This window comes from Bradyrhizobium sp. LTSP857, from assembly GCF_000938285.1.
In the GTDB taxonomy this organism is placed as follows: Bacteria; Pseudomonadota; Alphaproteobacteria; order Rhizobiales; family Xanthobacteraceae; genus Bradyrhizobium.
Map to the genome: position 1 here is coordinate 57,448 of NZ_JYMS01000025.1, position 56,913 is coordinate 114,360.

Consider the following 56,913-nt stretch of genomic DNA (forward strand, 5'->3'; position numbering starts at 1 on the left):
CGGCGCGGGCCGGCCTCGATGGTGATGGCCTGCGCCGGGCAGACGGCTTCGCACAGCTTGCAGGCGATGCAGCGCTCTTCGCCGTTGGGATAGCGGCGCAAAGCGTGCTCACCGCGGAAACGCGGCGAGATCGGTCCCTTCTCGAACGGATAGTTCAGCGTCGGCTTCGGCTGGAAGAAATAGCGCATGGCGAGGAAGAACGCCGAGACGAATTCCGACAGCAGGAGCGAGCGTGCAGTGGCGTTGATGTTGATACCCATGACGGCCCTCACTTCGGCGCGATGCCGGCGAACTGGAGCACGCCGGCCACCACGACCACCATCGCCAGCGACAACGGCAGGAACACCTTCCAGCCGAGGCGCATCAGTTGGTCGTAGCGGTAGCGCGGCACAATCGCCTTTGCCATCGCGAACAGGAAGAACATGAAGAACACTTTGAGCGAGAACCAGATGATCCCCGGCACCCAGTTGAAGGGCGGCAGGTCCACCGGCGGCAGCCAGCCCCCGAGGAACAGGATCGTCGCCAGCGCGCACATCGTGACGATCGCGACATACTCGCCGAGCATGAACAGCAGATACGGCGTCGAGCCGTATTCGACCATGAAGCCGGCGACGAGCTCGGATTCCGCTTCGACGAGGTCGAAGGGCGGACGGTTGGTTTCCGCCAGCGCCGAGACGTAGAAGATCACGAACATCGGGAATAGCGGCCAGACGTACCAGTTCAGGATGGTCAGCTGCGGCAGCCCAATCAGGCTGGCAAGGCCGCGGATATGCTGGGCCTCGACGACTGCCGAGAGGTTCAACGTGCCGGCGCAGAGCAGCACCGTGATGATGACGAAGCCGATCGAGACTTCGTAGGACACCATCTGTGCGGCCGAGCGCAGGGCCGCCAGGAACGGATATTTCGAATTCGACGACCAGCCGGCCATGATGATGCCGTAGATCGACAGCGACGAGATCGCGAAGATGAAGAGGACGCCGACATTGATGTCGGAGATCACCCAGCCGAGATTGGTCGGGATCACCGCCCAGGCCGTGAGCGCGAGCACGCAGGACACCAGGGGGGCCAGCAGGAAGACGCCCTTGTTGGCGCCGGCCGGGATGATCGGCTCCTTCAGCACGAACTTCAGCAAATCGGCGAAGGACTGGAACAGGCCCCAGGGCCCGACCACGTTCGGGCCGCGGCGAATCTGCACCGCCGCCCAGATCTTGCGGTCGGCGAGCAGGATGTAGGCGATCGCGACCAAGAGGATGACGAGCACCATGACGCTCTCCGCGATCATGATGATCAGCGGCCAGAGGAACCCCGTCCAGAATGCGCTTGCGAAAAATTCCATCAGCTCACTCCGCTGCGGTCAGCATCTGCCCGGAGGCAAGCCGCGAGCATTCCGCCATCACGGCAGACGCACGCGCGATTGGGTTGGTCAAATAGAAGTCCTCGACGAGTGGCTTGAACGGCGCCTTTTCCGTCGAGCCGCCCTTGCCCGCGAGCTTCTTGATCTGGTCGGCAGAGCCGGCCTCGATCTGATCGAGACGGATCAGATGCGGCACGGCCTTGAAGATCGCCTGGCGCAGCGCCGCGAGCGAGTCGTAGCCGAGCTTCTTGCCGAGCGCTTCCGACAGCGCACGCACGATCGCCCAGTCCTCGCGGGCTTCGCCCGGCGGGAACGCGGCACGGCCGGTCATCTGCACGCGGCCTTCGGTGTTGACGTAGATCGCGGACTTCTCGGTATAGGCGGCCGCCGGCAGGATCACGTCAGCGCGATGCGCGCCGCGGTCACCATGGGTGCCGATATAGACGACGAAGGTGCCGTCCGGCGCCTTGATCTCGTCGGCGCCGAGCAGGAACAGCAGATCCAGCGTGCCGAAGGTCGTCATCTGCGCTGCGTTCAGCCCGCCAGGACCGGCCACAAAGCCGATATCGAGCGCGCCGACGCGCGAGGCGGTCTCGTGCAGCACGCCAAGGCCGTTCCAGCCGTCCTTCACCGCACCGACGTCGAGCGCAAGCTTGGCGGCCGCGGCAAGGATGGCGGCGCCGTCGTGACGGGAGGCCGCGCCTGCGCCGACCAGGATGATCGGGTTCTTGGCGTTCTTCAGCACGTCCATGAAGGAGTGCTTGCCGGCCGCGAGCTCACCGAGCGTCTCGCTGCCCGCGCCGAGATGGTCATAGTCATAGGTCAGGTCGGCCTTGGCACCGATCACGCCGACCTTGAAGCCGCCGGCGCGCCAGCGCTTGCGGATGCGGGCGTTGAACACCGCCGCTTCCTTGCGCGGATTGGCGCCGATGATCAGCAGCGCATCGGCCTGCTCGACGCCGACCAGCGTCGGATTGAAGATGTAGGAGCCGCGGCCAAGCGCGGGATCGAAGGCGTCACCGCCCTGCACCGCCAGATTGGCCGAGCCGAACTTGGCGAGCAGATCCTTCAGCGCGAACATCTCTTCGACGCCGGCGAGATCGCCCGCGACCGCGCCGATGCGCTTGCCGTCGGTGCGCGCCGCCTTGGCAGCGATCGCAGCGAAGGCCTCGGGCCAGCTCGCCGCGCGCAGCTTGCCGGCTTCACGGATATAGGGCCGGTCAAGACGCTGAGTGCGCAGGCCGTCGACGACGTGGCGGGTCTTGTCGGAGATCCACTCCTCGTTCACGGCCTCGTTGATGCGCGGCAGCACGCGCATCACCTCGCGGCCGCGGGTGTCGACGCGGATCGCAGATCCCACACCGTCCATCACGTCGATCGACTGGGTCTTGCCGAGCTCCCAGGGGCGTGCCGCGAAAGCATAAGGCTTCGAGGTCAGCGCGCCGACCGGGCAGATATCGACGAGATTGCCCTGGAGTTCCGACGTCAGCGCGTGCTGGAGATAGGTCGTGATCTCCATGTCCTCGCCGCGGCCGGTTGCCCCCATCTCGGGCGCGCCGGCGACTTCCGCCGAGAAGCGGACGCAGCGCGTGCACTGGATGCAGCGGTTCATCGAGGTCTTGACCAGCGCGCCGAGATATTTGTCCTCGACCGCGCGCTTGTTCTCGGCGAAGCGGCTGGTGTCGACACCATAGCCCATCGCCTGGTCTTGGAGGTCGCACTCGCCGCCCTGGTCGCAGATCGGGCAGTCCAGCGGATGGTTGATGAGAAGGAACTCCATCACGCCTTCGCGCGCCTTCTTCACCATCGGCGAACGCGTGGAGATTTCCGGCGGCTCGCCCTTGGGACCCGGACGGCAATCGCGCACGCCCCAGGCGCAGCTTGCGACTGGCTTCGGGCCGCCCTTCACTTCGACGAGACACATCCGGCAATTGCCGGCGATCGACAGCCGCTCGTGATAGCAGAAGCGCGGAATCTCGGCGCCTGCGGCTTCGCACGCCTGAAGCAGCGTGTATTCGGCGGGGACATCGATCTCTTTGCCGTCGATGATGAGCTTGGTCATGCTTCCTACTCCGCCGCGACCATGTTCACGGGATCGCGGACGCCGGCATCGTCGATGTCGGCCTTGTGCGAATATTGGTCGATGCGCGCTTCGATCTCGTGACGGAAATGCGCGATCAGCCCCTGGATCGGCCAGGCTGCTGCGTCGCCGAGCGCGCAGATCGTATGGCCTTCCACCTGCTTGGTGACTTCGAGCAGCATGTCGATCTCGCGCTTGTGGGCGCGGCCATCGGCCATGCGGGTGAGAACGCGCCACATCCACCCCGTGCCCTCGCGGCACGGCGTGCACTGGCCGCAGCTCTCGTGCTTGTAGAAATAGGAGATGCGGGCGATCGCACGGATCAAGTCGGTCGACTTGTCCATCACGATCACGGCCGCGGTGCCGAGACCCGAGCGCAGCTTGCTCAAGCTGTCGAAATCCATCTGCGTGTCGATGATCTGCTCCGCCGGCACCATGCGCACCGACGAGCCGCCGGGGATCACGGCCTTGAGGTTGTCCCAGCCGCCGCGGACGCCACCGCAATGCTTCTCGATCAGCTCACGGAACGGGATGCCCATGGCTTCTTCGACGTTGCAGGGCCGCTCGACATGGCCGGAGATGCAGAACAGCTTGGTGCCGACATTGTTCGGACGGCCGATGCCGGCGAACCAGGCAGCGCCACGACGGAGAATGTCCGGCGCGACCGCGATGGACTCGACGTTGTTGACCGTGGTCGGGCAGCCGTACAGGCCGACATTGGCCGGGAATGGCGGCTTCAGCCGCGGTTGGCCCTTCTTGCCCTCGAGGCTTTCGAGCAGCGCGGTTTCCTCGCCGCAGATATAGGCGCCGGCGCCGTGCGCGACGTAGATGTCGAACGGCCAGCCATTGACGTTGTCCTTGCCGACCAGCTTAGCCTCATAGGCCTGGTCGATCGCGGCCTGGAGATGCTCGCGCTCGCGGATGAACTCGCCGCGGACATAGATGTAGCAGGCATGCGCGTTCATCGCGCAGCTTGCGATCAGGCAGCCCTCGATCAGGAGATGCGGATCGTGCCGCATGATCTCGCGATCCTTGCAGGTGCCGGGCTCGGACTCGTCGGCGTTGACGACAAGATAGCTGGGACGACCGTCGGTGGACTCCTTCGGCATGAAGGACCACTTCAGACCGGTCGGGAAGCCGGCGCCGCCGCGGCCGCGTAGGCCGGAGGCCTTCATCTCGTTGATGATCCAGTCGCGGCCCTTGTCGATGATCCCCTTGGTGCCATCCCAGGCGCCGCGGCGCCGCGCACCCTCGAGCCCCCAATCGTGGAGGCCGTAGAGGTTCTTGAAGATGCGGTCCTTGTCCTCGAGCATATCAGTGCTTTCCGATCAACGATTGGCTTGCTTGTAGGCAAGCCCGGCGGCGCAGACGGCGAAGGTCAGCGCCCAGAGCAGACTGGTTTCCTGCGACGCGCTCATCACGAAGCGCTGAAGCAGGAACATGAAGACGGCCGCGCCCGCGGCATGCATGGCAACGAAGCCCCATTTGTTCACGGCTTCGCTCCTTGAAATGGCCTGGTACGAGAGATCACGCATCAGGTGCTCTCCTTCAGCGTGGTCGGTCCGCCGGCCGGCGCGGAGAACTGGCGGCCGTTCTGCGGACCGGGCTTTGGCGGATTGCCGGAGGCAAAACCGTCGAGCACCTTGCCGAAGGTCTCCTTGGTCAGGTCCTCATAGGTGTCCTTGCCGATCAGCACCATCGGCGCGTTCACGCAGGCACCGAGGCATTCCACCTCTTCCCAGCTGAAATTGCCGTCCTTGGAGAGATGGAAGGGATCGTGATGGATCCGGCTCTCGCAGACATGGATGAGGTCTTCGGCGCCGCGCAGGCGGCACGGCGTGGTCCCGCAGACCTGGACGTGGGCCTTCTTGCCGACAGGGGCGAGCTGGAACATCGTGTAGAAGGTCGCGACCTCGAGCACGCGGATATAGGGCATGTCGAGCATGTCGGCGACGACGCGGATCGCGGCCTCCGACACCCAGCCGTCGTGCTGTTCCTGGACGCGCCAGAGGATCGCGATGACAGCGGAGGCTTGCCGGCCGGCCGGATATTTCGCGATCTGCTGCTTCGCGAACGCAAGGTTCTCGTCCGTGAACGCAAAGCTCGCGGGCTGGACTTCCTGGGGCGCTAATCGGCGGACGGACATCTCTTATTCTCTCACTGCATACGGCGCGTGGTTTTCGCATTCAGGGCATTGATCCTGTCCTGCCAGAATGCGCTTGCGGTGCCGAAAACGTTGTAGCCGACGTGGGTCGAAACCTTGATGCGGTCGAGGATCGACAGATCGCTGACGGTCTCAAGCCGGTTGCTGCGCGGATCGAGCACGATCAGCTTCATCGGGGTCTGTTCGAGGATGTAGCGCGACACCGCGTGTGAGCGGTCGCTGCCGTGCTCCTCGCACATGATGACGCTGTCGGCCTGAAGCAGACGGGCGCCGCCCTTGATCGCCTCGATCTCGACGCCCTCGACGTCGAGCTTGATCAGATATTTGCCGTTCGGAGCGACCTTGCCGTCGTCGATGAGGTTGTCCAGCGCGAGCACCGGAACCTCCTCACCGCCATCAGACACATCGCCGGCGATGCTGAAGGCCTCATGCTTGGTGCCGGACAGCCGCGCAGTACCGCGCGATGCGCCGATCGCGCATTTCATGGTCTCGAAGCGGTTACCGTTGATCCGCGAATTGTTGGCGAGCTTCGGATAGTTCTGCCCTGACGGCTCGATCGCGATCGCCTTGTGCGCGCCGAACGGCTTGCTCGATACCAGCACCGACCAGTAGCCGTAATTGGCGCCGCAATCGAGCAGCGTGTAATCGACGTCGATGGAGTCCGCGAACAGCAGCTCGAGCTCGCCCTCATAGCTGTAGGAGCGGTCGAGCAGCTTGCTCCAATAGCCGTCGCCATAGGGGAATTCAAACGCAGCGTCGGGATTGAGCTTGATCGCAATGTTGCGCTTGGGCAGCGTCTTCGCCAGCAAATTGGCGCAGGCGATGTAGCCCATATGCGAGAAGTGCGACGAGATCTTCGCTCCCGTCACCAGCGCCAAGGCAGCCGTCCGCTCCCACAGGTTGGCCCCTTCAAGGGCCCCCGAGGCACGGTCAAACTGGATTGGCGCCTGCGCCATCACCGATCGACCTCTCCGAACACGATGTCGAGCGAGCCCAAGATCGCCGAGACGTCGGCGAGCAGATGGCCGCGGCAGATGTGATCCATCGCTTGCAGATGCGCAAAGCCCGGCGCGCGGATCTTGCACTTGTAGGGCTTGTTGCTGCCGTCGGAGACGAGATAGACGCCGAACTCGCCCTTGGGCGCCTCGACCGCGACATAGACCTCGCCGGCCGGCACGTGGACGCCCTCGGTGTAGAGCTTGAAGTGGTGGATCAGCGCTTCCATCGAGCGCTTCATGTCGCCACGGCGCGGCGGCGCGACCTTGTTGTCCTCGACGACAACGGAGCCCTTCCCGTCCGGTGCGTTCAGCTTCTGGATGCACTGCTTCATGATGCGCACGGACTGGCGCATCTCTTCCATGCGGATCAGATAGCGGTCGTAGCAGTCGCCGTTCTTGCCGATCGGAATGTCGAAATCCATCTCGGCGTAGCACTCATAGGGCTGCGACTTGCGCAAATCCCAGGCCGCACCCGAGCCGCGCACCATCACGCCCGAGAAACCCCACTCCCAGGCTTCCTTCAGCGGCACCACGCCGATATCGACGTTGCGCTGCTTGAAGATGCGGTTGGCGGTGAGCAGGCGATCGAGATCCTCGACCACTTTCAGGAACGGATCGCACCAGGCCTCGATGTCGTTGACCAGCTTTTGCGGCAGGTCCTGATGCACGCCGCCGACGCGGAAGAAGGCTGCGTGCATGCGGCTGCCCGAGGCGCGCTCGTAGAACACCATCAGCTTCTCGCGCTCTTCGAAACCCCACAGCGGCGGGGTCAGCGCGCCGACGTCCATCGCCTGCGTGGTGACGTTGAGGAGGTGCGAGAGGATGCGGCCGATCTCGCAATAGAGCACGCGGATCAACTGGCCGCGGCGCGGCACCTCGATGCCGAGCAGCTTTTCGGCCGCCATGCAGAAGGCATGCTCCTGATTCATCGGCGCGACGTAGTCGAGCCGGTCGAAATACGGGATCGCCTGCAGATAGGTCTTCTGCTCGATCAGCTTTTCGGTACCGCGGTGAAGCAGGCCGATATGGGGATCGACGCGGGCCACGACTTCGCCGTCGAGCTCCAGCACGAGGCGCAACACACCATGGGCCGCCGGATGCTGCGGACCAAAATTGATCGTGAAGTTACGAAGAACTTCGGGTTGCTCGTTCATGATCAGACCTTCGGCCCTGCTTTTTCATCCCCCGGAAGGACCGGATAATCGGCCCCCTCCCACGGCGACAGAAAGTCGAACTTGCGGAATTCCTGGTTGAGCCGGACCGGCTCGTACACCACGCGCTTCTCCTGGTCGTCGTAGCGAACCTCGAGAAAGCCGGTGGTCGGGAAATCCTTGCGCAGCGGATGGCCCTCGAAGCCGTAATCGGTGAGCAGGCGGCGCATGTCGGGATGGCCGACGAAGATCACGCCATAGAGATCATAGGCCTCGCGCTCGAACCAGTCGGCACCGGGAAACACGTCGATCAGCGACGGCACCTGCGTGGTCTCGTCGGCCTGGGCCTTGAGCCGGACCCGCGTGTTCAGCGCCGGGGACAGGAAGTGATAGATCACGTCGAACCGCTTCTCGCGATCGGGATAATCCACCGCCGTGATGTCGGTGAAGTTGATGAAGCGGCAATTTGGGTCGTCGCGGAGGTACTTGACCACCTCGACGATCTTGCTGGCCTCGACATCAACAGTGAGCTGGTTGAAGGCCACCGTGTGACCGGTGGCGGCACCCGGAAGCGCGCTAACGATCGTTTGCCCCAGGGCGTCGAGCTTGCCATCGTCCATGACGTAAAACCTTAGCGTTCGATGGTACCAGTGCGCCGGATCTTCTTCTGAAGCAGCAGCACGCCGTAGAGCAGCGCTTCCGCCGTGGGCGGGCAGCCCGGCACATAGATGTCGATCGGCACGATGCGGTCACAGCCGCGCACGACCGAGTAGGAATAGTGATAGTAGCCGCCGCCGTTGGCGCAGGAGCCCATCGAGATGACGTAGCGCGGCTCGGGCATCTGGTCGTAGACCTTGCGCAGCGCAGGCGCCATCTTGTTGGTCAGCGTGCCGGCGACGATCATCACGTCGGACTGGCGCGGCGAGGCACGCGGCGCGAAGCCGAAGCGCTCGACGTCGTAGCGCGGCATCGACACCTGCATCATCTCGACGGCGCAGCAGGCGAGACCGAAGGTCATCCACATCAGCGAGCCGGTGCGCGCCCAGGTGATGAGGTCGTCGGTCGCAGCCACGAAGAAGCCCTTGTCGGACAGCTCGGAATTGACCTCGAGGAAGAACGGATCATTGGCCCCGACCGGCTTGCCGGTCGACGGATCCAGGATGCCCTTGGGGGCCGGCGTTACGATGGGGCCAGCCGATGGTGCAGGGTTCAATCCCATTCGAGTGCGCCTTTCTTCCATTCATAGGCGAAGCCCACCGTCAGCACGGCGAGGAACACCAGCATGGACCAGAAGCCGGTCGCGCCAAGCTTGCCGAACGCGACCGCCCAGGGAAACAGGAACGCCACCTCGAGGTCGAAGATGATGAAGAGGATGGCGACCAGATAGAAGCGGACATCGAACTTCATGCGGGCGTCGTCGAAGGCGTTGAAGCCGCACTCATACGCCGAGAGTTTTTCCGGGTCCGGCTGCTGGAACGCCACGATGAAGGGGGCGATCAGCAGCACCAGGCCGATGAGGCCCGCTACCCCTATGAAGACGACGAGTGGAAGATAGTTCTGTAGAATGCCGCTCATTGGCGAGCCCTTTTTCCCGCAGCCTCGGGACAGCCGCGGATTCGTCCAGTTTGGAATTGTTCTGAGCCTTAGCGCAGTGCACCAATGGGCGCAAGACACGCTCTTTTTAGGCCCTTTGCCGCCCCCGAAACGGTGGAAATCCCGGAATCGCCCCGCGCTGGTATGGAGCAGATCGGCCAAGCCAGCAAGGGCGGCCCCTCAGCCTCCCCACCGCCGATCATACGCTCCGCGGGAGCATTCTCCCGCAGGCGGCCACACGTCTTGGACGATTATGCTTTCTTGCTGCGGCGCAGCCAGACCCCGAGAACGACAAGCACGGGCGCCCCCACCGTCACCCAGGCGACATACTGGCCGACCGTGCCCCAGAGCAGCGCGGCCAGCAGGCCGGTGATGGTCGCAGCCGCCAGCAGGATAGGTGCAGCAAAGACACGTATCCACAGGTGCGAAGGGCCGGACGAGCCATGCATCACGACGGGACCGGGGCTCGTTTCGCGAATGCGTCAGTGCGGGCGGGTGCACGCTTGCGCCGCCGGGCCAGCCAGAGATAGAGGCCGCTGCCGATCACAACGATCGTGAGCATGTCGAGCGCAGCCCAGATCACTTTCAGCGGCATCCCGCCATAGTCGCCGAAATGCAACGGCTGCGAGATGAAGAGCGCCTGGAGATACAGCGGCAGTGCCCGACTGTCGGCGACCTCCCCGGTTTCGCCGTCGAGCAGAACCGGCTTCAACAGCCGCGCCGTCAGCGCGGTGTCGCCGCGCATGAAGGCTGCGAAATGGTGCGAGGACGTGAACGGCGTGCCCGGAAACGCGATGAAGGCAATCTCCATCTCCGGGGCCGCCTGTCTGGCGCGCGCCACGACGTCATCGAGCGAGGCGAGATGCGATGGCGGCGGCTTGCCGGCATAGGGCGCGACCATGCTGGCAAGCTCGGTCGCCTTCCACTGGTTCAGCATCAGCTCGGCCCAGGTGTTGACGACGCCGGTCAGCCCGACCACCAGCGCCCAGGCCACCGTCACCACCCCGATCAGATTATGCCAGTCCAGCCAGCGCACGCGGCGCGAGGCATGATCGCGGATGGTCGCAAAGCGCAGGCGGCGAGTGAACGGCCAGTAGAGCACCACGCCGGAGACGATCGCGACGGCGAACAGCAGGCCCATCCCGCCAAGAAACAGCTTTCCGGCCTGGCCTGCGAACATGTCGGTGTGCAGCTTGAGCACGATCAGCATCGGCCCGACACCGACCGGCCCGAGCAGCTTGGCCGAGACCGCATCGAAGGCGCGCAAGGTGGCATTGTCGGGTGCGCCGTCGGGGGCGGTGTTGGTGAAGGCGATCACGATCCCGGGCTCGTCCTTGTCCCAGGAAACGTATTGCAGGACGCGACCGGGATCGGCGGCGAGCGCGGCGTCAGCGACGACTTGGGGCGTCGCGCGCGCCGCGCTCGCATGAGCTTCGGGCTGGGGGGCGTAGCCCAGGAGCTCATCGATCTCGTGATGGAAGATCAGCGGCAGGCCGGTCAGGCAGAGCAAAAGCAGGAATACGGTCGAGATCAGGCTGGTCCAGGTGTGGACCACGGACCAGAGCCTGACCGTGCGCGCCTTCACAAAACCCTCCCCTCGCCTGCGCCTACCATTTGTAGGACACGCTGGCGGTGACGCGCCGGCGATCGCCATAGAAGCAGGACGAGGCCGAGGCGCAGCTCGCGACATAGATCTTGTCGGTCAGATTGATCACGTTGATGGCCGTGCGCCAGTTCTGCCATTCGTAGTGGACCGCGAGATCGCCGAGCACCACCGCGGGAACTTCCAGCGTGTTGGCCGTGTCGGCCCAGGACGAGCCGACGTAACGAACGCCGCCGCCGAACCCAAATCCTTCGAGCGGCCCGTCCTTGAAGGTGTAGTCGGCCCAGCCCGAGATCAGCATCTCCGGCGTGTTGGTCGGCGTCTTGCCGATCAGGGTTGGATCGAGATCCTTGCTGGTGAAGAGGTGGTAAGCGGTGAACGAGCCGATCAGCTTCAGCTCCTTGGTCGCATTGGCCACCGCCTCGAGCTCGATGCCGCGCGAGGTCACCTCGCCGGTCTGGTTTTGCAACAGTGCATTCGACGGATCGGTCGTCGCCACATTCTGGCGCTTCAGGTCGAACACCGAAGCGGTGAAATAGCCGTCAAATCCCTTGGGCGCGACCTTGACGCCGATCTCGGCCTGCTTGCCCGTCTCCGGCAGGAACAGCTGGTTCTGCGCGTTGAGGCCGATGATCGGGTTGTAGCTCGTGGCATAGGAGATATAGGGCGCGATGCCGTTGTCAAAATTGTAGATCAGGCCGGCGCGCCCGCTGAACTTGCTGTCGTCGCGTTGGGCAATATTTGCGCCGGTGTCGCGCGCGACCTGCGACGTCTCGACCCAATCATTGCGGCCGCTCAAGACCAGCGTGAAGTTGCCGAGCTTCATCTGGTCCTGGACGTAGGTGCCGGCCTGCTTCTGCGTGATCTGGAAGTTGCGGAACGGCGCGCCCGTGATCGGAATGTCGAGACCATAGGCGGGATTGAAGACGTTGATCGAAGGCACAGTGCCGAAGTTGAACGCCTGATAGTCGTCGATTTGGTACCCCTTCAAATCAACCCCGAACAGCATCGTGTGCTTCACCGGGCCGGTGCCGAAGCGGTACTCTAACTGGTTGTCGAGATCGGCCTGGTTGGCGGTGTTCTTCGCATACCAATTATAGCGACCCATCGTGGCCGTATTGATGTTGTCCCAACCATTGCCGACGAAGCCGCGATAGGTAACGTCGACATGCGCAAACCGCGCGTTCTGCCGGAACGTCAGATCGTCAGTGAGATTGCGCTCGAACTGATAGCCGAGCATCTCCTGCTCGCGCGTGAACTTGTCGACATTGGGATCGCCGACGAAGAAGCTGGTCGGGATCTTGCCGAACGGCGCGCTGGTCACTGTGCCCTGATAGGGCAGGAAGTTGATGCCGCGGGTATCCTGCTTCGAGGCCGAGGCCAGCACGGTGAAGGTCGTGTCGGCATCCGGCTTCCAGGTGAACGACGGTGCGATGAAGTAGTTGTTGTCCGGCGTGAAGTTGACCTGTGTGTTGCCGTTCTGAACCTGGCCGACGACGCGGTAGAACAGCTTGCCGTCCTGGGGCTGCGTCGCGACGGGACCACCGACATCGAAGCCGACATAGGCATTGCCGAAATTGTTGACGCCGGTCTCGATGTAGCGGACCGGCTCGGTCGGCGGCATCTTGCTGATGACGTTGACGATGCCGCTCGGGCTCGATCCGCCATAGAGCACGGCCGACGGGCCGCGCAGCACCTCGACCCGCTCCATGTTCGGCGGCTGGAGCTTCCAGCTCGCATAGGACGTGTAGAACAGCTGCATGCCGTCGAGGAACAGCCCGATGTCATCGGACTTGAAGCCGCGGATCAGCCACCAGTCGTTGCGCGTATCAGCGCCGAAGGTGCCGGCGCGCACGCCGGCGGTGTAGCGCAGGACCTCGTCGAGCTTATTCGGCTTCTGGTCGCGGATCTGCTCCGCACCGATCACCGAGACCGCCTGCGGCGTCTCCATGATCGGCGTGTTGGTCTTGGTGCCGGACGAACTGCGGTTGGCGACGTAGCCGTGGACGGGGCCGCGCGCAGTCTCGACGAAGCCGACATTGCGTTGCGGCTGCGGTTTCCGGTTGTTGGCCACGGCCGTTGAACGCTGCGCGCGGCGCGGAGCAGTCGTCGCCGCGCGGCGGCGCTGTTCCGGCGCGGTGACGGTCACCGACGGCAGGCTCTGCGCGCCGCTTTGCGCCGACGATTGCGCGAGCGACGCCTGCGGCATCAAAACCCAAGCGGACGCGGTCGCCAACACGGCTGACCGCAGCATTCCAAGACTGTTCAACGCGCCACCCCAAAGCTGCATGCTTGATGCGTCATGCCGCCAGTCCCGTGACGGCATGCGTTTGCGGTGACGCTTATGTGAGGGCGCGCGATTTCCCTAATTGAAAGCTTCTTAGAGACGCTCTTAGAAGCGATCCAACATGTCCAAAGATTGCTGAGAGATCAGCGCGGCGCTTTCTCGGCCTCGAGCATCTCTTCCGCTGTCGCAGTGAGACGCTCGATCTGTGCGAGCAAGGTGTCGAACTCGTCCTTGCTCAGATGTTCCAGCAGCCGTCGATTGCGCTCCTGCGCACCGGCGACGATCGCATCATGCGCGGCGAGTCCTGCCGGCGTCAGCGACACCAGCACTTCGCGGCTGTCTTTGGGGTTGGCCGATTTCACGATCAGCTTGCGCGAGACGAGCTCAGCGAGCGCGCGGCTGATCTGTCCCTTGTCCTGGCCGACCGCTTCGGCGAGTCGCGCCACGCTCATCGGCGGACGCCGGCCGAGCGAGGCGACGAGGCCGAATTCGACCGAGGACAATCCGGCGAGCCGCTTGTAGCGCAGGATGGCGCCGCGCTTGAGCAGATTGGCAAGCACCATCAGCCGCGACGACAGCATCACGGTGATCGGTGCGGGCGCCCCGCTGTCGTCGGCCTCGGGCGATGCGCGCCCGTCCCTGCTCTGTGTCTCGCTCATGTCTCACCTGTGCCAAGAAAGCCGTGGTGTGCCAAGCCCGCGCACTGCAGCATCCAAATGCAATTAAGAGGCATTTTGAAAATCGTTGACAATGTCATCTATCTACCCTTCACTGGGTCAACAGATGAAGATGACTCGGGTCACCCAAGACCTGCGGCGGGAGGATCAGCATGAACATCACCCAGCGGGATCGCGATCTCGGCACCGCCTATGCGATGAAGCCGGCGCATACGCGCACCGAACTCACCTCGGTCGTGCGCGGCACGCCGATGGGCGAACTGCTCCGCCGCTACTGGCATCCGGTCGGGCTCACGCGTGATGCCACCGACACGCCGAAGAAGGTGCGCACACTCGGTGAGGACCTGATCCTGTTCCGCGACAAGCATGGCCGGGTCGGCCTGTTGCACGCCCGTTGCTGCCATCGCGGCACCACGCTCTATTACGGCAAGGTCGAGGAAGACGGCATCCGCTGCTGCTATCACGGCTGGAAGTTCGACACCGAGGGCCACTGCCTGGAGCAGCCTTGCGAGCCCGATGGCGGTCCATTCAAGGACAAGGTGCGTCAGCCCTGGTATCCGGTCGAGGAGCGCTACGGGCTGATCTTCGCCTATATGGGCCCGGCCGAGAAACGTCCGGTGCTGCCGGCTTACGAATGCCTGGAAAACATGGACGACGGCGAGTTCGTCGAGGCCGACGATTCCTCGATCGGCGGCGGCGGGCCGGCGATCATCCCCTGCAACTGGCTCCAGCATTTCGAGAACGTGGTCGATCCCTATCACGTGCCGGTGCTGCATGGCTCGTTCTCAGGGCCGCAATTCACCAACATGATGGCCTCGATGCCGGAGGTGACGTTCGACAAGACACCGCGCGGGATCGCCGTGCGCTCGATCCGCAAGCAGGACGACGGCAAGGTGTTTTACCGCGTCACTGAAGCGGCGCTGCCCACCTTGCGCGTGGTGCCGAACCCGCGCGTGGCGCAGTTTGCCCGTGTCGAGTCGATCGGCTGGACGCTGCCGATCGACGACACGTCTTTTCGCATCTACGTCGCCGGCCGCGTCAAGAATTCCGGCGACATCGGCCGCATGCGCTCGAAGTTCAACGGCAAGTTCTGGTGGGACATGACGGAGGCCGAGCACCAGCAATTCCCCGGCGACTACGAGGCCCAGGTCGGCCAGGGCGCGACGACCATCCATTCCGAGGAGCATTTTGGCCAGAGCGACCGCGGCATCCTGATGATCCGGCGCATGCTCAGCGAGCAGCTCGATGCGATGGAAGCGGGCCACGACCCAATCAGCGTATCATTTGACGCAGGCGCGCAGCCGGTCGAGTTCGAAGCGGGGAACTATATCCGCGAAGGCTGACAGCCCGCACAAGGGCTGGACCAACGACAACAACAAAGACACATTGGGGGAAGCGATGGTCGATGTGACGTCACAGGTGCCGGTGCAAACAACCGCCGCGGCAACGCCGTCGGCGCGGCGCTATTACGTGCTTGGGCTGCTCACCATCATCTACGCACTGAACTTCCTCGACCGCACGATCTTCAATGTCCTGATCGAGCCGATCAAGAAAGAGTTCCAGCTCAGCGACACCATGATGGGCCTGCTCGCCGGCTTCGGCTTCGCGCTGTTCTATTCCCTGCTCGGCATCCCCATCGCGCGCGTGGCCGACCGGCTCAACCGCCGCAACATCGTGGCGATGGCGTTCGCGTTCTGGAGCGCGATGACGGCGCTGTGCGGCATGGCGTCGAGCGTCACCGCGCTGGCGTTCGCCAGAATCGGCGTCGGCATCGGCGAATCCGCCGGCTCGCCCGCCTCGCAGTCGATCGTCGCCGATCTCTTTGCCAAGAACGAGCGCCCGCGCGCGCTCGGCATCTACGCCGTCGGCACCTATCTCGGCGTTTTCCTCGGCTATTTCGTCGGTGGCTATGTCAACCAGCACTATGGCTGGCGGATGGCGTTCTATGTCGCGGGCCTGCCCGGCATCCTGCTCGCTCTCATCCTGTGGCTGACGGTCTCCGAGCCGAAGCGCGGCGCGATGCAGGAGAGCTTCGTGCCCGAACCGCTCGGCCCAACACTGCGCTTCCTGGCCTCGCAGCAGAGTTTCATCATCGTGCTGGTCGGCTTCTGCCTGACGACCTACACCAATTACGCAACCGCAGCCTGGATCCCGCCGTTCCTCGCCCGCGTGCATCATCTGTCGAGCGCCGAAATCGGCAGCTATGCCGGCACCTTCAAGGGGCTCGCCGGCATGGCCGGCACCCTGCTCGGCGGCTTCGTGGTGGCCAATATCAGCCGCCGCGACGACCGCTGGAAGCTATGGGCGCCGGCGATCACCTCAGGCCTCGCCGGCCCGGTGTTTGCGCTGTGCATGCTGACGCAGGATTTCGCGATGATGGTGGCGATGCTGGCGCTGACCTCGTTCCTGGTCGGCTTCCACCTCGGGCCGATCTTCGCGATCGCGCAGACCGTGGCAAAGCCGAGCATGCGGGCGCTGGCCTCGGCGCTGATTGCGCTGACCGCGACCTGCTTCGGCCAGGGTGTCGGCCCGCTCGCCGTGGGCGTGGTCAACGACGCCCTGAAGGGCAGTTTTGGAGCCGACGCCGTGCGCTATTCCCTGCTCTCGGCGGCGGTCACGACCTCGCTCGGCGCCCTCCTGTTCGTCTGGGCGGCGCGGTCGATCCGGGCCGATATCGGCCGGGCCGCCGCCTGAGGCCGCCAGCCTGGCGAAACCAACCGGGCGCATTAATGAAACCATTTTGCGGAACCCGCGAAACCATCCGGAAACAGATGGTCTCTAGAAAAAGAGCCAACAGACGGGGGCAAAGCCCGTCGGGAGGCTCAGATGAACCATTCAATTCACTCTGCTGATCGCGGTACCCACATGAAGATCGTGGTGGTGGCACTGGTGGCCGGTATCGCAGTGGCCGCCTTCGGGATCGCAGCCCGCACCAACGCCGATTACAGCCAGACCGCCCAGTCCACCCACGTGCTCAAGGCCGGCAAGCCGGTGGTGATCACGAGCTCGGGGACCTCGGAAATCCGCTAATCGCGGAAAAGGTCCGGTTTGAGACGAAACGGCCGCCCCAGGGCGGCCTTTTGCTTTCGAGCAGAGGCTTAAGGCTGCGAGCCAAGCCTTTGAATTAACAGGCTTGGAATCAAATCAGTGGGCCTGCGAGGCGCAATAGTCGCGCCAGAATTGGCGGTAGGCCGCCTCGACGTGGCGAGTATAGATCTCGCCGTTGCCCGCGGCGGACGCCGCGATCCGTGCCGGCAGATCCTTGCGCAGCGCAGCCAGCTCGGTGGGAGCCTCTGCAAACCGCTTTGCGATCGCGATGTAGTCCTCATCATCTTCCGCGACCCAGTCGTCCAGGCCGATGGCCTTGAGAATACCGCCCGCCGCCCGGCCCGAGGTTGAATGGCCGAGCTTGGCGACCACCGGCACGCCCATGTGAAGGGATTCCCAGGTGCCGGCGCCACCGTTCTGCGGGAACGGGTCGAGCGAGATGTCGATGTTCGCGTACTCGGCCATATGCTCGTCGCGCGAACTCGGCCCCAGGCACACCACGCTCTCGTCGGCGATGCCTTGTTCCACGAAACGGGCGACCAGGCGGTCACGCAGACCGGTATCCGCAAGCGCTCCGTGCTTGATGACGATTTTCGATCCCGGCAACGTACGCAGCAGCCTCGACCACACCGCCAGCACCTCATCGGAAATCTTGTCGATCCTGTTGAAGGTGCCGAAGGTGACATAGCCGTTGCGCAACATTGGCAGGTCGGGCCGGTACAGGTCCGACGACGGGGCCGTTATCGTCAGAATGCACGGCAAGTCGTGGATCTTTTCAGCGAAGACATCGCGCACCGCGTGCGGGATCGTGACCGGATCCGCCAGGAGATAGTCCATGGTCTTCAGGCCCGTGCCGGTCGGCGCACCCCAGGCCGATACCTGGATCGGCGCAGGCTTGCGCGCAAAGACCCCCAGGCGATTGCCGGACGAATGCCCCGAGAGGTCGACGAGAATATCGACCTCGTCGGCCTCGATGCGATCCGCCAATTGCTCGTCGGACAGCGGCACCGCATCGACCCAGCGATCCGCGAATGCGCGAAACTCGTCGGTGACCTCATCCTGCAACGGCGAGTTGGAATAACAGACAATCTCGAAATCGGTACGATCGCGGTGGCGCAGCACCGGCATGAAGATGAAGGCCGCCGAATGCCGCCGGAAGTCGCCGGAGACATAACCCACCACCACCCGCCTGTCCGGATCGAGCAGCCGCGGCGCGAGGCTCCGCCGCGGTTGCATCGCCCCGATCGCATCCCACCAGCCTTTGCGCGCCGCCTGGAGCATTGCGAAGTCCGCGCCCGGCAGGAAATCCAGCGCAAAGATCTTGTTGCCTATCGCGTCCTCGTAAGCCGGATGGATCTCCAGCGCTCGGTCGTAATGCGCGATGGCCGCCGCAATGTCGCCGTGGCTCGCAAAGCACACCCCCATCAGGTTGATTGCGATCATGGACTCTGGATTCAGCTCAAGCAGCTTCTTGCAGGCCACCATCGCCTGGGTCGCGTTGTGCATGATGAGGCTGACGGCCGCCTTGGTTCGCAGTGCCAATTCAAGCGTGGGCGCCAACGCAAGCGCCGCGTCAACATCCGCATTTGCCTGAGCAAGGCGATGAAGCCGCAGATGAAGCCGTCCGCGATGTGCCAAGACCTTCTCATTGCCCGGCCTGAGCGCAAGGGCCGCGTTGAACGCGATTTCGGCTGCCTCATAGTTCCGGAGTTCGAGCAACGCGATGCCGCGGCCGGCCATCGCCTCCTGATGCGTCCGCTGGAATGACAAGGCACGTTCGAAGCTTTGGAGGGCCTGCGCCGCCAACTCGAGCGCCAGTTCGGCCATCCCGCGATTGCAGTAGGCGTCGGCGTAATCGGGCTTCAGCTTGATGGCCCGGTCATGGAGCTCGATCGCCTCCCGCGGCAGCCCGAGATGCATCTGGGTATTGCCGAGGTTGGTCAGCGCCATCGGAAAATTCGGATTGAGCGCGACACCCTTCTCCTGAATGGTCCGCGCGTCCTCATAGCGCTTGAGCTCGAACAAGACGGTGCCGAGGTCGCAATAGGCGTTGGCCGAGCGCGGGCTGGCGGCCACCGCGGCGCGAAGCACCGGCTCGGCCTCCTCTGGTCTTTTGACGTCGCTGAGAAACACCCCGAACAGATGCAGCGTGTCGAAATGATCGGGGAGGACCTGGAGGATCTGGCGGCAGATCGCCTCGACCTCGGCATGCCGGCCGTTGCTGTAGGCCTGGTAGGCCGCCGCCAGCGCGGCCTCCGCGTCCTTCTTGAATTTCTTCTGGAGCCTTGCGTTCTGGAAGGCGCGCGAGCCGACGGTCAAGCCAATTGTCCCCGGAAATTGCCTGTGGAGCTTGTAACACTATTGATTGATTCGGAGCCCCGAGGCAGCCGTCCTGGCCGTGGCAATACGGTCCTGCCCTGCTCCGCTCGGCGTTTGATCCCCGTGAATGCAACGTCCTTGACTTCACCATGTCCCCCCTTTAAGTCCCCCCTCGTTCCGCGCGCGTTCAGCGAGCCACGCGGGAGTAGCTCAGTTGGTTAGAGCGCCGGCCTGTCACGCCGGAGGTCGCGGGTTCGAGCCCCGTCTCTCGCGCCATTTTTGGCAACATCTTCAAAAACTTAGCAGAAAACTCTCAGGCTGATTGACGGCGTCGCGCCAGACGTCGGTCGTTCCGCTCGTCCGGGACCGGCGGGAACGCCCGGAATCGCCTGAAAGATCACGCGAAAATCCCCCCGCCTCACAGCTGACGTAGTCAGTCCCATCCCGAATCGTCTAGGCCTGCGGGAACTTGGCAGTTTGGGAGCCCTGCGAGCTTCCGCGAGACAACCGAGGAAGGCCAGACAGCATGGCGAAGAAGGCACCCAGTCCAGTCACCGTCACGCTCAAACACCTTGCGGCCGACATCGCGGAGAGCCAGGATCTCTCCAAGAAGCGCGCCGAGGCCGTCCTCACCGACATGGTCGAGCTGATCACCAAGCACCTCAAGAAGGGCGACCGCGTCCGCATCGTCGGTCTCGGCATCCTCCAGGTCCGCAAGCGCGCCGCCCGCACCGGCCGCAACCCCGCCACCGGCGAGCCCATCCACATCAAGGCCAGCAAGAAGGTCGCGTTCCGGCCGGTCAAGGAACTGAAAGAGGCGATCTAGCCACTAACGTTTCGTTAAGCCTGATCCGGCGCCGTTCCGGCCGCAACGCGGCCCGCTTTTCTGGTATACCGCCTGCTTCCCAAGACCTGCTCCCCAAAGCCCCGGCGGTTTGACCAGAAATGTCCTCCCTCACCTTCACGCACACCGTGACCGAGCGCTTCCTGCGCTACGTCACCATCGACACCCAGTCCGATCCGGAATCCCCGGCCTCGCCCTCGACCGAGAAGCAGAAGGATCTCGGCCGCGTGCTCGTCACCGAGCTGAAGGCCATCGGCATCGCCGACGCCCATCTCGACGATTACGGCTACGTCTATGGAACGATCCCGGCCAACACACCTAAGAAGGTGCCGGTGATCTGCTTCTGCTCGCACATGGACACCTCACCCGACGTCACCGGCAAGAACGTCAAGCCGCAGGTGGTGAAGAACTATCGCGGTGGTGACATCACGCTGCCGGGCGACACCAACCAGGTGATCCGCTTCACTGAACATCCCGCGCTGAAGAACCAGATCGGCAACGACATCATCACCACCGACGGCACCACGCTGCTGGGCGCCGACAACAAGGCCGGTGTCGCCGAGATCATGGATGCCGCGCATTTCATCATCAACAATCCGGATGTGAAGCACGGCACCATCAAGATCCTGTTCACGCCCGACGAGGAAATCGGCCGCGGCGTCGACAATGTCGACATCAAGAAGCTGGGCGCCGATTTCGGCTACACCATGGACGGTGAGAGTGCCGGCAGCGTCGAGGACGAGACCTTCTCGGCCGACGGCGCCACCATCACCATCACCGGCGTCAGCGCGCATCCCGGCTACGCCAAGGGCAAGATGGAGCACGCGATCAAGATCGCGGCCGCGATCGTCGAGCGGCTGCCAAAAGAAGGTTGCTCGCCGGAGACGACGTCAGGCAAGCAAGGCTTTCTGCATCCGGTCGGCATCGAGGGCGCGCTGGAGCAGGCGACGCTCGCCTTCATCGTGCGCGACTTCACCGAGGAGGGATTGAAGGAGAAGGAGATCCTGCTCGAGGGCATCGTCAAGGACGTGATGAAGGACTATCCACGCTCGACCTACAAGTTCGAGGTGCGGGAGCAGTACCGCAACATGAAGCAGGTGATCGACCGCCACCCGCACATCCTCGAATACGCCATCGAGGCGATCCGCCGCGCTGGCTTGCGCCCGATGCGCACCGCCATCCGCGGCGGCACCGACGGCTCGCGCCTCTCATTCATGGGCCTGCCCTGCCCCAACATCTTTGCCGGCGAGCACGCGTTTCATTCGCGTCTGGAATGGGTCAGCCGGCAGGACATGGAAAAGGCGGTGCAGACGATCGTGCACCTTGCGATGATCTGGGAGGAGAAGGCTTAGGGCTGCCCGGCAGGTTCTCCCGAGCCGACGACGAATGAAGGCAGGTGCCGTGGCGACTTGGGGTTCATCGCGAATGCAGTTGGAATCGACGCTGACCTATCCGGAATGCGGCCATCGAGCGCACGAGGCCATGCCGACGGATGCCTGCCAATTTTTTTATGACTGCAAGGGCTGCGGCAAGCGACTGAAACCGAACGCCGGCGATTGCTGCGTATTCTGCTCTTTCGGATCGGTGCCCTGTCCACCGATCCAGGCCGGCGATTGCTGCTCGTAGATTGCGGCGAATAAGGCCAATGCGTACTCCAAAGCCACCGAACTGAAGCGCGCCGACTATTCTAGTCTGAGGAAGGTACTGAACTGAAAGTTCTGGACCGACTCCCACGGCGTCTTGTGCTGGTGTCGGCGGGTGTCCTTCAGTATGAACGCGGAACCGAGCAACACGCCGATCGTGTCGGCACTATGTCGCGTCACCGGCAAGCCGCTGCACTTCTCAGGTCCGTCGAGCGCGAACGTGCCAATGATCGCGTATCCACCGACCTTCAGTCCATGCCGAAGCCGTTCGATGTAAGCGGCTTGCTCCTCGGACGTGTTGAGAAAGTGGAAAGCTGCCCGGTCGTGCCATACATCGTACGTCGTCGCCGGACGCCACGCGGTGACGTCTGCGACAATCCATTTCACCCAATCGGCATCGCGACCAAGTCGCTCACGCGCCGCCGCGAGTGCCGCGGTCGACAGATCGAGCACCGTGACATCCCGGTGTCCCATGGCCAGCAGCGCGTCGACCAGCCGCGATGCGCCTCCTCCAATATCTACGATCGCGGACGACTTGGTGGCACCCGTGAGAGCAATGAGGTCGAGCGAGGGCGCCGGGTTTTCCTGAAACCAGCTGACCTCGCGCTCGCTCTTGGTCTCATATACGTTTTCCCAATGAGTCCGTCGGTCGGAATTGGTCATGGCTCTCTCCCGATGCCCCCCGATCCTAGAAAACGAGCCGGGCGCAAAATAATCGCTTCTGTCCATGGAACGATCCAGCACAAGGCACGTTGGCGATCCAAGTCCCAAGGATAGAGATTGTGAGCACAAAGGCCTCAGCCGGTCAGCCCCGGGCTGGGGCCTTTTCGCGTCTCGCTGGCCAAATTGTGATGGCGGCCCGGTTTACGGGTTCCGTCCCGGCATGCGACAAGGACACATGCTCCTGAAACGGTTCGCCAATGCTGTGGTGATGCTGCTGGTCGCGTCCGGGCTCCTGCTCGCGCCGCTGGCAACGCCTGTGCTTGCCGCGCCCGTCTCCGGCATGACGGATGCGGCCATGCCGACGATGTCCACCGACATGCCCTGCTGTCCAGATCAGAGCAAGGATTGCCAGTCCTGCCCTGTCCTTGCGCTGTGCCTGCTCAGCATCTCTCTGCCAGCCCCTTCCGGCATTGCATCGTTGATCGTCCGTAATCCGTTGCAGCGTGCGCCCGCCGTAAACGATGACCTCCTGATCGACGGACTGGGCGCTAATCCGCCGGACCATCCCCCTCGAACCCTCGTCTGATCGGCGCATCCGCGCCGGACTGGAGACGCGCGGCTGAAGGCAGCGCGCGCCGTCTCGTGCCGTCCCCATCAGACACTATCGAGGAACTACGTCATGACGACGTTGAACGTCGCGTGCCGTCACTGCCGTGGAACACACCTCCGCCTGGAGGTCGACAAGGCATGACGCAATCCCAGGAAACCGAGTTCAAGGCCTTGGTGTTGCGCAGCCATTGTGGCGACCCGGCCGCCTACCGCACGCTTCTCTCCAGGCTAGCTCCGCGCCTGCGCGCCTACCATAAGCGCAAACTGACGATGGCCGGGCGCGGCGTCGAGGAAGCGGAAGATCTGGTGCAGGAAACCCTGCTGGCCATTCACCTCAAGCGTCACACCTACGATCCCGATGCGCTGTTCACACCCTGGCTTCACGCCATCGCGCGCTACAAGCTCATCGACCACCTTCGCCGTGGTAGGGCATCGGTACGCGAGGTGCCAATCGACGAATATCACGACCTGATAGCCGCCGATGATCACGTTGCCCGCGAATGCACGCGCGATATGGCCACATTGCTCGACCGGCTTCCAACACAGATGCGGCTCGCGATCGAGTCCGTGAAGCTCGAGGGCAAAACCGTGTCCGAGACCGCCACACGTTATGGCATGTCGGAATCGAACGTGAAGATCAGCATCCATCGTGGCCTGAAGGCGCTGGCTGCTCTCATTGCAAGGCGGGATTGATTTCCCTCGCATGGACAACTTATTAACCGCCGCGATCGGGACCATCGCGGTGGTTTCGCGCCTCGCTTCACCTTGGCGTGAGGATGTAACCCGATGACGAAAAGCTCCGAACTCGTTTTCAGAGGCCGCGCGGAGCGCGCTTCGACGAACAAGGAGCCAACAATGTCTACGCGGTTCACCAAGCCCGTTCTTGCGTTTTCCGTCCTCGCATCGCTGATGGCGTCGGCAACTGCCAATGCAGGCACGACGATTTCCGATCAACGATACTGGCCGAATGAGGTCGGCTCCGGGTCGTATCATGCCCGCACCACCCAACATCCAGCGCACGATGCTTTCGCCGCAGCTGGAACGGCCATCTCGCCCGCGATGTCCGCACCGCGCGACATTGACGCTTCGGCCACACGCTATGTGGGCGGCCCCAAATCCTCGATCGCACCGTCACGAGGCTTTTAGCGCGGCGCACCGTCCGCCAGATGCGCGTGCGGGACAGAACGCCTGGCGCGCTGGTGATTTGATTGTCGTTAACGATCTCTCCCCCAGAGAAAGCCGGTGATGTCCCGTCCATGGCCAAATCGTGATAGTGAGCCAATTTGCGGGTTCCGCGGTAACGTGCGACAATAATCGATGCTTCTGAAACGGTTCGCCAACGCTGTGGTGGTGCTGCTGGTCGCGTCCGGGCTTCTGCTCGCACCGCTGGCAACCCCTGCGCTTGCCGGACCTGCTTCGGGCGCCTCGCACGATATGCCGGGAATGTCCGGTGACCTGCAAGCCCTGTCGGATGGCACTCAGGCCATGGCTGACGACATGCCCTGCTGCCCGGACCAAACCGGGATCAAGGATTGCGGGTCGTGCCCGTTCGTGGCGCTGTGCCTGCTCAGCATCTCCCTGCCCGCCCCGTCCGGCGCCATGGCCCTGATCGAGCGCCACGCCCAGCACAATTCGCTCACGCTGAGCGATGATCGCCTGATCGACGGGCTCGGCGCCAAGCCTCCCGACCATCCGCCTCGAACCCTGGTCTGACCGGCGCTGACGCGCCTGATGAATGTGCGCGTCGGAGCCGACGCGCGCATCGCTGCCTGCCGTCTTGCCGCGCGTCACGCCCTGTGGCGTGCAGTCCTGGCGGCCCCATCAGACCCATCGAGGAATTGAAATCATGAAGACGTCCAACGTCGCGCGCGCCGCTATGGCCGCGCTGATCGGTGCTGCCGTTGCGGGCACCGCGCATGCCGAAATCAAGAACTACGAATTCCAGCTCGTTCAACCGACCATCAAGGCCGGAGCCGATCGCATCTTGACAGTGCGACTGGTCGACAAGACCACGGGCAAGGCGGTGCCGGATGCGGTGATCTTCGCCAGCCGGCTCGACATGGCGCCGGACGGCATGCAGGAGATGACCACCAAGGTCACGCCGATGCCGGGCACCGAACCCGGCACCTATCGTTTCAAGGCGACCTTCGGCATGGCCGGGCGCTGGCAGCTCTCGCTCGGCGCCAAGGTGCAGGGCGAAACCGAGACGGTCGAAAACAAACTCGTCGTCACGGCCGAGAAATGAACCGCGCCAGCCTTGTGAGCACTGCCGCTGCGATGATCGCAGCGGCAGGTGTCGCGCTATTCGCCGCCGGCGCCATGTCGCGACAGCCGGACGTCAGCGAATTTATATCCACTGCGAACGCAGCGGACATAAATGCCCCGATCTACTATCAGGACCCGGACGGCAAGCCGTTCTATTCGTCGACGCCAAAGAAAACGCCGGACGACCGAGACTATCGCGGTGTCCCCGCGAGCGCCGATATCAGCTTCGATGAGCCGGGCTCGCCGTCGGAGATGAACGCGGCCGAGACCAAGGGCGATCGCAAGATCAAATATTACCGCAACCCGATGGGCCTGCCCGATACGTCGCCGGCACCGAAGAAGGATTCGATGGGGATGGACTACATCCCCGTCTACGAAGGCGAGGACAGCGACGACGGCTCGGTCCGGCTGTCGCCCGGCAAGATCCAGCGTACCGGGGTCAAATCCGAGCCGGCCGAATTGCGCCGGCTCCGGACGCTGGTACGCGCGCCCGGCACGATCCAGCTCGACGAGCGGCGCATCTCGGTGGTCGCCATGCGCGCCGAAAGCTTTGTGCAGAAGGTCGCAGACGTCACCACTGGCAGCCGCGTGGCAAAAGGGCAGCCGCTGATGGATATCTATAGTCCGGCGGTGTCGTCCGCGGCGGCCGAGTATCTCGCGACCATCACCTCGAAGGCGACCGCAGGCATCGAGCCCTATGGCCGGGGCTCCCGGCAGCGGCTCGTCAATCTCGACGTCCCCGAACCCATCATCGCCGAGATGGAGAAAAGTCATTCGGTACCGATCACAATCCAATGGTCGTCCCCGCGTGCCGGTATCGTGCTCCAGCGCAACGCGATCGAAGGCATGCGCGCCCAGCCCGGAGACGTGCTGTTTCGTATCGCCGACATCGCGGTGGTGTGGGCCACGGTCGACGTCGCCGAGCGCGACCTCGGCAGTATCGCCGTCGGCCAACCCGTGACGATACGGGCGCGCAGCTATCCCGGCCGGGATTTTGACGGCCGGATCAGTGTCATCTATCCGCAGGTGAACAAGGAGACGCGCACCGCTCGGGTGCGAATTGAGCTCGCCAACGCCGATTCTGCACTGCTTCCCGACATGTATGTCGATGCCGAGATCGATACCGGCAATCCGACATCGGTCGTCACGGTTGCCGAGAGCGCGGTGCTCGACACCGGCAGCCGGCAGGCCGTTCTCATCGACAAAGGCCAGGGCCGCTTCGAAACACGCGAGGTCAAACTCGGCCGGCGCGGCGGCGGTTACGTCGAGATCCGACAGGGTCTTGCCGAGGGAGAAGCGGTCGTCACCTCCGCCAACTTCCTGATCGACGCCGAAAGCAACCTGAAAGCCGCACTCAAGGGGTTCTCTGAATCCGGTCACGCGCAAGGAACTAATAGCGCCAGCGACAAGACGATTGGAGCCAAGCCATGATCGCGCGCATCATCGCCTGGTCGGCACGCAACCTGCTGCTGGTGCTGTTCGGCACCGGCTTCGCGGCCGCCGCCGGCCTCTATGCGTTGCTCCATTTGCCGCTGGACGCCATTCCCGATCTCTCCGACACCCAGGTCATCGTCTACACCGAATATCAGGGACAGGCGCCGCAGGTGATCGAGGACCAGGTCACCTATCCCCTCGCCACCGCCATGCTGACGGTGCCGAAGTCGAAGGTGGTGCGCGGCTTCTCCTTTTTCGGCGTCTCCTTCGTCTACGTCATCTTCGAGGACGGCACCGACATCTACTGGGCCCGCTCGCGCGTGCTTGAATTTCTCAATGGCGCTGCCGCGCGGCTCCCCGCCGGCGTCACGCCGACGATCGGCCCGGACGCTACCGGCGTCGGCTGGGTCTACCAATATGCGGTGACGTCCAAGGAGTTGAACCTTGCGGAGACCAGGACGATCCAGGACTGGAACCTGAAGTTCGCCCTCGCCAGGGCGGAGGGCGTTGCAGAGATCGCCAGCGTCGGCGGCTTCGTCAGGCAGTACAACGTCATCCTCGATCCGCAGCGCATGCGCGATCTCGGCATCACCATGGCGAAGATGCGCGACGCCATCCGCGCCAGCAATGCCGACGTCGGCGGCCGCACCGTCGAGCTCTCAGAATTCGAGTATGTCATCCGCGGCAAGGGCTATCTCAAGAGCATCGACGATCTCGGCAACATCGTGCTGAAGACCGACAACGGAACGCCGGTCAAGCTGCGCGACGTCGCCCGTGTCGAGCTCGGGCCCGACGAGCGGCGCGGCATCGCCGAGCTCAACGGCGAGGGCGAGGTGGCAAGCGGTATCGTGCTCCAGCGCTTCGGCATGAACGCGCTCGACGTCATCGAGAACGTCAAGAAGCGCTTCAAGGAGATCGCAACCAGCCTGCCGAAATCGGTCGAGATCGTTCCGGTCTACGACCGCTCGAACCTCATCAAGGCTGCGATCGACACGCTCAGGCACACGCTGCTCGAGGAGAGCATCGTGGTGGCGCTGGTCTGCATCGTGTTCCTGCTCCACGTCCGCAGCGCGCTGGTCGCCATCCTGATGCTCCCGGTCGGCGTGCTGATGGCGTTCGGGGCGATGAAGCTGCTCGGGATCGGCTCCAACATCATGAGTCTCGGCGGCATCGCGATTGCGATCGGCGCCATGATCGACGCTGCCATCGTCATGATCGAGAACGCGCACAAGCATCTCGAACGCGTCGGGCCCGGCCGTTCGCGGGTGGCGATCCTGATCGAGGCCGCCACCGAGGTCGGCCCAGCGCTGTTCTTCAGCCTGCTGATCATCACCGTCTCGTTCATGCCGATCTTCACGCTGGAATCGCAGGAGGGCCGGCTGTTCAGCCCGCTCGCCTTCACCAAGACCTTTGCGATGGCGGCGGCGGCGCTGCTGTCGATCACGCTGGTGCCGGCACTGATGGTGATCTTCGTTCGCGGCAAGATCATCCCGGAGCACAAGAACCCGCTCAACCGCTTGCTGATCTGGATCTACCGGCCGGTGATCGCCGGCGTGCTGCGGGCGCGATTCCTCGTGATCGTGCTGGCGCTCGGTGTGCTTGTGGTGTCGATCTGGCCGGCGCGTCAGCTCGGCTCGGAGTTCATGCCGAACCTCAACGAAGGCACCCTGCTTTACATGCCGACGACCTTGCCCGGCATCTCCGTGACCAAGGCGGCCGAGCTGATGCAGACCCAGGACCGCATCATCCGCACCTTTCCGGAAGTTGCGTCGGTCTACGGCAAGGCCGGTCGTGCGGCCACCGCGACCGATCCGGCGCCGTCTGAGATGTTTGAGACCATCGTCGACCTCAAGCCGAAGGACGAATGGCGCCCGGGCGTGACGATCGACAGCCTGATCGCCGAGATGGACAAGGCGCTCCAGTTTCCCGGCGTCTCCAACGCCTGGACCATGCCGATCAAGGCGCGCATCGACATGCTCTCGACCGGAATCCGCACGCCCGTCGGCGTCAAGGTCATGGGCCCCGATCTTGCCGGAATCGACAAGCTGGCCCGGCAGATCGAGCAGGTGCTCAAGGCGGTGCCCGGCACCTCCTCGGCCTATGCCGAGCGGAGCCTCGGCGGCTACTTTCTCGAGATCACGCCGGATCGCGAGGCGTTGTCGCGCTACGGCATCATGGTGCAGGACGTTCAGGACACGATCGCCACCGCGCTCGGCGGCCAGACGGTGACGACGACAGTCGAGGGCCGGCAACGCTTCACCGTCAACATGCGCTATCCCCGCGACCTCCGCGACAATCCCAAGGCGATCGCCAGCGACATCCTGGTGCCGATGCCGGGCGGCGGCGCCGTCCCCCTCGGCGAAGTCGCAAGCGTGACGCCGGCGCGCGGGCCGACCTCGATCCGGACCGAGAACGGGCAACTGGCGACCTACATCTATGTCGACATCCGCGACCGCGATCTCGGCGGCTACGTCGCCGATGCGCAGCAAGCAGTGCAGGCGAGCATGCAGTTCCCGCCGGGTTATTATGTGGTCTGGAGTGGACAGTACGAATATCTGGAACGCGCCACGGCGCGCCTGAAGATCGTTGTGCCGGTCACGCTGCTGATCATCTTCCTGCTGCTCTATCTCAACTTTCGCTCGGTCACCGAGACCGCGATCGTGATGCTGTCCCTGCCCTTCGCCCTCGTCGGCGGGCTGTGGCTGATGTGGTGGCTCGGCTTCAACCTGTCGGTCGCGGTGGCCGTCGGCTTCATCGCGCTCGCAGGTGTCGCAGCCGAAACCGGCGTGGTGATGCTGATCTATCTCAACCAGGCGCTCTCCGAGGCCAAGGCGCGCTGCGCGTGCGCAGGCCGCGCCCTGACCCGCAACGATCTCGACAGGGCCATCATGGAAGGCGCCGTCGAACGCGTCCGTCCGAAGATGATGACGGTGGTTGCGATCATGGCCGGCCTGCTCCCGATCATGTGGAGCAGCGGAACGGGATCGGAGATCATGCAGCGCATCGCCGTGCCCATGATTGGCGGCATGATCTCGTCGACGCTGCTGACGCTGATCGTGATCCCCGCGATCTTCGGGCTAGTGAAGGGCTTTGGGCTGCGTTCAGGCGATGGGGCAGTCGTGCCGGAGCAGGTTTCGGAGGCCGCCGAATGAACTCGTAGCCCCTGCATGTTGCGGGCCCGTGGCTGTCGCATGACCACGCGCGGCTGCGACGATGAGTTCCGCACACGTAACATTATTGCAGATCGACACAGTTCCGGGTCCCGTGCTACGACCCGGCACGCAACGAGAGTGACTTCGTGACTGCGATCCGCCGCCCGTTCCGACTGTTTCGCCTGCGCAACCGGCGCGGGCTGTTGGCTGCGTGCCTCGCAATCACCTATCTGCTGTCGGGCGTATTACATACCTGCCAATGCCTGGACGTGACCAATCCGTTCGGCCAGTTGGAGATCGCTGCGGCGTCTGGGCCGTCTTCTGGAGATGCAGACAGTTCAGATAGCAAGACGCTGGCGGCCCATCACTGCCATGGCTGTTTCTCGGTGGTCTTCGCGCAACTACTGCTGCCTGACGCAATGTCGGAGCTTGTCGCCGCGTCGAATCCGCCTCGCCTGACAGTGCTTGCGGGGGTCGTGCCCGATACTGACTCCCCGCCTCCCAAACGTCTGACCTGAACGGATCAACCGGGCGCCGCGTGCGCCCATCGATTCTCCTTCACAGGTCCTACTCATGTTTTGCAGGCGAACAGCCGCGCGCATGGCGTGCGCGATGGCTATTCTCATTAGCCCATCCTTTGCGCTGCCGTCCGAAGCCCAGACACTGACCATGCGCGCTGCGCTCGCGCGCGCGCTGGCCGCAAGCCCGCGGCTGACGGCGGCGGAGCGCGACGTCGGCATCGCCACGGGCCAGCGCATCCAGGCCGGCGCGCTGCTCAATCCGGAACTGTCCTACGAGCAGGACAATTCGCTCGGCTCCGGCATCTATCGCGGCACCAGATCGGCCGAGACCACGCTCCAGATCAGCCAGGCCTTTGAGCTGTTCGGCAAGCGCGACGCCCGGATCGCCGCAGGCGCGGCCGGCATCGAAGTCGCCGCGATCCAGCGCAAGGCGATCCGGCTCGAAGTGCTGTCGGAGACAGCGATTGCCTTCCTGAGCGTGCTCGGTGCGCAGCGGCGCATCCAGATCTTCGACGAGCAGATCACCGCGATCGACCGGCTGACGCCGCTGCTGCGCCGCCGCGTCGAGGCAGGCGCGTCCTCGCCGGCCGAAACCGGCCGCGCCGAGGTCGCCTCTGCGCTGGTGAAAGCCGACCGCGAGCGCTTCAAGGCAACGCTCGCCAGCGCCCGGCGCGAGCTTGCGGTGCTGATGGGCGAGCCGACGCCGAAATTCGGCGAGGTCTCTGGCCGGCTCGATACCATGGGACGGCCGCCGACGTTCCAGTCGGTGATCGCCGCCATCGATGCCAATCCGCAATTGGTGCGCTGGACCGCCGTCTATGCCCAGCGCAATGCCGAGCTGCTGCTTGCGCGGCTCAAGCCTTATCCTGACGTTCGGATCGCCGCCGGCTGGCGCCATTTCAACGAGACCAATGACGACGCGGTGCGCCTCACCGTCTCGGTCCCAATTCCCGTGTTCGACCAGAACCAGGGCAACATCCTCTCGGCGCAGGAGAGCCTCGCCAAGACCAGGGCCGAGCGCGAGGCCAACCGCAACACGCTGATCGTGGTCGCCGGCCGTGCCTACGACTCGCTCCAGGGCTCGCTGCGTGAGCTTGCCGTGCTGCGCGAGATCGCGATCCCCAAGGCGGCTGAAGCTGCGGACGCGATCTCGCAAGGCTACGGCCAGGGCCGTTTCACGCTGCTCGAGGTGCTCGACGCCCAGGCGAGCGTCGCGCAAGCGCGTCTGCGCGAGCAGGAGGCGCTGCAAAACTTTCACGCGGGCGTTGCGACCATTGAGGGCCTCGTCGGCAATCCCTTCTCGCTCGCCGGGGAGGGCGCACGATGAAGACATCCTCCACCATCGTCGTGGCAGTCATCGCCGCCGCGTTCGGCGCTTACGCCTATTCCCTGCTCGCACCGGCCACGGTCGCGCCCGCCCAGCAGGCCGCGGACAAGAAGCCGGACAAGCCGAATGATCATGTCGAGCAGGACGAACACGGGGCAGACCGAATCCGGATCAGCGACGTCAAGCTCGCTGCCGCCGGCATCGCGTTGGCCGAGGCGGAGAGCGTCACGCTGAACGACACGCTCGCCTTCAACGGCATTTTGCGCGCCAACCAGGAGGCCGTGGTGCAGGTGACGCCGCGCTTTCCCGGCGTTGCCAAATCGATCCTGAGGCGTATCGGCGACAACGTCGCCAAGGGTGATCTGCTTGCCTCGATCGAGAGCAACCAGAGCCTGACCGCCTATGACCTCAAGGCGCCGATCGGCGGCACCATCATCGAGCGCCAGATTTCGCTCGGCGAATACGTTTCCGAACAGAAGCCAGCCTTCGTCGTTGCCGACCTCTCGACCATCTGGGTCGATCTGTCGATCTACCGGCAGGACCTGAGGCGCGTTCGCCTGGGCGACGAGGTGCTGATCGACCCAGACGACGGCCGCGCCGAGATCAAGGGAGCGATTTCCTATATCGCCCCCGTGGGCTCGAGCGAGACCCAGACCGCGCTCGCGCGTGTCGTGCTGCCCAACACGGACGGAAGGCTCCGTCCGGGCCTGTTCGCGACCGCGCGACTTGTACTCGGAAAGCGCACCGTTGCAGTGGCGGTACGCACAGGGGCGATCCAGATGCTGGAGAACAAGACCGTCGTATTCGTCCGCGAAGACGACGACAAGATCGAGGCTCGACCCGTCGAACTCGGCGATTCCGATTCAAAATTCGTGGAGATCCGCGCAGGCCTTTCGGCAGGCGAACGCTACGTCGCCGAGAACAGCTTCGTCGTGAAGGCGGAGATGGGCAAGGGAGACGCCGATCATGATTGATGCTCTCCTCTCTTTCTCAATCCGCCAGCGTTGGCTGGTGATCCTCATCGTGCTCGCGGTCGGCACTTTCGGCGCCTGGAACTTCACGCGGCTGCCGATCGACGCTGTGCCTGATGTCACCAACGTGCAGGTCCAGATCAACACGCGTGCGCCCGGCCTGTCGCCGCTCGAATCCGAGCAGCGCATCACCTTCCCGATCGAGACCGCGATGGGCGGCCTGCCCAGGCTCGACTACACCCGCTCGATCTCGCGCTACGGCCTGAGCCAGGTCACCGTCGTGTTCCAGGACGGCACCGATATCTATTTCGCACGCCAGCTCGTCAACGAGCGCATCCAGCAGGGACGCGAGCAGTTACCGGCCGGCGTCGAAGTCGCGATGGGGCCGGTCTCGACCGGTCTCGGCGAGATCTACGTCTACTCGGTCGAAGCCAAACCAGGCGCGAAATCGCCGACCGGCCTCGAGTTCACGCCGACGGAACTACGCACCATCCAGGACTGGATCATCAAGCCGCAACTGCGCACCATTCCCGGCGTGATCGAAGTCAACTCGATCGGCGGCTATGAGCGGCAAATTCACGTGCTGCCGATCCCCGGCCGGCTGATGGCCTACCGCCTCGGCTTCCGCGACATCATGACCGCGCTGACCGCCAACAACGCCAATGTCGGCGCCGGCTATATCGAACGCAATGGCGAGCAATATCTCGTCCGTGTCCCCGGCCAGGTCGCCAATATCGACGAGATCAAGGACATCGTGATCGGCTCACGCGGCGGCGTGCCGGTGCATATCCGTGACGTCGCTGACGTGCAGGAGGGGCACGAGCTCCGCATGGGCGCGGCGTCGGCCAACGGCAAGGAGACCGTGCTCGGCACCACCATGCTGCTGATCGGCGAGAACAGCCGCACCGTGGCCCAGCGCGTGGCGGCGCGGCTCAACGAGATCGCGAAATCGCTGCCCGAAGGCGTGATCGCGCGCGCGGTCTACGACCGTACGCATCTGGTGGAAGCGACCATCCAGACCGTCGAAAAGAACCTCGTCGAAGGCGCAGCACTGGTGATCGCAGTCCTGTTCCTGATCCTCGGCAACATCCGCGCTGCGCTGATTACCACCTGCCTCATTCCCCTCTCGATGTTGTTTACGATATCAGGCATGGTCGAAAGCAAGGTCAGCGCCAATTTGATGAGTCTCGGCGCGATCGACTTCGGCATCATTGTCGACGGCGCGGTCATCATCGTCGAGAATTGCCTCCGGCTGCTCGCCGCCGAGCAGAACCGGCGCGGACGTCTGCTGTCGCTGGAGGAGCGGCTCCAGACCATTCGCGCGGGCGCCAGCGAGGTTATCAAGCCGAGCCTGTTCGGCACGCTCATCATCGCGGTGGTCTATCTGCCGGTGCTGACCCTGACCGGCACCGAAGGCAAGATGTTCACGCCGATGGCACTCACCGTGCTGATGGCGCTCGCCGGCGCAGCGCTGCTGTCCGTGACTTTCGTTCCGGCCGCGATCGCGATCTTCGTCACCGGCAAGGTCTCGGAGACCGAGAACATCTTCATGCGGGCGGCCAGGCGGCTCTACGTGCCGCTGCTCGACCGCACCATCCGCTACCGCCGGAGCGTGGTGTTCGGCGCCGTCCTCATCGTCGCCGGCAGCCTGTTCGCAGCAACACGCATGGGCGGCGAATTCATCCCGAGCCTCGACGAAGGCGACATCACCATCGAGACCATCCGGATTCCTGGCACCAGCCTGACCCAGAGCGCCGACATGCAGATCCGGCTGGAGAAGGCGGTCAAGCAGGTTCCGGAGGTGGCGACGATCTTCTCCAAGATGGGCACCGCCGAGATCGCCAACGATCCGATGCCGCCGAATGTGGCCGACACCTTTGTGACGTTGAAGCCGCGTGAGGAATGGCCCGACCCGAAGAAGCCAAAGGACGAGGTGATCGAAGACATCGAGCGTGCCGCCAACACCCTGCCCGGCACGGCCTATGGCATGACCCAGCCGATCCAGATGCGCTTTAACGAGCTCATCGCCGGCATCCGCAGCGACGTCGGCGTCAAGATCTTCGGCGACGATCTCGAATTGCTCGCGGGCATCGCGCAGCAGGTCAACGGCGTCGTGCGCGGCATCGAGGGCGCCGCCGACGTCAAGACCGAGCAGATTGCGGGCCTGCCGATCCTCACCGTCAAGCTCGACCGCCAGGCGCTGTCGCGCTACGGCCTCAGTCTCAGCGAGGTGCAAAACCTGGTCGAGATCGCGATCGGTGGCAAGCCGGCCGGAAAGCTGTTCGAAGGCGACCGCCGCTTTGACATCGTGGTGCGCCTGCCGGAAAGCCTGCGGGCCAACCCGGACGCGATCAAATCGCTGCCGATCCCACTGCCGCGGGGCGAGGATGTTGCGGCCGTCACAAAGACCGGGTGGCCGGGTGCGTCGGGCACGGCGCTCCGCTACGTCCCGCTGTCCTCCGTTGCGACGATCGAGATCGCGCCCGGCCCCAACCAGATCAGCCGCGAGAACGGCAAGCGCCGCGTGGTGGTGATGGCGAACGTCCGTGGGCGCGACCTGCGCTCCTTCGTCGCCGAGACGCAGGCCGCCGTCGCGGAGAAGGTCAAGCTGCCGCCGGGCTACTGGATCGGCTGGGGCGGACAGTTCGAGCAACTGGTCTCCGCGACCAAGCGGTTGACGATCGTCGTGCCGGTGGCGCTCGCGCTGGTGTTTCTGCTGCTGTTCATGGGCATGGGATCGGTGGCGGATGCGGCTCTGGTGTTCTCCGGCGTGCCGCTGGCCTTGACCGGCGGCGTCGCAGCGCTGCTGCTGCGCGGCATTCCCTTATCCATCAGCGCCGGTGTCGGCTTCATCGCGCTGTCGGGCGTGGCCGTGCTCAACGGCCTCGTCATCATCGCCTTCATCGAGCGGCTGCGCCGCGAGGGGCGGCCCGTTGCCGATGCCGTGCGCGAGGGCGCGTTGACGCGGCTGCGGCCGGTGCTGATGACCGCGCTGGTCGCCTCCCTCGGCTTCGTGCCGATGGCGCTCGCGACCGGCGCCGGCGCCGAGGTACAGCGGCCGCTCGCGACCGTCGTGATCGGCGGCATCATCTCCTCGACGGTGCTGACGCTGCTGGTGCTGCCGGCGCTCTACGTGCTGTTCCGACGTGACGGCGCGCGCGAAACGCCTACAATGGCGCCTGATTTGGCAGCTTCCGGGGAGCGATAGAATTGGGCAGCCACGACCATCACGGTCATGACCATGCCGACCACGCGCATGATCATAGTCACGACCACAGTCATGGTCATGGTTCTGGCCACGCGCATGTCCATGCGCCCGCCAGTTTCGGCAAGGCGTTCGCGATCGGCATTACGCTCAACACCGCACTGGTCGTGGCGGAAGCCGTTTACGGCTATCTCGGCAACTCCACCGCGCTGCTGGCGGACGCCGGCCATAATCTCAGCGACGTGCTCGGCCTGATCGTGGCCTGGGGCGCATCGATCGCGGCCCGGCGCGCGCCAAGCGGCCGCTTCACCTATGGCCTGCGCGCCTCCACCATTTTGGCGGCGCTGGCCAACGCGGTGTTCCTGCTGGTCGCGACCGGCGCGATCGGCTGGGAAGCGATCCTGCGCCTGCGCGAGCCGGAGCCGATCGCGGGCGTCACAGTGATGGTGGTCGCCGGCATCGGTATCCTCGTCAACGGCTTCACCGCCATGCTGTTCGCACGCGGACGCAAGGACGACATCAACATCGAAGGCGCCTATCTGCATATGGCGGCCGATGCCGCGGTCTCGCTCGGCGTCGTGGTCTCGGCGGCGCTGATCATCTGGACCGGCTGGCTCTGGCTCGATCCCGTCACCAGCCTCGTCATCTGCGCCGCCATCCTCTGGAGCACGACCAGTCTGCTCCGCGGCTCCATCGACATGTCGATGGCGGCAGCGCCGCGCGGCACCGACCTCGACGCGATCAAGACGTTTCTGTTGGCGCGCCCCGGCGTCTCAGGGATCCACGATCTCCATGTCTGGCCGATCTCAACCACGGAGACGGCGCTGACCTGCCACCTCGTCATGCCCGCAGGCTCCGCCGGCGATGCATTCCTGATGGAGACGGCGCATCTGCTGAAGACCTCCTTCCGCATCGGCCACACCACGCTTCAAGTCGAGACGCATCCCGACAATGGCTGCGCGCTGGCGCCGGATGATGTGGTGTGACGGCTCGTTAACACCTAGTCTCAATCTCCGCTGTCGTCCCGGACAAGCGCGCACAAAGCGCGCGTAGATCCGGGACCCATAACCACAGGGAGTGGTTTGGCGAAGACTCGGAGTTACCTGCTGTGCGCCACAACCACTCCCTGTGGTTATGGGTCCCGGCCTTCGCCGGGACGACACTGAGCGTGTGGTACCGACTTACACCACAGCAATCGCCCTTACGCCGCCTTCGCCGTCACGATCCAGATCGCGCCTTGCAACGCGACCGACTGCCCCTTGAGGAATGGCGCGAGCGTCTCGCGGATCGAGGCTTTGGCGGCCTCATGGGTCTCCGGCGGATGGCCTTGCAGCGCGCGGCTGGCGGGGCCGATCTGGAGCGAGCCGTCGACGGCGGCATCAAGGCCGCCGCCGATCGCGATATCCATCGCGAGATTGTGCGGCTCCATCGCGACGTCGACGAAGCCGGCGCCTTTGAGGATGCGCATCACACGCTCTTCGGATGCGAAGGCGAACGGGCCCGGCTCCTCCGGTCCGACCGGCGGCATCTTGGGGACGTGTTTGTAGACCGCCATCAGCGGCGTCATCATCCAGGGATTTTCCTTCGGCTCGCGCCAGCAGGCAAACGCCAGCCGTCCCGACGGCTTGAGCGCACGACGGAGGTTGGTGAAGGAGGCAATCGGATCGGCGAAGAACATGACGCCAAAGCGCGAGGCCAGGAGATCAAAGCTCGCCGGCTCGAACGGATGGACCGTCGCATCCGCCAGCACGAAATCGAGCGGCAGGCCCTTTGGCGCCATCGCGCGCGCCTGCGACAGCATGGGGTCGGAGACATCGAGGCCGAGCGCAAATCCGTTCGGCGCCACCGCCTTCGCAAACGCGACCGTCGTCGCGCCGGAGCCGCAGCCGACATCGATCACACGCTCGCCCGGCTTCGGCTTGGCGCGATCGATCAGAACGTCGGCGATCGGTCCGAGCAGCCTCTCCTGCGCCGCGTGGCGGTCGGCCCAGCGCTGTCCGCTGGGTCCGTTCCAATAGGCGATCTGGTCGGCATTGGGTTCGTGGCCGGTAGTGCTGCCCATTATTCATTCCTCTCCAATATTGTCCAGACGACACGTCATATGACTGCATCCTGTCTCGTTCATCGCGTCGACTTCAGGGCAAGATCGACGGTTGACGGAACATCACCAGAGCCGGCGCCGCGCGTGCGCCGCATTGGTTTCACCGAACGGCCACATCAGAATCAGATGCCAACCAGATTTGGTCGATAGCTTTCCCCATTCCTCAAACTGGAAAGGCATGACCATGCGCAGCTTCACAGCATCCGTCATCGTTGCAGCTCTCTCCCTCGGAACGCCGGCTTTCGTGCATGCACAGGGAGCATCTTCGCAACCCGGCGCAGAGTCCTCGTCCGATCAGTCCAAAACAGTGATACGGAGCATACAGGTTGTCGATGTCAAGGAATTGCAGCCGGCGGTGCGAGCAAAAGTCGATGAAATCGTGGCGCAGACAAGCGATCAAGACATCCAGTCGCTTCGGAAGTCTATCGACGCCACGCCGCAGGCAGCGTCCGTACTCAAGGCCAAAGGCTTGAACTCGTCACAAGTCGTCGCGATCAACATCGCCGACGGTGTCCTGACGATGTTCACCAAGACAGCCTGACATCAGGCGGGAGTTACACGTCGAAGCGCTGCGCAGCGGCGGCGAGCACGGTCGTCACCTTCTCGATCGCGAAGGTGGCGCCGACATAATTCCTCGATTCGATGACAGCCTTCCCGCTGCGAGGAAAGAAGACCCTGCGGTGGGGCCTGCTGTAGGGCTTCTCGTGCGATGCGAACAAAGCCTGATCAAATGCTGACAGAGGCGCGCGAGGCCGAGGTGGCCGTCGTCTACTACGCCGTGTCGCGACAATGGATCGCCGATCGAAGTCTGCAACTGAGCCTCAAGGCTCCGTTGGACAAGGCGCTGGTGGGCGGTCACGGATTCGAACCGCGGACCCTCTCGGTGTAAACGAGATGCTCTAACCAGCTGAGCTAACCGCCCCTCGCCGCCTCTTTATCCCTACCCGCCCCTGAGGGGCAAGTCCGGAACGTCAATCCTGTGGCCTCCCCGGCAGCACCGGCATCGCGTCGATCCAGACCGCCGCCGACTGGCACCAGATCTGCCTCGCGGGACGCAAAGCGTCGCGCTGGTTGATACTGCCCCAGCGGATGCCCCAATCGTCGGCCTGCTCGCCCTCGCCGCTGGTGAACAGCGGGGAACCGCAGTCGCCGCAAAAATGCTGGAAGCGCATCCGGCCATTGTCGCCACGCTTGCCGTAGACCTTTGGCCTCCCGCCCGTCAGCCGGATCGCGGCACCTGTACAGATCGCCGTCACCCGGAACGGCGAGCCCGTCAGAGCCTGGCAGTCCCGGCAATGGCACACCGAGACCGTCTCAGGGTCGATCTCGGCGGCGTAGCTGATCTTCCCGCAATGGCATTGCCCGTCGATCTGCATGGCCCTGTTCTCCAGACAAGAACTGCCTCAAAACAAAAACGGCGCCCGAAGGCGCCGCTTTATCATGTCGCGTGCGATCTCATCAGTGAGCGGTCAGACCGCCGGCGGCTTCATCGCCATCCGGCTTCACCGTCACCTTGGTGTCCTCTTCCCAGACGATCGGCACCGGCTTCTTGACCAGCGCGCGGGCGACGACGTCGTCCAGACGCGAGACCGGGATGATCTCCATGCCACCCTTGATCGCATCGGAAATCTCCGTGAGATCCTTGGCGTTGTCCTCGGGGATCAACACCGTCTTGATGCCGCCGCGGGCAGCGGCGAGCAGCTTCTCCTTCAGGCCGCCGATCGGCAGCACGCGGCCGCGCAGCGTGATCTCGCCGGTCATCGCGACATCGTGGCGAACCGGAATGCCGGTCATGACCGAGATGATCGCGGTGGCCATTGCCACGCCCGCGGACGGACCGTCCTTCGGCGTTGCGCCTTCCGGCACGTGCACGTGGATGTCGCGGCGATCGAACAGCGGCGGCTCGATGCCGTAGACGATCGCGCGCGAGCGGACATAGGACGCCGCCGCCGAGATCGATTCCTTCATCACGTCGCGTAGATTGCCCGTGACCGTCATCTTGCCCTTGCCGGGCATCATGACGCCTTCGATGGTCAGCAGCTCGCCGCCGACATCGGTCCAGGCAAGGCCGGTGACAATGCCGATCTGCGGCTCGCTCTCGATCTCGCCGTAGCGATACTTCGGCACGCCCAGAAGCTCTTCGAGGGTCTTCTCGGTGATCTTGACCGACTTCTTCTTGGAGATCATCAGCTCCTTCACCACCTTGCGGGCGAGTGTCGAAAGCTCACGCTCCAGATTACGCACGCCCGCTTCGCGGGTGTAGCGGCGGATCAAAAGCAGCAACGCGTCGTCGTCGATCGAGAACTCCTTGGAGTCCAGGCCGTGCTTGGTCACCGCGTTCGGGATCAGATGCTTGCGCGCGATCTCCACCTTCTCGTTCTCGGTGTAGCCCGCGATCCGGATGATCTCCATGCGGTCCATCAGCGGGCCCGGAATATTGAGCGTATTCGCGGTCGTGATGAACATCACGTTGGACAGATCGTAGTCGACCTCGAGATAGTGGTCGTTGAAGGTCGCGTTCTGCTCGGGATCAAGAACCTCGAGCAGCGCCGAGGACGGATCGCCGCGGAAATCGGCGCCCATCTTGTCGATCTCGTCCAGCAGGAACAGCGGATTGGACGACTTGGCCTTCCGCATCGACTGGATGATCTTGCCGGGCATCGAGCCGATATAGGTGCGGCGGTGACCGCGGATCTCGGCCTCGTCGCGCACGCCGCCGAGCGAGACGCGCACGAACTCGCGTCCCGTCGCCTTCGCGATCGACTTGCCAAGCGAGGTCTTGCCGACGCCGGGAGGGCCGACCAGGCACAGGATCGGTCCGGTCAGCTTGTTGGCACGGGTCTGAACCGCGAGATACTCGACGATGCGGTCCTTGACCTTCTCGAGCCCGTAGTGATCGGCATCCAGAACCGCCTGCGCGGCTTCCAGATCCTTCTTCACCTTGGACTTCTTGTTCCACGGGATCGACAGCAGCCAATCCAGATAGTTGCGCACGACGGTCGCTTCCGCGGACATCGGCGACATCTGGCGCAACTTCTTCAGTTCGTGCTGCGCCTTCTCGCGGGCTTCCTTGGAGAGCTTGGTCTTGGAGATCTTCTCTTCGAGATCGGCGAGCTCGTCGCGACCGTCGTCGTCGCCGAGCTCCTTCTGGATCGCCTTCATCTGCTCGTTGAGATAGTACTCGCGCTGGGTCTTCTCCATCTGGCGCTTGACGCGCGAGCGGATGCGCTTCTCGACTTGGAGCACCGAGATCTCGCTCTCCATCAGGCCCAGCACCTTCTCCAGGCGCTGCGTGACCGACAGCGTCTCCAGGATGCCCTGGCGATCCGCGATCTTGACGGCGAGATGCGACGCGACAGTGTCGGCGAGCTTGGCGAAATCGGTGATCGCCTGCACGACGCCGACGACCTCGGCCGAGATCTTCTTGTTGAGCTTCACATAGCTCTCGAAATCGGACACGACGGAGCGCGACAGTGCTTCCGCCTCGACCGACTTCGCATCGGTGTCGGCGAGCGCAATTGCGGTGGCTTCGTAATACTCGGCGCGATCGGTGTACTTCTCCACGCGCGCACGCTCGAGCCCTTCGACCAGCACCTTCACGGTGCCGTCGGGAAGCTTCAAGAGCTGGAGCACGCTGGCAAGCGTACCGGTCTCGTAAATGGAATCGGGCGCCGGATCATCGTCGGACGCGTTCTTCTGCGTCGCGAGCATGATCAGCGCGTCGTTCTTCATCACCTCTTCGAGCGCGCGGATCGACTTCTCGCGACCGACGAAGAGCGGAACGATCATGTGCGGAAAGACGACGATATCGCGCAGCGGCAACACGGGATAAGCGTGCGTCTCGCCATGGACAATGGTTGGCCGGGGTTTGGGATTAGTCATGGCCTTTTCCTTTTGCTTTACCCCCTCGCACGCAGTCCGCTTCTCATGCGCAACCGCCACAAGGTGCCGAATTGATCCACAAAACCGGCCTACCATTCGCAGGTTGGACCGGGCTTGCCGGATCGGAACTGAGGCGAATCTTGAAGAGAATTTTCGCTCGCCGCCGACATTAGGTGGCTATCGACCCGGGGGGTGTCAAGTCATTGAAAGACGCGCGCCATCAGGCGCTTACGCACGCGGATAAGCGACGCAACACCGGCTGCGGAGGTACATTCCGCAGCCTTGACTTGATGGGACGATTGGAGCGTTCCAGCGCCGCAATTTAGGCGCTGGCGTTCTCGACGGCGCGATCGGACCGATCGGCGTAGATGTAGAGCGGACGCGCCGTGCCTTCCACGACTTCGCGGGAAATCACGACTTCTTCCACACCTTCGAGGCCCGGCAGGTCGAACATGGTTTCGAGCAGGATCGCCTCAAGGATGGAGCGCAATCCGCGCGCGCCGGTCTTGCGCTCGATCGCCCTGCGGGCAACCGCGCCAAGCGCCTCGTCGGCGAAGGTCAGCTCGATGTTCTCCATCTCGAACAGACGCTGGTACTGTTTCACCAGCGCATTCTTCGGCTCGACCAGGATCTTCTTGAGCGAAGCTTCGTCGAGATCCTCGAGCGTCGCCACGACCGGCAGACGGCCGACGAATTCGGGGATCAGGCCGTACTTCAGGAGATCCTCGGGCTCGACGTGACGGAAGATTTCGCCGGTGCGGCGGTCTTCCGGCGCCAGCACCTGGGCGGCGAAACCGATCGAGGTCGAACGTCCACGCGCCGAGATGATCTTCTCCAGGCCCGAGAACGCACCACCGCAGATGAACAGGATGTTGGTGGTATCCACTTGCAGGAACTCCTGCTGCGGATGCTTGCGGCCGCCCTGCGGCGGGACCGAAGCCACCGTGCCTTCCATGATCTTCAACAGCGCCTGCTGCACGCCCTCACCCGACACGTCGCGCGTGATCGAGGGGTTGTCGGACTTGCGGCTGATCTTGTCGATTTCGTCGATATAGACGATGCCGCGCTGGGCGCGCTCGACGTTGTAGTCGGCGGACTGGAGCAGCTTCAGGATGATGTTCTCGACGTCCTCGCCGACATAGCCGGCTTCGGTCAGCGTGGTCGCATCGGCCATCGTGAACGGCACGTCCAGGATGCGGGCGAGAGTCTGCGCGAGCAGCGTCTTGCCCGAGCCGGTCGGACCGATCAGCAGGATGTTCGACTTCGCGAGTTCGACGTCGTTGTGCTTGGTCTGGTGGTTGAGGCGCTTGTAGTGATTGTGCACCGCGACCGACAGGACCTTCTTCGCATGGCTCTGGCCGATGACGTAGTCATCCAGCACCTTGCAGATTTCCTTCGGCGTCGGAATGCCGTCGCGCGACTTGACCAGCGAGGATTTGTTCTCCTCGCGGATGATGTCCATGCAGAGCTCGACGCACTCGTCGCAGATGAAGACCGTGGGACCCGCGATCAGTTTGCGGACTTCGTGCTGGCTCTTGCCGCAGAACGAGCAATATAGCGTGTTCTTGGAGTCGCTCGTGCCGACCTTACTCATTCATGTCTCCGTCCGCGGTTCGTCTCGTCCGCTCGATCGCCCCATCCCGACACATCGTCCGGCATAGGACTCAAATAGAGCAAATTCCGTACCAAAAAAGACCCTACGCGTTACATCCCGTGCGAATCACGGTCACTCGATTCTCCGCGATCTTAGCCGATCAATCGTAGCCAACCATGCTGTCACCCGACTATCAAGAATTCGCTAATCGGGAGGCCGCCGGCTACCCGTGACAATACCGTGATTTCAGGTCTTGGCACGGGCGAAGTGACCGAAATCACCCCGGCGTTGCTGGATTGCCACGAAAAACAAGCACGAAAGCGGAACTTTCTGCCTGTCGCAGGGCGCAAAATTGCATTTTGCGCCCGCGCGAAGTGCGCCGTTAACGTCAACGTCGCCCTGACGATCCCAGAGAATCCCCAAGAGATATTCCAGGAATCGATGTTGCTGCCCCGGTCGCGTTACTGGGGCTTCGCCGCCGGCTCCTCGGCGCGCTTGTCGATGACCTTGTCGACCAGACCAAACTCCTTGGCGTCGGCCGCGGTGAGGAACTTGTCGCGTTCCAGCGCGTCCTCGATCGCCTTGTAGGTCTGGCCGGTGTGCTTGACGTAGATCTCGTTGAGCCGCTTCTTCAGGTTCAGGATTTCCTGCGCATGAAGCATGATGTCGGTGGCCTGGCCCTGGAAGCCGCCTGAGGGCTGATGCACCATGATGCGCGCGTTCGGCAGCGAGAAGCGCATGTCCTTCTCGCCAGCGGCGAGCAGCAGCGAACCCATCGAGGCCGCCTGCCCCGTGCACAGCGTCGAGACCGGCGGGCGAATGAACTGCATGGTGTCGTAGATGGCGAGGCCCGACGTCACCACGCCGCCCGGCGAGTTGATGTACATCGAGATTTCCTTCTTCGGATTTTCCGCCTCAAGGAACAGGAGCTGCGCGACGATCAGCGTCGACATGCCGTCCTCGACCGGCCCGGTCAGGAAGATGATGCGCTCCTTCAACAGGCGCGAGAAGATGTCGTAGGCGCGCTCGCCACGGTTGGTCTGCTCGACCACCATGGGCACGAGGTTCATGTAGGTTTCAACCGGATCGCGCATGAGTCACCTAGGTTTTTCGGACGCGGACATCGCCACTCTTGGCTGCCAGTATCTTGGCCGGAAGGCTGATGGACGTCCCGTGATGCAGGAAGTTGGGTAAAGGGTGGAGCGACAGATATAGCCCAATTCGCGCCAGACAAGTGCGGATCGAATTAAGGCTTAGTCCACGCGGCAGTTGAAGCTGATTCGTGCAAAGAGGCCCAGCCGGCCACCTGGCTAGCTTGGCCCCCTCCACTGATCATCCTTAATAGAAGGCTTTCTCAAAGCCTTCAGGCGGCGGTCTTTTCCGCCTCGTCGTCCTTGTAGAGCTCCTCGCGCGAGACCTTCTTTTCGGTCACGTTGGCGAGCTCGAGGATGAAGTCGACGACCTTGTCCTCATAGATCGGAGCACGAAGCTGGGCCAACGCTTGGGCGTTGCTGCGGTAATAGTCCCAGACTTCCTTCTCGCGGCCCGGCATCGAGCGGGCGCGCTCGATCACGGCGCGGCCGACCTCGTCGTCGGTCACGGTGATCTTGTTCTTCTCGCCGATCTCCGAGAGCACGAGGCCGAGGCGCACGCGGCGGTCGGCGATCTTGCGGTACTCTTCCTTGGCGGCGTCTTCAGTGGTGTCCTCGTCGGCAAAGGTCTTGGCCGCGGAGTCCATCTCGGCCTTGACCGAGTTCCACATCAGATTGAACTCCTCGTCGACGAGCGACGGCGGTGCCTCGAAGCGATGCGCCTCGTCGAGCTGGTCGAGCAGCGCGCGCTTGACGCGCTGGCGCGTCGTGCCCGCAAACTCGGCGGCCAGCCGCTCGCGCGCGGCTTCCTTGAGCTTGTCGAGCGATTCCAGGCCAAGCGTCTTGGCGAACTCGTCGTCGATCGTGAGGTCCTGCGGCGCCTCGATCGTCGTCGCGGTGGTCTCGAACTCGGCCGGCTGGCCGGCGAGCTTGTCGTTCATGTAGTTCTTGGGGAACGCCACCTTCAGCGTCCGGGTCTCGCCTGCGCCGATGCCGGTGAGCTGCTCCTCGAAGCCGGGGATGAAGGTGTTGGAGCCGATCACGACCTGGATGCCTTCGCCGGTACCGCCCTCGAAGACTTCGCCGTTGATGGTGCCCTTGAAGTTGATGGTGACGCGATCGCCGGATTCGGCCTTCGCTCCCTCATCCTTCGCCGCGTAGCCGCGGTTCGAATCGGCGATGCGCTTGATCGCCTCGTCGACATCGGTGTCGGAGACGTCAGCAACGGGCTTCTCGACCTGGAAGGCCTTGAAGTCTGCGAGCGCGATTGCCGGCACCACCTCGATCGCGACCGTGTAGGTCAGATCGGACTTGCCGTTGAGCAGCTCCTCGACCTCGGCCTGCTCGGTCGGCATCGTGATCTTCGGCTCGGTCGCGAGGCGGAAGCCGCGCTCGGAGAACAGCTGCGTGTTGGTGTCACGAATGGTCTGGTCGATGGTCTCGGCCATCACCGAACGGCCATAGACCTTCTTCAGGTGGCCGACCGGCACCTTGCCGGGACGGAAGCCGTTGATACGGACCTTGTCCTTGAGGTCGACGAGCTTGGCGCCAGCCTTGGCGTCGAGATCAGACGCGGGAACGCTGATCTTGAACTCGTGCTTCAATCCTTCCGAGAGGGTTTCTGTGACCTGCATGGCGTCCAATCTTCTTCTCGTTCGGTCCCGGCACGCATGCGTCGGGACGCTGTCATCAATCGATCCGGCGCGCGAGGCCAATGCCCCCTGCGCCGGTGGGTTCACCGGACCCGGCCCCAAACGGAAAAACATCCGCAAGGGGCAGGCCCGTCAGTAATCCGTGCAAACGCTGAAAGCGCTTGGTGCGGGCGGAGGGACTCGAACCCCCACAACTTTCGTCACTGGAACCTAAATCCAGCGCGTCTACCAGTTCCGCCACGCCCGCGTAAATTTGCATCAAGACCGGCCGCGATGCCGCGGGCGGCGGGCTTATAGCATGTGCCCGCCTGTTCGCAGCAAAAAAATGGCCGTGTGGACGCCCACCTGAAGTAGGCGTGGCGGCTGGACTTATCCAGCGCGGCGTGGTCCGGATCGAGCCATGAAACCGCGGATTTTTGGCCCGTCCCGACGTGAGGTTTTGGCCGGCCTGGCGGCCTCGGCCGCGGGCCTGCTTGGCGGCGGCGCCACGGCACCGGCCGCGACCGCCCAGCTCGCCCTTCTGGCAAGACCGGCAATGCTGGGTCTCAGGCCGGGTCAGCCGGCTACACCAATCTGGGAGCTGGCCGCCGTAAGCCATACCAGGGGCGTCCATCTCAAGCGCGGCGACCGTTGCGAAGTGGTATTTCGGAACGACCTACCTGTGCCACTTGCGCCAGTCTGGTACGGCACCAATGGCGCGGCGGCGGCCGACCCGCTGCGGGGCCGCGCGCCCATCGCGCCTGACGCGACTGAAACATCACTTATTTCAATACCAAACGCCGGAACTCTCCTCGCGGACTTCCGCCTCTTCGAGGATGGCCTCAAGCAGCCCGCGCGGCCACTTCCGATCATCGCCGAGGAGACCAGCCGCGTCGCCACCGACCGTGACGAGGTCCTGCTGATCGAGGAATGGCGCCTGCGGCCGGACGGAACCGCGCTTCCGCCGGGCCGTGACCCCAAGGATACGACCCCGCTCTTTACCCTGAACGGACAGACTTCATTCGAACTCTCAGCCGCGGCCAATGAGCGGCTGCGGCTGCGCTTCATCAACGGCTCCCAACGTTCTGTTCTGGCGATCAAATTGGAAAGCCACGAGGTCCGGGTGATGGCCCTGGACGGACAGCCGGCCGAGCCCTTCCCGGCCCGCAATGGCGCCCTGGTGTTGGCCCCGGGCGCCCGTGCCGACGCCTTTGTGGATACGGCCACCTCGGCGGCGTTCGTTCTGCATGACGGCAAGGAAGCACGCTCGATCGGGCGCCTTGTCGTCTCCGGCGCACGGGAGCGACCTGCGCCGCTGGTACCGCCGCAGCCGCTCCCTTCGAACGGCCTACCCGAGAAGCTCGATCTGAGAGGTGCCCTGCGGTTCGATGTCGCGCTCGGCGCCCCCGACGTCGGTTGGACCCGGTCTGGAACCTTCTCCACCGCCTCCGAACCGGCCTTTCGCGCCAAGACCGGCCGCACTGTCGTGCTGGCCGTGAAGAACCCAGGGCCGGTCACCAACGTCTTCCACCTGCACGGCCACCATTTCCGCCTGCTCGACCGCCTCGACGATGGCTGGAAGCCCTACTGGCTCGACACGCTCGCAATCGAGCCCGGCCAGATCCAGCGGATCGCCTTCGCGGCCACTTCACCGGGACGATGGCTGATCGAATCCGTCGTGACCGACTGGGCCGCGCCGCGGCTGGTGCGCTGGTACGCGGTGGAGTGAGCGCTCAGTATTCCACCCCCAGCACACCATAAACCCGCCGGTGCACGGCCGGCAGCGTCTCGGTCAGGTCTTCCGCGATCAATCCGGGGCCGGCTTCGTTAGCCGCCTCGCCATGCATCCAGACGCCGATGCTGGCGGCCTCGAATGCCGGCACGCCTTGCGCCAACAGCCCTGCGATGATGCCGGCGAGCACGTCGCCGGCGCCGGCGGTGGCGAGCCAAGGCGGCGCGTTGGCGGCGATGGTGGCGCGGCCGTCGGGGGCTGCGATCGTGGTGTCAGGGCCCTTCAGGAGCACGACCGCGCCGGAGCGCTCAGCCGCGGCGCGCACGCGCTCGAGCTTTGAGCGGCCCGGATATTTGTTGCTGAGGTCCGAGAACAGGCGCGGGAACTCGCCCTCGTGCGGCGTCAGCACCACCGCATTGTCCTGCGACGACTTGATCGATTCAAACAAGCGCTCGGGGTTCGCGGCAAAGCTCGTCAGCCCATCCGCATCGAGCACCAGATGCCGCTGCGCGTTAAGCGCCGTGTGGACGAAGTCGCAAGTGCGATCGCCGATGCCTGTCCCGGGGCCGATCATGCAGGTGTTGTAGCGCTTGTCGCCGAGCAGTTCGGCGAACTCGACCGCGGTATCGACGGGACGAACCATCACAGCCGTCAGCGCGGCCGCATTGATCGCTAGCGCATCGCGTGGGCTCGCCAGCGTCACCAGACCCGCACCGGCGCGCAACGCGCCGCGCGCGGCGAGCCTCGCCGCACCGGTCGCGGCTGCATCACCGGAGACCGCCAGCACGTGGCCTCGCGCGTATTTATGGCCGTCGATGCGCGGCACCGGAAAGGCTGCGCCCCAGAAATCCGGATCGTTCTCGAAGATCTGCGGCCTGATCTCATCGAGCACCTGGCTCTCGATGCCGATATCGGCAACACGCACGCGGCCGCAATGCATCCGGCCCGGCAACAGAAGATGCGCCGGCTTCTTGCGGAAGAAGGTGACGGTCTCGGTGGCATTCACCGCCACGCCGAGCACGGCCGCGCTGGTGCCGTTGATGCCGCTCGGCAGGTCAACCGCAAGCACCGGCGCGCCGTTGGTGTTGACCGCCTCGATCATCGCACGCGCTTCGCCGTCGACCGGACGGCTCAGGCCGGCGCCAAACAGCGCATCGATGATCAGCGCGGGCTTGCCGATCGCCTGCGGATTGAACGGCAGCACCGGATGCTTCCAGCCGCGCGCGGCGGAGGCCGCGTCGCCCTGGAGCTGGTCGCGCTCGCACATCAGGATCACCGAGACCTCGCGGCCCTGGGCAGCGAGCTCGGCGGCTGCGACAAAACCGTCGCCGCCATTGTTGCCGGGTCCAGCCACGATCAGGATCGGCCCCTCCTCCACCAGCGCGTTCGCAGCTTCCGCGACCGCCTGGCCCGCGCTCATCATCAGCTTGAAGCCGGGCGTGCCGGCCGCGATCGAGAGCTGGTCGGCCCGCTGCATTTCAGCGTTGGTCAGAACTTCCATGCCACTTCCCTAGTACAAACGCCTCTTCAACAGGCATCTTCCGTGCCGATCCATACAGGGAACGGCGACCTGCACACGCATTGACCGTTTGCCTATTTCGTAGTCTTCGCTATTTTGGGCCGGTCGGCTCCACCTATCAGAGATGCTCGTTAAAAGGCTGATAACGCTCCAATAATCAGGGCATTTGCAACTTGGCATAGACCCTGCTTTCGAGGAAGCCGCTTCGGTTCGTCGTGCTCACTGGCATTATCTAGGTGTGGCCGGCCGTCGCCGGGCCGGTCAGGCGACCCGGGACAGCGAAGACAAGTCCGTGCGTGAGAAAAGCGCATCCTGACGAAGACGTTGCTATTTGTTCGAAAGGCCGGGAGGCGCGCAGTGAAGAAAATCGAAGCCATCATCAAGCCGTTCAAGCTCGACGAGGTGAAGGAAGCGCTTCAGGAAGTCGGCCTGCAAGGCATCACCGTCACCGAAGCCAAGGGTTTTGGCCGCCAGAAGGGTCATGCCGAGCTCTACCGCGGCGCAGAATACATCGTCGACTTCCTGCCCAAAGTGAAGATCGAGATCGTGATCGGCGACGACCTGGTCGAGCGCGCCATCGACGCGATCCGCCGCGCCGCGCAGACCGGGCGCATCGGTGACGGCAAGATTTTCGTCTCCAATATCGAAGAGGCGATCCGCATCCGAACCGGCGAATCCGGGCTGGACGCTATCTGAGCCGGGTGCTATCCCGCCCTTTGCGACACTCTGAGAAGAAATAAGGCTGCTTCGGCGGCCTGATTTCGTTTATGCGGTCGCGCAAAACTCGCCGAAAGCGAGAATAATTTTGCTCATCTGGAAACCGACCCGCAGAGCCAAAAGGGGTATGCATGAAGACCGCCAAAGACGTCCTGAAATCGATCAAGGACAACGACGTCAAATACGTCGACCTGCGCTTCACCGATCCGCGCGGCAAGTGGCAGCATGTGACGTTCGACGTCAGCATGATCGATGACGACATTTTCGCCGAAGGGACGATGTTCGACGGCTCCTCGATCGCCGGCTGGAAGGCGATCAACGAGTCCGACATGTGCCTGATGCCCGATCCGGTGACCGCGACGATCGACCCGTTCTTCGCCGAGACCACCATGGTCATCACCTGCGACGTGCTCGAGCCGACCACGGGCGAGCCCTACAACCGCGACCCCCGCGGCATCGCCAAGAAGGCGGAAGCCATGGTGAAGTCGATGGGCGTGGGCGACACCGTCTTCGTCGGCCCCGAGGCCGAGTTCTTCGTGTTCGACGACGTGCGCTTCTCCTCCGGCCCCTACAACACCGGCTTCCGGCTCGACTCCTCGGAGCTGCCGAGCAACACCGACACCGAATATGAGGGCGGCAATCTCGGCCACCGCATCCGCACCAAGGGTGGCTACTTCCCCGTTCCGCCGCAGGACTCCGTGCAGGACATGCGCTCGGAGATGCTCGGCGCCATGGCCAAGATGGGCGTCAAGGTCGAGAAGCATCACCACGAGGTCGCTTCCGCCCAGCACGAGCTCGGCATGAAGTTCGACACGCTGACTCTGATGGCCGACCATTTGCAGATCTACAAATACTGCATCCACCAGGTCGCGCACATCTACGGCAAGACCGCCACCTTCATGCCGAAGCCGGTCTATGGCGACAACGGCTCGGGCATGCACGTGCATCAGTCGATCTGGAAGGACGGCAAGCCGGTGTTCGCCGGCAACAAATATGCCGACCTCTCGGAGACCTGCCTCAACTACATCGGCGGCATCATCAAGCATGCCAAGGCGATCAACGCCTTCACCAACCCGTCGACCAACTCCTACAAGCGTCTGGTCCCGGGCTATGAGGCCCCCGTGCTGCTCGCCTACTCCGCGCGTAACCGCTCGGCCTCCTGCCGCATCCCCTACACGGCGAACCCGAAGGCCAAGCGTGTCGAGGTGCGCTTCCCCGATCCGCTCGCCAATCCCTATCTCGGCTTCGCAGCGATGCTGATGGCTGGTCTCGACGGCATCAAGAACAAGATCGATCCGGGTCCGGCGATGGACAAGGACCTCTACGATCTGCCGAAGGAAGAGTTGAAGCTGATCCCGACGGTGTGCGGCAGCTTGCGCGAGGCGCTCGAAAACCTCGACAAGGACCGCGCCTTCCTCAAGGCCGGCGGCGTGTTCGACGACGACTTCATCGACGCTTACATCGAGCTGAAGATGACCGAAGTCGCCCGCTTCGAAATGACCCCGCACCCGGTCGAGTTCGACATGTACTATTCGGGCTAAGGCCTCCGAACTTTACGCGACAAGCAAAAGGCGCTCCGCGAGGGGCGCCTTTTCGTTTTCGGGGTCGTCGTAGGATGGGCCGCCTACGCGATCGCGCGCTGCCGCTCGGTCAGAGCTTCGCCGAACGCCTCGAACAGCTTTCGGTTGATGGGATTTTGCTGTGGATCGTATTCGGCGTGCCATTGGACGCCGAGCGCGAAGGTCGGGGCCTCGGCGATGCGGATCGCCTCGATGGTACCGTCTTCGGCGACACCTTCGATCAGCACGCGCTTGCCGGGGTCCAGGATACCCTGGCCGTGCAGCGAATTGACCCTGATCTTCTCGCAGCCGAGCAGCCTTGCGAACGCTCCGCCGGGCGTGAGGTCGACGTCGTGGCGGTCGGCGAATACCACGGTCGGATCGGGATGGATCTCGCCATTCTCGAGCCGCGGCATGCGGTGGTTGATGCGGCCCGGGATTTCGCGGATTTCGGGATGCAGCGAGCCGCCGAAGGCGACGTTCATCTCCTGAAGGCCGCGGCAGATGCCGAACAGCGGAATGCCGCGGGCAACGCAGGCCACCGACAGCGCCAGCGCGACCTCGTCGCGGTGGATGTCATAGGGCTCGTGCTTTTCGCAGGGATCGACGTTGAAGCGGGTCGGATGGACGTTGGCGCGAGCACCGGTGAGCACGATGCCGTCGACGGCATCGAGCAGCGCGCCGATATCGGTGATGTCGGGCGAGCCCGCGAACATCACCGGCAGGCCGCCGGAAACCTCGGCCACGGCGCGCAGATTACGCTCGCCGACCATCTGGACCTGAAATCGATTTTCGACGCGATGGGCGTTCCCGATCACGCCGACGACCGGCTTTCTCATCTCCCGTTCAGACCTCCCCCGTAAGAAGATTCTCCAAACATGCCCCTCGGACGGAACAAATTCAACAGAAGGGATCGCGGGACGGCAATGCTATTTCGCGCAAATGGCCATCGGGGGGCAACGATGGCACTCCTTCACCTGGCCGGCGTTGGCTCCAGGAGGTCGCGGACGCGTCAAACCGGCGGCTTGCTCCCCCGCAGGATTTCACGAAAGAGTGGCTCCCGCCCTCCGAAAAGGAAATGAAGTGACGAATCCCGTAGATGAACGGCCCCGGACCCGCACCGATCTGGCTCGGGATCAGGCTTGGGCAATTTCGGTTGGGGGCATCGGCGTCGTGCTGTTCAGCGCCATGCTGGTCTTCACCTGGTATTTTGCCGCCACCCTGCTCCTGATCTTCGCCGGGATGCTGCTGGGCGTCGGGCTCAACGCGCTGACCAATGCACTGGGCCGTCGCGTTCACCTGCCGCATCCGGCGCGACTTGCGATCGTCTGTGTCGCGCTGGCCCTGATGCTCGCGGGCGTCGCCTATCTCGGCGGTGCCACCATCGCCGAGCAGGCTTCGCTGCTCAGCAACACCATCAAATCGCAGATTGCACACGTCAAATCCTTCCTCGACAGCCGCGGCATCGACACCAGCTTCTTCGATCTCGGCAACGCCGCGCCCGCCGCCTCCACCAACGCAGAACCGGCGCCCTCGCCGAGCCCTGCCGCGCATGGCCAGTTGCCGGGTGCCGGTGCGCTGGCCTCCAGCGGCGGCGCGATCGTGAGCCAGACCTTCAAGCTGCTGTTCGGCGCGATCAGCGCCGTCGGCAACGTCTTCATCGTGCTGTTTCTGGGGCTGGCCTTTGCCGCCCAGCCCGGCATCTATCACGACGGCCTGTTGTTCCTCGCGCCGGCCCGGCATCGCACCCGCGCCGCTCTCATCATCGACCGCATCGGCGAAACGCTGGAGCGCTGGCTGATCGCGCAGATCATCGTCATGCTCGCGGTCGGCGTGGTGACGTGGATCGGGCTCGCCATCATCGGCATCCCAGGCTCGTTCATCCTGGGAATCCAGGCCGGATTGCTCGCTTTCATCCCGACCGTCGGCGCCATCATCGCCGGCGTCATCGTGGTGCTGGCGAGCCTCGCCTCGGGCTGGATCCCGACGCTCTCCGCGTTCATCCTGTTCCTCGGCGTGCACGCCATGGAGAGCTACGTGCTGACGCCGGTCCTCCAGCGCCAGGCGCTGGACATTCCGCCGGCCACGCTGTTCGCGTTCCAGATCCTGCTCGGCGTCGTCTTCGGAATCTGGGGCCTGGCGCTGGCGCTGCCATTGGTCGCCATCGCCAAGGTCGTGATCGACCATTTCAAGACGTATGAAGCGCCACCGCTGGCCGAGGTAGCCTGATAGCCCTCAGGTCGCCAGCACGGTCTCGGTGTGCTCGACCTCGGGGGGCGAGGCAAAATACTGGCCGACGAGGCCGCGCCATTCGGCAAAGTTCTCCGAGCCGCGGAAATCAACGGTGTGATTTTCCAGCGTCTCCCACTTCACCATCAGCCGGTAGCGCTGCGGCTTCTCGATCGACTTGTGCAGCTCGAAGCCGTGAAAGCCCTTGGAGCGGCCGAAGGCGGCCTTGGCCTTGGCGACAGCCGCCTCAAAATCCTTCTCGCTGCCCGGCTTGATGTCGATTTGCGCGATCTCGGTGACCATCGTTTCCACCCTTCTTGTTTGATGGGCGTGTCTACCGCAGCCGGGGACAAAGAAAAAGGCGCCTGAACGGCGCCCTGGCCGGCCTAAAACGCGGCGCTCTCAGGCGAACAGCAGGACCATGCCAGCGATGACGAGCGCGCAACCGACAAACAGCGCGAGCGGCCAATAGCTGCGGCTCTGCGTGTAGCGCCCCTGCGCGCGGCGCTCGGTGATGACAGCGGTCTCGTATTCGTCCGCGGTCGAGAACAAACAGGCGAAACCGCCGCGTGCCGAGGCCGCAGCGGCTTCGAGCGACATCAGGGTAGCCTGCGGGTTCTGTCGACGGATCGATTCCATGACCGCAATGGTAGGAACCGAATGGTAAACAGAGGATTACCGCAAGGCCCCTTGAAGGCCTCTTGCGTCTCAGGCCGTGACCGGCTCTGCCTTGGATGGTGTCTTGGGCACACCGATCCGCGCGGCGCTCTGGCGGCGCCAGTTCTCCAGCGACAGCGGCAGCTCCTCCGCCGCCTCGACGCGGTTGCGGCCGCCGCGCTTGGCCTGATAGAGCGCGGTGTCGGCCGAAGCCAGCAGCACCTCGAGCTCGGTGCCGGCCGGCCCGCCGGACACGCCGATGCTGACGGTGGTGTCGACCGCGCCTTCCTCGACCACGACGCCGGAGGTCTCGAACGCCTCGCGCACGCGCTCGGCGACCAGCACGCCTTCCTCCAGCGAGCACGGCAACAAGGCCGCGAACTCTTCGCCGCCGATGCGGCCCGACAGGTCCGAGATGCGCAGATTGCTGACGACGACGGTCGAGAACAATTTCAGCATCTCGTCACCGGCGGGATGGCCGAAGCGATCGTTGATCGACTTGAAGTGGTCGATGTCGAAGATCATCACGGTAACCGGACGGCCGCCCTTGGCCTCGCGCTCGATCATCCGCGCGCAGGCCTCGGAGAAGCCGCGTCGGTTGAGCATGCCGGTCAGGGGATCGGTGGATGCGGCCGTGCGGTGCGCGGTGACGGTGCGCTCCGACACCAGCATGAAGATCACGAACACGGTGCCGACTGCATAAAGCACGAGCTCGACCGCGAACACGGTGACCCAGACGCTGCCGGAGAAGCCGGCATCGTTCGGGCGCAGGAAGCTGCCGAGCAGGATCGGCAGCATCAGCACGCAGCCGTGCATCACCGGCACCACGAAGGCCGGCCAGCGCCGTTGCAGGCTCTTGCGCCGCTCGACCCAGAGCTCGCTCGCGGTCAGCGCCGCGTAGACCGAGACGATGCCGGCGCCGATGATCATGCGCAGCATGGACGCGGCAGGATCAAGCAGCGTCACGGTCGCGGCCCAGGCGAGCGCGCCGAGCACGAGACCGGGCCAGTTCGGCTTGCGGCCGTGGAAGACGCGCGCCGCATTCCAAACCATACCGCAGGCGACGAAGCCCACCGCATTCAGCGCGAGATAAAGGTGCGGGCCGAGCTTGTCGCCGGTCGCCGTCCATAGCGCGACAGACGCTGCGCCAAGGAGATATGCGGTGCCCCACCATTTCAGCGCGGGACTGTTCTCCTGCCTGCCGAAAAATACCATCATGGCGCCGAGCAATGCGGCAACCATGGTGGCGACCAAATAGAGCGTGATGCTATCGAGCGACATCATGTCGGCCCCCTCTTGAACATAGCAGTTACGCGATCGGCACATCCGACTTGCGCGCCCTTCCAGATGCGACGCTATGTCCGGCGAGTTCCATTGAGGTTTTCACGCGAGGCCAAGTTTTCGGGAAACTCGTCATCAATTTGCGTACAAACGAACAACAAAAAGGGCGCTGAAATCAGCGCCCTTTTGCATTTCATTGAAGCCGCTTTCGCGGCGAATGTGACCGAAGCGATTAACGCTTCGAGAACTGGAAGGACCGGCGGGCCTTGGCCTTGCCGTACTTCTTGCGCTCGACCACGCGCGAGTCGCGGGTGAGGAAGCCGCCCTTCTTGAGCACGGTACGCAGCTCCGGCTCGAAATAGGTCAGCGCCTTGGAGATGCCGTGACGGACGGCGCCAGCCTGGCCGGACAGACCGCCGCCGGCAACGGTGCAGATCACGTCGTACTGGCCGGAACGCGCGGCCACGGAGAACGGCTGCTCGATCATCATGCGCAGCACGGGACGAGCGAAATAGACCTCGACCTCGCGCGCGTTGACCGTGACCTTGCCGGCACCCGGCTTGATCCAGACGCGGGCGACCGCGTCCTTGCGCTTGCCGGTGGCGTAGGCGCGGTTGAACTTGTCGACCTTCTTCTCGTGCTTGGGCGCATCGGGCGCCGCGGTCTTGAGCTGCGAGAGCTGGTCGAGCGACTGAATGGATTCGGCCATGGTTATGCGGCCCTCGTGTTCTTGCGGTTCAACTTGGCGATGTCGATCTTCTCGGGCGTCTGGGCCTCGTGCGGATGATCGGCGCCGCCGTAAACGCGGAGGTTGCCCATCTGGACGCGACCGAGCGGACCACGGGGGATCATGCGCTCGACGGCCTTCTCGAGCACGCGCTCGGGATGCTTGCCTTCGAGGATCTGGCGCGCGGTGCGCTCCTTGACGTGGCCGACATAGCCGGTGTGCTTGTAATAGGTCTTCTGCTCGCGCTTGCGACCGGTGAGGACCGCATGCTGCGCGTTGATGATG

Annotated in this window: 54 protein-coding genes and 3 tRNA genes (2 of these 57 cut by a window edge); 24 read left to right on the forward strand and 33 right to left on the reverse strand. The window is 64.0% G+C overall.

The genetic code is table 11. From position 1 onward, the window contains the following. The 15 genes from nuoI to UP06_RS13750 all read right to left on the reverse strand — a co-directional run. Positions 1 to 254, reverse strand: the 5' portion of a protein-coding gene (gene nuoI, locus UP06_RS13680) for an NADH-quinone oxidoreductase subunit NuoI (RefSeq protein ID WP_026232873.1). Its footprint begins 235 nt before the window's first position; 254 of the gene's 489 nt are visible here — the first part of the coding sequence; its start codon is at positions 252 to 254; the stop codon falls past the left edge of the window. A 14-nt stretch (positions 255 to 268) separates the two neighbouring features. Then, on the reverse strand, positions 269 to 1,336 hold the full coding sequence (gene nuoH, locus UP06_RS13685; RefSeq protein WP_156162951.1) for an NADH-quinone oxidoreductase subunit NuoH: 1,068 nt from the start codon (positions 1,334 to 1,336) through the stop codon (positions 269 to 271). 4 nt (positions 1,337 to 1,340) lie between these two features. Beyond that, positions 1,341 to 3,416 (reverse strand): NADH-quinone oxidoreductase subunit NuoG, encoded by a 2,076-nt coding sequence (nuoG, locus tag UP06_RS13690; protein ID WP_045003104.1) that lies wholly within the window; start codon positions 3,414 to 3,416, stop codon positions 1,341 to 1,343. Between the two features lie 5 nt (positions 3,417 to 3,421). Continuing rightward, positions 3,422 to 4,747 carry an NADH-quinone oxidoreductase subunit NuoF gene (nuoF, locus tag UP06_RS13695; protein ID WP_045003105.1) on the reverse strand — a complete coding sequence of 442 codons (1,326 nt, stop codon included), beginning with the start codon at positions 4,745 to 4,747 and terminating at the stop codon, positions 3,422 to 3,424. Between the two features lie 15 nt (positions 4,748 to 4,762). Next, positions 4,763 to 4,969 carry a hypothetical protein gene (locus UP06_RS13700; protein WP_045003106.1) on the reverse strand — a complete coding sequence of 69 codons (207 nt, stop codon included), beginning with the start codon at positions 4,967 to 4,969 and terminating at the stop codon, positions 4,763 to 4,765. Then, complete coding sequence (gene nuoE, locus UP06_RS13705; protein ID WP_045003107.1) at positions 4,969 to 5,580, reverse strand: NADH-quinone oxidoreductase subunit NuoE; 612 nt, start codon at positions 5,578 to 5,580, stop codon at positions 4,969 to 4,971. The genes UP06_RS13700 and nuoE overlap by 1 nt, the downstream gene beginning before the upstream one ends. An 11-nt stretch (positions 5,581 to 5,591) precedes the next feature. Continuing rightward, positions 5,592 to 6,554, reverse strand: coding sequence for an FkbM family methyltransferase (locus UP06_RS13710; protein WP_045003108.1), 963 nt, complete (start codon positions 6,552 to 6,554; stop codon positions 5,592 to 5,594). After that, a complete protein-coding gene (locus UP06_RS13715; protein ID WP_045003109.1) occupies positions 6,554 to 7,750 on the reverse strand; it encodes an NADH-quinone oxidoreductase subunit D in 1,197 nt (398 codons plus the stop codon). The genes UP06_RS13710 and UP06_RS13715 overlap by 1 nt, the downstream gene beginning before the upstream one ends. Before the next feature lie 2 nt (positions 7,751 to 7,752). Further along, positions 7,753 to 8,367: an NADH-quinone oxidoreductase subunit C gene (locus UP06_RS13720; protein ID WP_045003110.1), complete on the reverse strand. Its 615-nt coding sequence runs from the start codon at positions 8,365 to 8,367 to the stop codon at positions 7,753 to 7,755. An 11-nt stretch (positions 8,368 to 8,378) separates the two neighbouring features. Then, positions 8,379 to 8,960, reverse strand: a complete 582-nt coding sequence (locus tag UP06_RS13725) for a NuoB/complex I 20 kDa subunit family protein (protein ID WP_502691310.1) — start codon at positions 8,958 to 8,960, stop codon at positions 8,379 to 8,381. Beyond that, positions 8,957 to 9,322: an NADH-quinone oxidoreductase subunit A gene (locus UP06_RS13730; protein ID WP_027550614.1), complete on the reverse strand. Its 366-nt coding sequence runs from the start codon at positions 9,320 to 9,322 to the stop codon at positions 8,957 to 8,959. Before UP06_RS13730 ends, UP06_RS13725 begins: the two co-directional genes overlap by 4 nt. Positions 9,323 to 9,591: 269 nt before the next feature. Continuing rightward, positions 9,592 to 9,792: a hypothetical protein gene (locus UP06_RS13735; protein WP_156162954.1), complete on the reverse strand. Its 201-nt coding sequence runs from the start codon at positions 9,790 to 9,792 to the stop codon at positions 9,592 to 9,594. Next, positions 9,789 to 10,925 carry a PepSY-associated TM helix domain-containing protein gene (locus tag UP06_RS13740; protein WP_045003113.1) on the reverse strand — a complete coding sequence of 379 codons (1,137 nt, stop codon included), beginning with the start codon at positions 10,923 to 10,925 and terminating at the stop codon, positions 9,789 to 9,791. Before UP06_RS13740 ends, UP06_RS13735 begins: the two co-directional genes overlap by 4 nt. Positions 10,926 to 10,947: 22 nt before the next feature. Beyond that, complete coding sequence (locus UP06_RS13745; RefSeq protein ID WP_045003114.1) at positions 10,948 to 13,197, reverse strand: TonB-dependent siderophore receptor; 2,250 nt, start codon at positions 13,195 to 13,197, stop codon at positions 10,948 to 10,950. Positions 13,198 to 13,373: 176 nt separating this feature from the next. Continuing rightward, complete coding sequence (locus tag UP06_RS13750) at positions 13,374 to 13,889, reverse strand: MarR family winged helix-turn-helix transcriptional regulator (RefSeq protein WP_045003115.1); 516 nt, start codon at positions 13,887 to 13,889, stop codon at positions 13,374 to 13,376. 170 nt (positions 13,890 to 14,059) lie between these two features. On the opposite strand from UP06_RS13750, the gene UP06_RS13755 reads away from it, so the two are divergent. The 3 genes from UP06_RS13755 (at position 14,060) to UP06_RS13765 (ending at position 16,937) form a co-directional block, all read left to right on the forward strand. After that, positions 14,060 to 15,250 (forward strand): aromatic ring-hydroxylating dioxygenase subunit alpha, encoded by a 1,191-nt coding sequence (locus UP06_RS13755; protein ID WP_045003116.1) that lies wholly within the window; start codon positions 14,060 to 14,062, stop codon positions 15,248 to 15,250. Positions 15,251 to 15,305: 55 nt separating this feature from the next. Then, a complete protein-coding gene (locus UP06_RS13760) occupies positions 15,306 to 16,601 on the forward strand; it encodes a spinster family MFS transporter (RefSeq protein ID WP_045003117.1) in 1,296 nt (431 codons plus the stop codon). 132 nt (positions 16,602 to 16,733) lie between these two features. Beyond that, positions 16,734 to 16,937 (forward strand): hypothetical protein, encoded by a 204-nt coding sequence (locus UP06_RS13765; RefSeq protein ID WP_045003118.1) that lies wholly within the window; start codon positions 16,734 to 16,736, stop codon positions 16,935 to 16,937. Positions 16,938 to 17,051: 114 nt separating this feature from the next. Here UP06_RS13765 and UP06_RS13770 read toward each other — a convergent pair whose 3' ends face one another. Then, positions 17,052 to 19,274, reverse strand: coding sequence for an O-linked N-acetylglucosamine transferase, SPINDLY family protein (locus UP06_RS13770; RefSeq protein WP_502691550.1), 2,223 nt, complete (start codon positions 19,272 to 19,274; stop codon positions 17,052 to 17,054). A 199-nt stretch (positions 19,275 to 19,473) separates the two neighbouring features. Between UP06_RS13770 and UP06_RS13775 the strand changes: the two genes are divergently transcribed. From UP06_RS13775 to UP06_RS42045, 4 genes are all read left to right on the forward strand, one after another. Then, positions 19,474 to 19,550 (forward strand) — tRNA-Asp (locus UP06_RS13775). Between the two features lie 250 nt (positions 19,551 to 19,800). Next, on the forward strand, positions 19,801 to 20,100 hold the full coding sequence (locus UP06_RS13780; RefSeq protein WP_045003120.1) for an HU family DNA-binding protein: 300 nt from the start codon (positions 19,801 to 19,803) through the stop codon (positions 20,098 to 20,100). Positions 20,101 to 20,219: 119 nt separating this feature from the next. Continuing rightward, positions 20,220 to 21,470: a peptidase T gene (pepT, locus tag UP06_RS13785; RefSeq protein WP_045003121.1), complete on the forward strand. Its 1,251-nt coding sequence runs from the start codon at positions 20,220 to 20,222 to the stop codon at positions 21,468 to 21,470. Positions 21,471 to 21,543: 73 nt separating this feature from the next. Next, positions 21,544 to 21,744: a GDCCVxC domain-containing (seleno)protein gene (locus tag UP06_RS42045; RefSeq protein WP_045003122.1), complete on the forward strand. Its 201-nt coding sequence runs from the start codon at positions 21,544 to 21,546 to the stop codon at positions 21,742 to 21,744. A gap of 56 nt (positions 21,745 to 21,800) precedes the next feature. Here the strand turns inward: UP06_RS42045 and UP06_RS13795 are convergent, their stop codons facing one another. After that, positions 21,801 to 22,424: a class I SAM-dependent methyltransferase gene (locus tag UP06_RS13795; protein WP_045003215.1), complete on the reverse strand. Its 624-nt coding sequence runs from the start codon at positions 22,422 to 22,424 to the stop codon at positions 21,801 to 21,803. A gap of 235 nt (positions 22,425 to 22,659) precedes the next feature. Here UP06_RS13795 and UP06_RS13800 point away from each other — a divergent pair, with 235 nt between their 5' ends. The 12 genes from UP06_RS13800 to UP06_RS13850 all read left to right on the forward strand — a co-directional run bounded on the left by UP06_RS13800 (position 22,660) and on the right by UP06_RS13850 (position 36,894). Then, entirely contained in the window at positions 22,660 to 23,010 is a 351-nt protein-coding gene (locus UP06_RS13800; protein ID WP_045003123.1) for a hypothetical protein, read from the forward strand. Positions 23,011 to 23,171: 161 nt separating this feature from the next. Further along, a complete protein-coding gene (locus UP06_RS13805; protein WP_045003124.1) occupies positions 23,172 to 23,726 on the forward strand; it encodes a sigma-70 family RNA polymerase sigma factor in 555 nt (184 codons plus the stop codon). Between the two features lie 162 nt (positions 23,727 to 23,888). Continuing rightward, entirely contained in the window at positions 23,889 to 24,179 is a 291-nt protein-coding gene (locus UP06_RS13810) for a hypothetical protein (protein WP_045003216.1), read from the forward strand. Positions 24,180 to 24,350: 171 nt separating this feature from the next. After that, positions 24,351 to 24,746 carry a hypothetical protein gene (locus UP06_RS13815; RefSeq protein WP_045003125.1) on the forward strand — a complete coding sequence of 132 codons (396 nt, stop codon included), beginning with the start codon at positions 24,351 to 24,353 and terminating at the stop codon, positions 24,744 to 24,746. 133 nt (positions 24,747 to 24,879) lie between these two features. Continuing rightward, the gene (locus UP06_RS13820) at positions 24,880 to 25,278 is read left to right on the forward strand and encodes a FixH family protein (protein WP_045003126.1); all 399 of its coding nucleotides are present in this window, start codon (positions 24,880 to 24,882) and stop codon (positions 25,276 to 25,278) included. After that, positions 25,275 to 26,729: an efflux RND transporter periplasmic adaptor subunit gene (locus UP06_RS13825; RefSeq protein ID WP_045003127.1), complete on the forward strand. Its 1,455-nt coding sequence runs from the start codon at positions 25,275 to 25,277 to the stop codon at positions 26,727 to 26,729. The genes UP06_RS13820 and UP06_RS13825 overlap by 4 nt, the downstream gene beginning before the upstream one ends. Then, positions 26,726 to 29,884, forward strand: coding sequence for an efflux RND transporter permease subunit (locus tag UP06_RS13830; RefSeq protein ID WP_045003128.1), 3,159 nt, complete (start codon positions 26,726 to 26,728; stop codon positions 29,882 to 29,884). The genes UP06_RS13825 and UP06_RS13830 overlap by 4 nt, the downstream gene beginning before the upstream one ends. A 146-nt stretch (positions 29,885 to 30,030) precedes the next feature. Further along, a complete protein-coding gene (locus tag UP06_RS39845; RefSeq protein WP_082078723.1) occupies positions 30,031 to 30,402 on the forward strand; it encodes a hypothetical protein in 372 nt (123 codons plus the stop codon). 55 nt (positions 30,403 to 30,457) lie between these two features. After that, entirely contained in the window at positions 30,458 to 31,732 is a 1,275-nt protein-coding gene (gene ihpA, locus UP06_RS13835) for a divalent metal ion exporter subunit IhpA (RefSeq protein ID WP_045003129.1), read from the forward strand. After that, the gene (gene ihpB / locus UP06_RS13840; RefSeq protein WP_045003130.1) at positions 31,729 to 32,706 is read left to right on the forward strand and encodes a divalent metal ion exporter adaptor subunit IhpB; all 978 of its coding nucleotides are present in this window, start codon (positions 31,729 to 31,731) and stop codon (positions 32,704 to 32,706) included. The genes ihpA and ihpB overlap by 4 nt, the downstream gene beginning before the upstream one ends. After that, a complete protein-coding gene (locus UP06_RS13845; protein ID WP_045003131.1) occupies positions 32,699 to 35,911 on the forward strand; it encodes an efflux RND transporter permease subunit in 3,213 nt (1,070 codons plus the stop codon). The genes ihpB and UP06_RS13845 overlap by 8 nt, the downstream gene beginning before the upstream one ends. A 2-nt stretch (positions 35,912 to 35,913) precedes the next feature. Beyond that, positions 35,914 to 36,894: a cation diffusion facilitator family transporter gene (locus tag UP06_RS13850; RefSeq protein ID WP_045003132.1), complete on the forward strand. Its 981-nt coding sequence runs from the start codon at positions 35,914 to 35,916 to the stop codon at positions 36,892 to 36,894. Positions 36,895 to 37,109: 215 nt separating this feature from the next. Here the strand turns inward: UP06_RS13850 and UP06_RS13855 are convergent, their stop codons facing one another. Further along, complete coding sequence (locus tag UP06_RS13855; RefSeq protein WP_045003133.1) at positions 37,110 to 37,970, reverse strand: class I SAM-dependent methyltransferase; 861 nt, start codon at positions 37,968 to 37,970, stop codon at positions 37,110 to 37,112. Between the two features lie 217 nt (positions 37,971 to 38,187). Between UP06_RS13855 and UP06_RS13860 the strand changes: the two genes are divergently transcribed. Further along, entirely contained in the window at positions 38,188 to 38,550 is a 363-nt protein-coding gene (locus UP06_RS13860; RefSeq protein WP_050031614.1) for a hypothetical protein, read from the forward strand. A 13-nt stretch (positions 38,551 to 38,563) separates the two neighbouring features. Here the strand turns inward: UP06_RS13860 and UP06_RS40760 are convergent, their stop codons facing one another. The 8 genes from UP06_RS40760 to UP06_RS13895 all read right to left on the reverse strand — a co-directional run bounded on the left by UP06_RS40760 (position 38,564) and on the right by UP06_RS13895 (position 46,475). Continuing rightward, the gene (locus tag UP06_RS40760; RefSeq protein ID WP_156162956.1) at positions 38,564 to 38,728 is read right to left on the reverse strand and encodes a hypothetical protein; all 165 of its coding nucleotides are present in this window, start codon (positions 38,726 to 38,728) and stop codon (positions 38,564 to 38,566) included. 126 nt (positions 38,729 to 38,854) lie between these two features. Then, positions 38,855 to 38,931: transfer RNA gene (locus tag UP06_RS13865), tRNA-Val, on the reverse strand. A 49-nt stretch (positions 38,932 to 38,980) separates the two neighbouring features. Continuing rightward, positions 38,981 to 39,385 carry a GFA family protein gene (locus UP06_RS13870; protein WP_045003134.1) on the reverse strand — a complete coding sequence of 135 codons (405 nt, stop codon included), beginning with the start codon at positions 39,383 to 39,385 and terminating at the stop codon, positions 38,981 to 38,983. 82 nt (positions 39,386 to 39,467) lie between these two features. Further along, positions 39,468 to 41,891, reverse strand: a complete 2,424-nt coding sequence (gene lon, locus UP06_RS13875) for an endopeptidase La (RefSeq protein WP_045003135.1) — start codon at positions 41,889 to 41,891, stop codon at positions 39,468 to 39,470. 322 nt (positions 41,892 to 42,213) lie between these two features. Continuing rightward, positions 42,214 to 43,485: an ATP-dependent Clp protease ATP-binding subunit ClpX gene (gene clpX, locus UP06_RS13880; RefSeq protein WP_045003136.1), complete on the reverse strand. Its 1,272-nt coding sequence runs from the start codon at positions 43,483 to 43,485 to the stop codon at positions 42,214 to 42,216. 461 nt (positions 43,486 to 43,946) lie between these two features. Beyond that, entirely contained in the window at positions 43,947 to 44,579 is a 633-nt protein-coding gene (locus UP06_RS13885; protein WP_045003137.1) for an ATP-dependent Clp protease proteolytic subunit, read from the reverse strand. Between the two features lie 269 nt (positions 44,580 to 44,848). After that, on the reverse strand, positions 44,849 to 46,210 hold the full coding sequence (tig, locus tag UP06_RS13890) for a trigger factor (RefSeq protein ID WP_045003138.1): 1,362 nt from the start codon (positions 46,208 to 46,210) through the stop codon (positions 44,849 to 44,851). A gap of 180 nt (positions 46,211 to 46,390) precedes the next feature. Further along, positions 46,391 to 46,475, reverse strand: a tRNA-Leu gene (locus tag UP06_RS13895). Between the two features lie 153 nt (positions 46,476 to 46,628). On the opposite strand from UP06_RS13895, the gene UP06_RS13900 reads away from it, so the two are divergent. Then, on the forward strand, positions 46,629 to 47,936 hold the full coding sequence (locus UP06_RS13900; RefSeq protein ID WP_045003139.1) for a multicopper oxidase family protein: 1,308 nt from the start codon (positions 46,629 to 46,631) through the stop codon (positions 47,934 to 47,936). Positions 47,937 to 47,940: 4 nt separating this feature from the next. Here the strand turns inward: UP06_RS13900 and UP06_RS13905 are convergent, their stop codons facing one another. Then, positions 47,941 to 49,440 (reverse strand): bifunctional ADP-dependent NAD(P)H-hydrate dehydratase/NAD(P)H-hydrate epimerase, encoded by a 1,500-nt coding sequence (locus tag UP06_RS13905; protein WP_045003140.1) that lies wholly within the window; start codon positions 49,438 to 49,440, stop codon positions 47,941 to 47,943. A gap of 375 nt (positions 49,441 to 49,815) precedes the next feature. Between UP06_RS13905 and UP06_RS13910 the strand changes: the two genes are divergently transcribed. Together UP06_RS13910 and glnA are read left to right on the forward strand one after the other, a co-directional pair. Continuing rightward, on the forward strand, positions 49,816 to 50,154 hold the full coding sequence (locus tag UP06_RS13910) for a P-II family nitrogen regulator (protein ID WP_007603495.1): 339 nt from the start codon (positions 49,816 to 49,818) through the stop codon (positions 50,152 to 50,154). Between the two features lie 152 nt (positions 50,155 to 50,306). Next, positions 50,307 to 51,716 (forward strand): type I glutamate--ammonia ligase, encoded by a 1,410-nt coding sequence (gene glnA, locus UP06_RS13915; RefSeq protein WP_045003141.1) that lies wholly within the window; start codon positions 50,307 to 50,309, stop codon positions 51,714 to 51,716. An 83-nt stretch (positions 51,717 to 51,799) separates the two neighbouring features. Here glnA and UP06_RS13920 read toward each other — a convergent pair whose 3' ends face one another. Beyond that, on the reverse strand, positions 51,800 to 52,573 hold the full coding sequence (locus tag UP06_RS13920; protein ID WP_045003142.1) for a gamma-glutamyl-gamma-aminobutyrate hydrolase family protein: 774 nt from the start codon (positions 52,571 to 52,573) through the stop codon (positions 51,800 to 51,802). Positions 52,574 to 52,817: 244 nt separating this feature from the next. On the opposite strand from UP06_RS13920, the gene UP06_RS13925 reads away from it, so the two are divergent. Then, positions 52,818 to 53,963, forward strand: a complete 1,146-nt coding sequence (locus UP06_RS13925; RefSeq protein ID WP_045003143.1) for an AI-2E family transporter — start codon at positions 52,818 to 52,820, stop codon at positions 53,961 to 53,963. Between the two features lie 6 nt (positions 53,964 to 53,969). On the opposite strand, the gene UP06_RS13930 is transcribed toward UP06_RS13925, so the two are convergent. From UP06_RS13930 to rplM, 5 genes are all read right to left on the reverse strand, one after another. Further along, on the reverse strand, positions 53,970 to 54,266 hold the full coding sequence (locus tag UP06_RS13930) for an antibiotic biosynthesis monooxygenase family protein (protein ID WP_045003144.1): 297 nt from the start codon (positions 54,264 to 54,266) through the stop codon (positions 53,970 to 53,972). A gap of 99 nt (positions 54,267 to 54,365) precedes the next feature. Next, on the reverse strand, positions 54,366 to 54,602 hold the full coding sequence (locus UP06_RS13935; RefSeq protein ID WP_045003145.1) for a hypothetical protein: 237 nt from the start codon (positions 54,600 to 54,602) through the stop codon (positions 54,366 to 54,368). Between the two features lie 69 nt (positions 54,603 to 54,671). Beyond that, positions 54,672 to 55,904: a GGDEF domain-containing protein gene (locus tag UP06_RS13940; protein ID WP_045003146.1), complete on the reverse strand. Its 1,233-nt coding sequence runs from the start codon at positions 55,902 to 55,904 to the stop codon at positions 54,672 to 54,674. Between the two features lie 229 nt (positions 55,905 to 56,133). Next, positions 56,134 to 56,610, reverse strand: a complete 477-nt coding sequence (rpsI, locus tag UP06_RS13945) for a 30S ribosomal protein S9 (RefSeq protein WP_045003147.1) — start codon at positions 56,608 to 56,610, stop codon at positions 56,134 to 56,136. A gap of 2 nt (positions 56,611 to 56,612) precedes the next feature. Beyond that, positions 56,613 to 56,913 carry the 3' portion of a 50S ribosomal protein L13 gene (gene rplM / locus UP06_RS13950; protein ID WP_018455120.1) on the reverse strand. The gene runs 164 nt beyond the window's last position, so 301 of the gene's 465 nt are visible here — the last part of the coding sequence; the start codon falls outside the window, past its right edge; the stop codon is at positions 56,613 to 56,615.

Coding starts and splice junctions, on each gene's coding strand:
- nuoH (WP_156162951.1), bottom strand. CDS start 1,336: ATGGAATTTTTCGCAAGCGCATTCTGGACGGGGTTCCTCTGGCCGCTG.
- nuoG (WP_045003104.1), bottom strand. CDS start 3,416: ATGACCAAGCTCATCATCGACGGCAAAGAGATCGATGTCCCCGCCGAA.
- nuoF (WP_045003105.1), bottom strand. CDS start 4,747: ATGCTCGAGGACAAGGACCGCATCTTCAAGAACCTCTACGGCCTCCAC.
- UP06_RS13700 (WP_045003106.1), bottom strand. CDS start 4,969: ATGCGTGATCTCTCGTACCAGGCCATTTCAAGGAGCGAAGCCGTGAAC.
- nuoE (WP_045003107.1), bottom strand. CDS start 5,580: ATGTCCGTCCGCCGATTAGCGCCCCAGGAAGTCCAGCCCGCGAGCTTT.
- UP06_RS13710 (WP_045003108.1), bottom strand. CDS start 6,554: ATGGCGCAGGCGCCAATCCAGTTTGACCGTGCCTCGGGGGCCCTTGAA.
- UP06_RS13715 (WP_045003109.1), bottom strand. CDS start 7,750: ATGAACGAGCAACCCGAAGTTCTTCGTAACTTCACGATCAATTTTGGT.
- UP06_RS13720 (WP_045003110.1), bottom strand. CDS start 8,367: ATGGACGATGGCAAGCTCGACGCCCTGGGGCAAACGATCGTTAGCGCG.
- UP06_RS13730 (WP_027550614.1), bottom strand. CDS start 9,322: ATGAGCGGCATTCTACAGAACTATCTTCCACTCGTCGTCTTCATAGGG.
- UP06_RS13745 (WP_045003114.1), bottom strand. CDS start 13,197: ATGCTGCGGTCAGCCGTGTTGGCGACCGCGTCCGCTTGGGTTTTGATG.
- UP06_RS13750 (WP_045003115.1), bottom strand. CDS start 13,889: ATGAGCGAGACACAGAGCAGGGACGGGCGCGCATCGCCCGAGGCCGAC.
- UP06_RS13755 (WP_045003116.1), top strand. CDS start 14,060: ATGAACATCACCCAGCGGGATCGCGATCTCGGCACCGCCTATGCGATG.
- UP06_RS13760 (WP_045003117.1), top strand. CDS start 15,306: ATGGTCGATGTGACGTCACAGGTGCCGGTGCAAACAACCGCCGCGGCA.
- UP06_RS13765 (WP_045003118.1), top strand. CDS start 16,734: ATGAACCATTCAATTCACTCTGCTGATCGCGGTACCCACATGAAGATC.
- UP06_RS13780 (WP_045003120.1), top strand. CDS start 19,801: ATGGCGAAGAAGGCACCCAGTCCAGTCACCGTCACGCTCAAACACCTT.
- pepT (WP_045003121.1), top strand. CDS start 20,220: ATGTCCTCCCTCACCTTCACGCACACCGTGACCGAGCGCTTCCTGCGC.
- UP06_RS42045 (WP_045003122.1), top strand. CDS start 21,544: ATGCAGTTGGAATCGACGCTGACCTATCCGGAATGCGGCCATCGAGCG.
- UP06_RS13795 (WP_045003215.1), bottom strand. CDS start 22,424: ATGACCAATTCCGACCGACGGACTCATTGGGAAAACGTATATGAGACC.
- UP06_RS13800 (WP_045003123.1), top strand. CDS start 22,660: ATGCTCCTGAAACGGTTCGCCAATGCTGTGGTGATGCTGCTGGTCGCG.
- UP06_RS13805 (WP_045003124.1), top strand. CDS start 23,172: ATGACGCAATCCCAGGAAACCGAGTTCAAGGCCTTGGTGTTGCGCAGC.
- UP06_RS13810 (WP_045003216.1), top strand. CDS start 23,889: ATGTCTACGCGGTTCACCAAGCCCGTTCTTGCGTTTTCCGTCCTCGCA.
- UP06_RS13815 (WP_045003125.1), top strand. CDS start 24,351: ATGCTTCTGAAACGGTTCGCCAACGCTGTGGTGGTGCTGCTGGTCGCG.
- UP06_RS13820 (WP_045003126.1), top strand. CDS start 24,880: ATGAAGACGTCCAACGTCGCGCGCGCCGCTATGGCCGCGCTGATCGGT.
- UP06_RS13825 (WP_045003127.1), top strand. CDS start 25,275: ATGAACCGCGCCAGCCTTGTGAGCACTGCCGCTGCGATGATCGCAGCG.
- UP06_RS13830 (WP_045003128.1), top strand. CDS start 26,726: ATGATCGCGCGCATCATCGCCTGGTCGGCACGCAACCTGCTGCTGGTG.
- ihpA (WP_045003129.1), top strand. CDS start 30,458: ATGTTTTGCAGGCGAACAGCCGCGCGCATGGCGTGCGCGATGGCTATT.
- ihpB (WP_045003130.1), top strand. CDS start 31,729: ATGAAGACATCCTCCACCATCGTCGTGGCAGTCATCGCCGCCGCGTTC.
- UP06_RS13845 (WP_045003131.1), top strand. CDS start 32,699: ATGATTGATGCTCTCCTCTCTTTCTCAATCCGCCAGCGTTGGCTGGTG.
- UP06_RS13855 (WP_045003133.1), bottom strand. CDS start 37,970: ATGGGCAGCACTACCGGCCACGAACCCAATGCCGACCAGATCGCCTAT.
- UP06_RS13860 (WP_050031614.1), top strand. CDS start 38,188: ATGACCATGCGCAGCTTCACAGCATCCGTCATCGTTGCAGCTCTCTCC.
- UP06_RS13870 (WP_045003134.1), bottom strand. CDS start 39,385: ATGCAGATCGACGGGCAATGCCATTGCGGGAAGATCAGCTACGCCGCC.
- lon (WP_045003135.1), bottom strand. CDS start 41,891: ATGACTAATCCCAAACCCCGGCCAACCATTGTCCATGGCGAGACGCAC.
- clpX (WP_045003136.1), bottom strand. CDS start 43,485: ATGAGTAAGGTCGGCACGAGCGACTCCAAGAACACGCTATATTGCTCG.
- UP06_RS13885 (WP_045003137.1), bottom strand. CDS start 44,579: ATGCGCGATCCGGTTGAAACCTACATGAACCTCGTGCCCATGGTGGTC.
- tig (WP_045003138.1), bottom strand. CDS start 46,210: ATGCAGGTCACAGAAACCCTCTCGGAAGGATTGAAGCACGAGTTCAAG.
- UP06_RS13900 (WP_045003139.1), top strand. CDS start 46,629: ATGAAACCGCGGATTTTTGGCCCGTCCCGACGTGAGGTTTTGGCCGGC.
- UP06_RS13905 (WP_045003140.1), bottom strand. CDS start 49,440: ATGGAAGTTCTGACCAACGCTGAAATGCAGCGGGCCGACCAGCTCTCG.
- glnA (WP_045003141.1), top strand. CDS start 50,307: ATGAAGACCGCCAAAGACGTCCTGAAATCGATCAAGGACAACGACGTC.
- UP06_RS13920 (WP_045003142.1), bottom strand. CDS start 52,573: ATGAGAAAGCCGGTCGTCGGCGTGATCGGGAACGCCCATCGCGTCGAA.
- UP06_RS13930 (WP_045003144.1), bottom strand. CDS start 54,266: ATGGTCACCGAGATCGCGCAAATCGACATCAAGCCGGGCAGCGAGAAG.
- UP06_RS13935 (WP_045003145.1), bottom strand. CDS start 54,602: ATGGAATCGATCCGTCGACAGAACCCGCAGGCTACCCTGATGTCGCTC.
- UP06_RS13940 (WP_045003146.1), bottom strand. CDS start 55,904: ATGATGTCGCTCGATAGCATCACGCTCTATTTGGTCGCCACCATGGTT.
- rpsI (WP_045003147.1), bottom strand. CDS start 56,610: ATGGCCGAATCCATTCAGTCGCTCGACCAGCTCTCGCAGCTCAAGACC.